At 62.7% G+C, this 57,671-nt stretch carries 51 protein-coding genes and 3 pseudogenes (1 of these 54 running past the window's edge); 20 read left to right on the top strand and 34 right to left on the bottom strand.

Going from position 1 to position 57,671, the window contains the following annotated elements:
• The 3 genes from ACFSQT_RS34305 to ACFSQT_RS34295 form a co-directional block, all read right to left on the bottom strand.
• Positions 1-702, bottom strand: the 5' portion of a protein-coding gene (locus ACFSQT_RS34305; RefSeq protein WP_379026393.1) for a carbohydrate porin. The gene continues 630 nt to the left of window position 1, outside the view; the window shows 702 of its 1,332 coding nt (coding positions 1-702); it begins with the start codon at positions 700-702; its stop codon lies beyond the left edge, outside the window.
• Between the two features lie 270 nt (positions 703-972).
• Positions 973-1,668 (bottom strand): VIT1/CCC1 transporter family protein, encoded by a 696-nt coding sequence (locus tag ACFSQT_RS34300; protein WP_379026391.1) that lies wholly within the window; start codon positions 1,666-1,668, stop codon positions 973-975.
• 51 nt (positions 1,669-1,719) lie between these two features.
• On the bottom strand, positions 1,720-1,989 hold the full coding sequence (locus ACFSQT_RS34295) for a hypothetical protein (protein WP_379026389.1): 270 nt from the start codon (positions 1,987-1,989) through the stop codon (positions 1,720-1,722).
• Positions 1,990-2,010: 21 nt separating this feature from the next.
• Between ACFSQT_RS34295 and ACFSQT_RS34290 the strand changes: the two genes are divergently transcribed.
• Positions 2,011-2,718 carry a phosphoribosyltransferase gene (locus ACFSQT_RS34290; protein ID WP_379026387.1) on the top strand — a complete coding sequence of 236 codons (708 nt, stop codon included), beginning with the start codon at positions 2,011-2,013 and terminating at the stop codon, positions 2,716-2,718.
• Between the two features lie 179 nt (positions 2,719-2,897).
• On the opposite strand, the pseudogene ACFSQT_RS34285 reads toward ACFSQT_RS34290, so the two are convergent.
• Positions 2,898-3,708: pseudogene (locus ACFSQT_RS34285) on the bottom strand (universal stress protein).
• Positions 3,709-3,996: 288 nt separating this feature from the next.
• Here ACFSQT_RS34285 and ACFSQT_RS34280 point away from each other — a divergent pair.
• Entirely contained in the window at positions 3,997-4,308 is a 312-nt protein-coding gene (locus ACFSQT_RS34280; protein ID WP_379026385.1) for a cytochrome C, read from the top strand.
• Positions 4,309-4,361: 53 nt separating this feature from the next.
• The gene (locus tag ACFSQT_RS34275) at positions 4,362-5,897 is read left to right on the top strand and encodes a bifunctional aminoglycoside phosphotransferase/ATP-binding protein (RefSeq protein ID WP_379026383.1); all 1,536 of its coding nucleotides are present in this window, start codon (positions 4,362-4,364) and stop codon (positions 5,895-5,897) included.
• A gap of 13 nt (positions 5,898-5,910) precedes the next feature.
• Here the strand turns inward: ACFSQT_RS34275 and ACFSQT_RS34270 are convergent, their stop codons facing one another.
• The gene (locus ACFSQT_RS34270; protein ID WP_379026381.1) at positions 5,911-8,100 is read right to left on the bottom strand and encodes a GNAT family N-acetyltransferase; all 2,190 of its coding nucleotides are present in this window, start codon (positions 8,098-8,100) and stop codon (positions 5,911-5,913) included.
• A gap of 253 nt (positions 8,101-8,353) precedes the next feature.
• Here ACFSQT_RS34270 and ACFSQT_RS34265 point away from each other — a divergent pair, with 253 nt between their 5' ends.
• The gene (locus ACFSQT_RS34265) at positions 8,354-8,989 is read left to right on the top strand and encodes a helix-turn-helix domain-containing protein (RefSeq protein ID WP_379026379.1); all 636 of its coding nucleotides are present in this window, start codon (positions 8,354-8,356) and stop codon (positions 8,987-8,989) included.
• An 18-nt stretch (positions 8,990-9,007) separates the two neighbouring features.
• A complete protein-coding gene (locus ACFSQT_RS34260) occupies positions 9,008-9,562 on the top strand; it encodes a GNAT family N-acetyltransferase (protein ID WP_379026377.1) in 555 nt (184 codons plus the stop codon).
• Between the two features lie 10 nt (positions 9,563-9,572).
• On the opposite strand, the gene ACFSQT_RS34255 is transcribed toward ACFSQT_RS34260, so the two are convergent.
• The 6 genes and pseudogenes from ACFSQT_RS34255 to ACFSQT_RS34230 all read right to left on the bottom strand — a co-directional run bounded on the left by ACFSQT_RS34255 (position 9,573) and on the right by ACFSQT_RS34230 (position 16,732).
• Positions 9,573-10,739, bottom strand: a complete 1,167-nt coding sequence (locus tag ACFSQT_RS34255) for an acetate/propionate family kinase (protein ID WP_379026375.1) — start codon at positions 10,737-10,739, stop codon at positions 9,573-9,575.
• A 10-nt stretch (positions 10,740-10,749) separates the two neighbouring features.
• Positions 10,750-13,173, bottom strand: a complete 2,424-nt coding sequence (locus ACFSQT_RS34250) for a phosphoketolase family protein (RefSeq protein ID WP_379026373.1) — start codon at positions 13,171-13,173, stop codon at positions 10,750-10,752.
• 380 nt (positions 13,174-13,553) lie between these two features.
• Positions 13,554-13,808, bottom strand: a pseudogene (locus ACFSQT_RS34245) (MBL fold metallo-hydrolase); the annotation flags it as partial.
• Between the two features lie 11 nt (positions 13,809-13,819).
• Positions 13,820-14,656: a universal stress protein gene (locus tag ACFSQT_RS34240; protein ID WP_379026371.1), complete on the bottom strand. Its 837-nt coding sequence runs from the start codon at positions 14,654-14,656 to the stop codon at positions 13,820-13,822.
• A gap of 232 nt (positions 14,657-14,888) precedes the next feature.
• Positions 14,889-15,116 (bottom strand): hypothetical protein, encoded by a 228-nt coding sequence (locus ACFSQT_RS34235; protein WP_379026369.1) that lies wholly within the window; start codon positions 15,114-15,116, stop codon positions 14,889-14,891.
• 290 nt (positions 15,117-15,406) lie between these two features.
• The gene (locus ACFSQT_RS34230; RefSeq protein ID WP_379026367.1) at positions 15,407-16,732 is read right to left on the bottom strand and encodes a winged helix-turn-helix domain-containing tetratricopeptide repeat protein; all 1,326 of its coding nucleotides are present in this window, start codon (positions 16,730-16,732) and stop codon (positions 15,407-15,409) included.
• A gap of 297 nt (positions 16,733-17,029) precedes the next feature.
• On the opposite strand from ACFSQT_RS34230, the gene ACFSQT_RS34225 reads away from it, so the two are divergent.
• From ACFSQT_RS34225 to ACFSQT_RS34215, 3 genes are read left to right on the top strand one after another with little or no spacing between them, the layout of a single operon-like run.
• Complete coding sequence (locus ACFSQT_RS34225; RefSeq protein ID WP_379026365.1) at positions 17,030-17,851, top strand: N-formylglutamate amidohydrolase; 822 nt, start codon at positions 17,030-17,032, stop codon at positions 17,849-17,851.
• Positions 17,848-19,716: a flavohemoglobin expression-modulating QEGLA motif protein gene (locus ACFSQT_RS34220; protein ID WP_379026363.1), complete on the top strand. Its 1,869-nt coding sequence runs from the start codon at positions 17,848-17,850 to the stop codon at positions 19,714-19,716. The genes ACFSQT_RS34225 and ACFSQT_RS34220 overlap by 4 nt, the downstream gene beginning before the upstream one ends.
• Before the next feature lie 14 nt (positions 19,717-19,730).
• Positions 19,731-20,777 (top strand): glutathione synthetase, encoded by a 1,047-nt coding sequence (locus tag ACFSQT_RS34215; protein WP_379026361.1) that lies wholly within the window; start codon positions 19,731-19,733, stop codon positions 20,775-20,777.
• A gap of 122 nt (positions 20,778-20,899) precedes the next feature.
• On the opposite strand, the gene ACFSQT_RS34210 is transcribed toward ACFSQT_RS34215, so the two are convergent.
• The 6 genes from ACFSQT_RS34210 to tpiA form a co-directional block, all read right to left on the bottom strand.
• On the bottom strand, positions 20,900-21,202 hold the full coding sequence (locus ACFSQT_RS34210; RefSeq protein ID WP_379026509.1) for a DUF982 domain-containing protein: 303 nt from the start codon (positions 21,200-21,202) through the stop codon (positions 20,900-20,902).
• Between the two features lie 167 nt (positions 21,203-21,369).
• On the bottom strand, positions 21,370-21,909 hold the full coding sequence (locus tag ACFSQT_RS34205) for a DUF1697 domain-containing protein (protein WP_379026359.1): 540 nt from the start codon (positions 21,907-21,909) through the stop codon (positions 21,370-21,372).
• Positions 21,910-21,930: 21 nt separating this feature from the next.
• Positions 21,931-23,568: a CTP synthase gene (locus ACFSQT_RS34200; RefSeq protein ID WP_095081390.1), complete on the bottom strand. Its 1,638-nt coding sequence runs from the start codon at positions 23,566-23,568 to the stop codon at positions 21,931-21,933.
• 139 nt (positions 23,569-23,707) lie between these two features.
• Entirely contained in the window at positions 23,708-24,826 is a 1,119-nt protein-coding gene (locus tag ACFSQT_RS34195; RefSeq protein WP_379026356.1) for a L,D-transpeptidase, read from the bottom strand.
• Between the two features lie 211 nt (positions 24,827-25,037).
• A complete protein-coding gene (gene secG / locus ACFSQT_RS34190; protein ID WP_379026354.1) occupies positions 25,038-25,511 on the bottom strand; it encodes a preprotein translocase subunit SecG in 474 nt (157 codons plus the stop codon).
• A gap of 148 nt (positions 25,512-25,659) precedes the next feature.
• The gene (gene tpiA, locus ACFSQT_RS34185) at positions 25,660-26,427 is read right to left on the bottom strand and encodes a triose-phosphate isomerase (RefSeq protein ID WP_379026352.1); all 768 of its coding nucleotides are present in this window, start codon (positions 26,425-26,427) and stop codon (positions 25,660-25,662) included.
• A 144-nt stretch (positions 26,428-26,571) separates the two neighbouring features.
• Between tpiA and ACFSQT_RS34180 the strand changes: the two genes are divergently transcribed.
• The 5 genes from ACFSQT_RS34180 to ACFSQT_RS34160 are packed head-to-tail and all read left to right on the top strand — an operon-like array spanning position 26,572 to position 31,977.
• Positions 26,572-28,464 carry a SurA N-terminal domain-containing protein gene (locus ACFSQT_RS34180; protein WP_379026350.1) on the top strand — a complete coding sequence of 631 codons (1,893 nt, stop codon included), beginning with the start codon at positions 26,572-26,574 and terminating at the stop codon, positions 28,462-28,464.
• Positions 28,461-29,471 (top strand): anthranilate phosphoribosyltransferase, encoded by a 1,011-nt coding sequence (trpD, locus tag ACFSQT_RS34175; RefSeq protein ID WP_379026348.1) that lies wholly within the window; start codon positions 28,461-28,463, stop codon positions 29,469-29,471. Before ACFSQT_RS34180 ends, trpD begins: the two co-directional genes overlap by 4 nt.
• A gap of 3 nt (positions 29,472-29,474) precedes the next feature.
• Positions 29,475-30,287 (top strand): indole-3-glycerol phosphate synthase TrpC, encoded by an 813-nt coding sequence (trpC, locus tag ACFSQT_RS34170; RefSeq protein ID WP_379026346.1) that lies wholly within the window; start codon positions 29,475-29,477, stop codon positions 30,285-30,287.
• A gap of 2 nt (positions 30,288-30,289) precedes the next feature.
• A complete protein-coding gene (moaC, locus tag ACFSQT_RS34165; protein ID WP_379026344.1) occupies positions 30,290-30,772 on the top strand; it encodes a cyclic pyranopterin monophosphate synthase MoaC in 483 nt (160 codons plus the stop codon).
• Entirely contained in the window at positions 30,772-31,977 is a 1,206-nt protein-coding gene (locus ACFSQT_RS34160; RefSeq protein ID WP_379026342.1) for a molybdopterin molybdotransferase MoeA, read from the top strand. The genes moaC and ACFSQT_RS34160 overlap by 1 nt, the downstream gene beginning before the upstream one ends.
• Before the next feature lie 49 nt (positions 31,978-32,026).
• On the opposite strand, the gene ACFSQT_RS34155 is transcribed toward ACFSQT_RS34160, so the two are convergent.
• Positions 32,027-32,857 carry an alpha/beta hydrolase gene (locus ACFSQT_RS34155; RefSeq protein ID WP_379026340.1) on the bottom strand — a complete coding sequence of 277 codons (831 nt, stop codon included), beginning with the start codon at positions 32,855-32,857 and terminating at the stop codon, positions 32,027-32,029.
• Positions 32,858-33,172: 315 nt separating this feature from the next.
• On the opposite strand from ACFSQT_RS34155, the gene ACFSQT_RS34150 reads away from it, so the two are divergent.
• Positions 33,173-34,798: an AMP-binding protein gene (locus ACFSQT_RS34150; RefSeq protein WP_379026338.1), complete on the top strand. Its 1,626-nt coding sequence runs from the start codon at positions 33,173-33,175 to the stop codon at positions 34,796-34,798.
• Positions 34,795-35,631 (top strand): tryptophan 2,3-dioxygenase, encoded by an 837-nt coding sequence (kynA, locus tag ACFSQT_RS34145; protein WP_379026336.1) that lies wholly within the window; start codon positions 34,795-34,797, stop codon positions 35,629-35,631. Before ACFSQT_RS34150 ends, kynA begins: the two co-directional genes overlap by 4 nt.
• Positions 35,632-35,635: 4 nt before the next feature.
• Here kynA and kynU read toward each other — a convergent pair whose 3' ends face one another.
• Positions 35,636-36,883, bottom strand: a complete 1,248-nt coding sequence (kynU, locus tag ACFSQT_RS34140; protein ID WP_379026334.1) for a kynureninase — start codon at positions 36,881-36,883, stop codon at positions 35,636-35,638.
• A 161-nt stretch (positions 36,884-37,044) separates the two neighbouring features.
• Between kynU and ACFSQT_RS34135 the strand changes: the two genes are divergently transcribed.
• Positions 37,045-37,779 (top strand): GntR family transcriptional regulator, encoded by a 735-nt coding sequence (locus tag ACFSQT_RS34135; protein ID WP_379026332.1) that lies wholly within the window; start codon positions 37,045-37,047, stop codon positions 37,777-37,779.
• A gap of 173 nt (positions 37,780-37,952) precedes the next feature.
• Here ACFSQT_RS34135 and ACFSQT_RS34130 read toward each other — a convergent pair whose 3' ends face one another.
• Positions 37,953-38,141 (bottom strand): hypothetical protein, encoded by a 189-nt coding sequence (locus ACFSQT_RS34130; RefSeq protein WP_379026330.1) that lies wholly within the window; start codon positions 38,139-38,141, stop codon positions 37,953-37,955.
• 11 nt (positions 38,142-38,152) lie between these two features.
• Here ACFSQT_RS34130 and lexA point away from each other — a divergent pair, with 11 nt between their 5' ends.
• Positions 38,153-38,890, top strand: coding sequence for a transcriptional repressor LexA (lexA, locus tag ACFSQT_RS34125; RefSeq protein ID WP_379026328.1), 738 nt, complete (start codon positions 38,153-38,155; stop codon positions 38,888-38,890).
• On the opposite strand, the gene ACFSQT_RS34120 is transcribed toward lexA, so the two are convergent.
• Complete coding sequence (locus ACFSQT_RS34120) at positions 38,884-41,346, bottom strand: ComEC/Rec2 family competence protein (protein WP_379026326.1); 2,463 nt, start codon at positions 41,344-41,346, stop codon at positions 38,884-38,886. The two genes, lexA and ACFSQT_RS34120, sit on opposite strands and share 7 nt — an antisense overlap.
• Before the next feature lie 102 nt (positions 41,347-41,448).
• Here ACFSQT_RS34120 and gltX point away from each other — a divergent pair, with 102 nt between their 5' ends.
• Both gltX and gltA read left to right on the top strand, forming a co-directional pair.
• Positions 41,449-42,873, top strand: a complete 1,425-nt coding sequence (gene gltX / locus ACFSQT_RS34115) for a glutamate--tRNA ligase (protein ID WP_379026324.1) — start codon at positions 41,449-41,451, stop codon at positions 42,871-42,873.
• 184 nt (positions 42,874-43,057) lie between these two features.
• Positions 43,058-44,386, top strand: coding sequence for a citrate synthase (gltA, locus tag ACFSQT_RS34110; RefSeq protein ID WP_379026322.1), 1,329 nt, complete (start codon positions 43,058-43,060; stop codon positions 44,384-44,386).
• 50 nt (positions 44,387-44,436) lie between these two features.
• On the opposite strand, the gene lpxB is transcribed toward gltA, so the two are convergent.
• From lpxB to ACFSQT_RS34045, 13 genes and pseudogenes are all read right to left on the bottom strand, one after another.
• Positions 44,437-45,615: a lipid-A-disaccharide synthase gene (gene lpxB, locus ACFSQT_RS34105; protein ID WP_379026320.1), complete on the bottom strand. Its 1,179-nt coding sequence runs from the start codon at positions 45,613-45,615 to the stop codon at positions 44,437-44,439.
• Positions 45,608-46,525, bottom strand: a complete 918-nt coding sequence (locus ACFSQT_RS34100; RefSeq protein ID WP_379026318.1) for an LpxI family protein — start codon at positions 46,523-46,525, stop codon at positions 45,608-45,610. The genes lpxB and ACFSQT_RS34100 overlap by 8 nt, the downstream gene beginning before the upstream one ends.
• The gene (gene lpxA, locus ACFSQT_RS34095) at positions 46,497-47,330 is read right to left on the bottom strand and encodes an acyl-ACP--UDP-N-acetylglucosamine O-acyltransferase (protein ID WP_379026316.1); all 834 of its coding nucleotides are present in this window, start codon (positions 47,328-47,330) and stop codon (positions 46,497-46,499) included. The genes ACFSQT_RS34100 and lpxA overlap by 29 nt, the downstream gene beginning before the upstream one ends.
• Positions 47,331-47,343: 13 nt before the next feature.
• Positions 47,344-47,811: a 3-hydroxyacyl-ACP dehydratase FabZ gene (fabZ, locus tag ACFSQT_RS34090; RefSeq protein ID WP_027036657.1), complete on the bottom strand. Its 468-nt coding sequence runs from the start codon at positions 47,809-47,811 to the stop codon at positions 47,344-47,346.
• The gene (gene lpxD, locus ACFSQT_RS34085) at positions 47,804-48,862 is read right to left on the bottom strand and encodes a UDP-3-O-(3-hydroxymyristoyl)glucosamine N-acyltransferase (RefSeq protein WP_379026314.1); all 1,059 of its coding nucleotides are present in this window, start codon (positions 48,860-48,862) and stop codon (positions 47,804-47,806) included. The genes fabZ and lpxD overlap by 8 nt, the downstream gene beginning before the upstream one ends.
• A 72-nt stretch (positions 48,863-48,934) precedes the next feature.
• Entirely contained in the window at positions 48,935-51,295 is a 2,361-nt protein-coding gene (bamA, locus tag ACFSQT_RS34080; RefSeq protein WP_379026312.1) for an outer membrane protein assembly factor BamA, read from the bottom strand.
• Between the two features lie 217 nt (positions 51,296-51,512).
• Entirely contained in the window at positions 51,513-52,655 is a 1,143-nt protein-coding gene (rseP, locus tag ACFSQT_RS34075) for an RIP metalloprotease RseP (RefSeq protein ID WP_379026310.1), read from the bottom strand.
• 104 nt (positions 52,656-52,759) lie between these two features.
• Entirely contained in the window at positions 52,760-53,575 is an 816-nt protein-coding gene (locus tag ACFSQT_RS34070; RefSeq protein WP_379026308.1) for a phosphatidate cytidylyltransferase, read from the bottom strand.
• On the bottom strand, positions 53,572-54,306 hold the full coding sequence (locus tag ACFSQT_RS34065; protein ID WP_379026306.1) for an isoprenyl transferase: 735 nt from the start codon (positions 54,304-54,306) through the stop codon (positions 53,572-53,574). The genes ACFSQT_RS34070 and ACFSQT_RS34065 overlap by 4 nt, the downstream gene beginning before the upstream one ends.
• A 34-nt stretch (positions 54,307-54,340) precedes the next feature.
• Positions 54,341-54,895, bottom strand: a complete 555-nt coding sequence (gene frr, locus ACFSQT_RS34060) for a ribosome recycling factor (protein WP_379026304.1) — start codon at positions 54,893-54,895, stop codon at positions 54,341-54,343.
• Positions 54,896-55,004: 109 nt separating this feature from the next.
• The gene (pyrH, locus tag ACFSQT_RS34055; RefSeq protein ID WP_111546675.1) at positions 55,005-55,727 is read right to left on the bottom strand and encodes a UMP kinase; all 723 of its coding nucleotides are present in this window, start codon (positions 55,725-55,727) and stop codon (positions 55,005-55,007) included.
• Positions 55,728-55,870: 143 nt separating this feature from the next.
• A pseudogene (locus ACFSQT_RS34050) lies at positions 55,871-56,976 on the bottom strand (aldo/keto reductase).
• Between the two features lie 27 nt (positions 56,977-57,003).
• Positions 57,004-57,384: a nuclear transport factor 2 family protein gene (locus tag ACFSQT_RS34045; RefSeq protein WP_379026302.1), complete on the bottom strand. Its 381-nt coding sequence runs from the start codon at positions 57,382-57,384 to the stop codon at positions 57,004-57,006.
• A gap of 24 nt (positions 57,385-57,408) precedes the next feature.
• Between ACFSQT_RS34045 and ACFSQT_RS34040 the strand changes: the two genes are divergently transcribed.
• Positions 57,409-57,671 (top strand): hypothetical protein (locus tag ACFSQT_RS34040; protein ID WP_379026301.1); only part of this gene is annotated, 263 nt, incomplete at its 3' end.

Here is a 57,671-nt window from a genome sequence, read left to right as displayed (position 1 = left end):
GGCGCCACCAGCCGAACTGAACGTGATCCCGTGAAGGTTGCAAACCTGCGGATCGCCTTGGCAATCCCGGCCGGCCGGGTCGCCGCTGAAAAGCCCACCGCGCACGACAAGTTGCGGCTTGAGGTAAATGGCCGAAACCACACCGAGCGTCGCAAGCGGATAGGCCGGTCCGCCGCTCGGCATATCCGACGCATTCAGCACCGGCCATCCAAACGCCCCGTTGAGCAATTTGCCGGCCGAATTGCTCGTTGCGAAATCCTCGTCCGCCGAAACTTGCCCCAACCTGACAAAACTGCCGTTTGGAAACGTTTGCTGGAGCCAGGCGGTGAAGAGCCGCGTCGTTGGAACCGCGTCGATGTTGCTCGGATCGCCGAGGCTGCCAACCTCAGCGGCGACATTGCGATCCTTTAGATCGTGAATCTGATACACCGTCACATGGGTAGATCCACCCTGCCATAGACCCATCTTCTCAAAGTCGAGGTCCAAGTTGACGTCGAGGCGACCTTCGTAGGTCGCGCGCTGTCGGATGCCGCCACTCGCGACATCCATGACCTCGCTGACGTAATCCAGGGTGAGCTTAATGCCCTTGTCCTCAACCGCCTTCCGGTTACTGTTCCAGTCCCCAGTCAGGTGATCCCATTGCCAGATTGAGGTGCCAGCCGGGTCGGACGCGTCGGCGGCTTGGGCCGGAACGGCGAGCAAGATCAAATCCGCCACAAAAATAAACGCCGTCCATCTTTGAAACCGACCGCGCCCGGACGTCACTTGGCATCCTCCACGGTAGGCAGAACCTCCACCACCGACATCATACGATTTTGCCGCCGCAAACTGAAAAGTCTCTTAGCATGTCACGCCGCTCACTGCACACGTACTGCACACAAAAAGCCGGTGAGGCAGGAGTTGCCGATACGAGGATCTTGCAGGACTTCCATGTGGATTCTCTTCGACCGAGACCACAAGTGGACCACTGCCTCAGATGGCAATACCTACGACGGCACCGATGCCGGCCGTCAGCGCCATTGCGAGCGCGCCCCAGAAGGTGACGCGGACAGTTGCCCTCAACACATTGGCGCCGCCGGCTTTGGCTCCAACAGCGCCCAGCACGGCCAGGAATAGGAGCGAGGCAACGGATACGGTTGCGGCAAGCCAGGCGGCCGGCGAAACAAGCACCATCGCCAATGGCATGGCCGCGCCAACCGAAAATGTAGCCGCTGAGGTCAGCGCGGCCTGGATCGGCCTTGTCGTCGTCATCTCCGAAATACCGAGTTCGTCGCGCGCGTGGGCGCCGAGCGCGTCTTTCGCCATCAATTGGGAGGCGACCTGCAGGGCCAGCGTTGGCTCCACGCCACGTTTGACATAAATGTCCGCAAGTTCACGTCGCTCGAAGTCCAACTGGGTCGCCAGTTCCCCTCTCTCACGCGTGAGGTCGGCTCGTTCGGTATCGGACTGCGAACTGACCGAGACATACTCGCCGGCCGCCATCGACATCGCCCCTGCGACCAGTCCGGCGACGCCGGCCACCAGAACATTGGAGGCCGCGGCATTGGCTGCCGCCACGCCAACGATCAGGCTGGCCGTCGAGACGATGCCGTCATTGGCGCCGAGAACGGCAGCGCGCAACCAGCCGACGCGCGATACGAGATGGTTCTCAGCATGCAGACGGCTCATGACGTCACGGCGTACGCTGCGGCCGCAGCATCCTAACCAGCACGTCCGACTTCACATAGAAGTGCTGCCACAACGCGGCCGCCGCATGGAGCCCACGACGACGATGATCACCGGCTTGGCGAGCTCGTGAACCTCCCCCATCGCTCGAAAGCTGAAATACCAAGCCAGTGCCCCGGTAATCGGCATCCCGAAAATAAACAGGTAGAGCAGGAAATGGGCGGCAGCGGCGATCCGCTTCAACGCCGCGCCTTCTTCGAATGGTGCAGCCGGTTCGCCGCGCTTCTGGCGTTTGCGCCATAATACCGGAAATCCCTTCGTCAACTCTGGCCGGCGGATTGACCGATGTTCCGCGACCGCAAGGAAGCTGGAGAAAAGCTTGGCGTCGAATTGGCCGGGCTTGATCTACACCAGCCAGTCGTGCTGGCGCTGCCGCGCGGCGGGGTTCCGGTCGCCGCCGAAGTGGCCAAAGCCCTCGGTGCGCCACTCGACCTGCTTATCCTCCGCAAGGTCGGTGCCCCGGGCAATCCGGAACTGGCTGTTGCCGCCGTCGTGGACGGCAACCCGCCCGACGTCGTGCTCAACCGGGAGATCGTCGAGGCCTATTCGCTCGACGATGCCGATCTCGCCGCGCTGGTTGCTCTGGAGCGCCCTGAACTCGAACGCCGACGCATCGTCTATCGGGGCACCCGAAGGCCGTTGTCGGTCGCCAGGAAGACCGTGATCCTTGTCGACGACGGGGCCACGACCGGCACGACCATGAAAGTCGCAATCCGTGCGCTGCGGCATCGCGCGCCCAGGGAGATCGTCGTGGCTTTGCCCGTTTCACCACCGGACACGGTGGCCGATTTGGCGATGGAAGCGGATCGTGTGGTATGCCTTAGTCAGCCGGGGCGGTTTCTTGCATTGGGTTATCACTATCAGCAATTTCCGCAGCTCTCCGATGGCGAAGTGATCGCCGCCATGGACGAGGCTGCCCAGTTGCACAAGATACGCCAGAGCGACATCGCCAGCGATGGTTCCAAGGCCAAAAAGAGCAGGAGATCGCATTGATGCCGATCCGTCCGCCTTCAGTGTCTGGCGCACTCAAGCCGGCCGACAATGCGTCTCAGGTTTTCTTCCGAATCTTGATTGAGGTATTCGGGCGAGAAGCGAGCGAGGAAGTCGTTCCACCAATCGGTGCAAGAAGTGGATGAGCCAGCGCAATCTGCGCCGGCCCATTTCTCCTACTGCTATCGCGCCATCAAGACCGGCAGCGATTGATCCTCAAGCATCGACTTCGTAACACCGCCGAAGATACGCTCGCGCAACCGGGAATGACCGTAGGCGCCCATCACGATCAGTTCGGCGGCAACATCGACAGCATGCTTGCGAAGCACGTCGGCGACAGAGTGGTTGGAACCTGGCAGCCGGTCGACCGTAACCTTGACCCCATGCCGGGCAAGATAGCTTGCGGCGTCGGCTCCAGGTTCCGCGCCGTGATGGTGTTCGCCCTCGATCGGATCGACCATGACCAGGTGCACCTCGTCAGCGCCCTTCAGCATGTCAAGCGACTCGCGGACGGCGCGCGATGATTCGAGACGGGCGTCCCATGCGACCAGAACGCGCTTCGGCTTCAAGGTCGCCCGCGCCTTCTCGGGAACCAGCAGCACCGGCTTTCCCGATGAAAACAGCGCGCCCTCGATCACCTTTGTTCTTCAGCACTTCGCCGGCAAGCATTTCCGGCCCGATTACCGTGATGTCGGCGTAGCGGGCGCGCCGGCCGATCGTTTCGTCGGCGGAGCCCTGTTCCGGATATTCGCTGGCGATGTCCGCTGAAAGCGCCCGGCCAACAAGAAATTCCGATACGGCCGCGGTTTTGTTCTTCAGCCGTTTCAGATCGTCATATCTTTCCTTCGACCAGGTATCCGAGACCACCGCCGCGTATTCGCCGGCAGGCAGCGGTGGTGCAATCGCGGCAACCAGCACGGAGAGATGGGCATCGATCTGTTCGCACAGGTCGGCGGCCAGCTTCAGATCGCCCTCGCCCTGGCTCAACAGCAAGCGGTGTCCTGAATGTCACGGCGGCAACTCCTGATCTCGAGGAAATGTTCAATCGTGGTTGCAGCCATACCGGGAGGCGCCAGTGCGGTCATTGCGCTGAATCAAACGCACTTTCGCGACTGCATTTGATCCGCGTCAACGTGCTCGCCAAGCGGGGTTGTAGGCTTAAGCCGATCAATCGGTGGAGACGCAAGTGAGACTCCTGATCATCTGATCATCGCGGTTTTCGCAGGTCTGGCCTCGCATGCGGCCACCGCCCAGGAATTGGGCAACGGCAAGGCGGAATACATGAACTCATGTGCCGTCTACCATGGTCCCGAAGGCAAGGGCGATGGCCCCTTGGGTGACGAGCTGTTGAAACGCCCGGCCGACCTGACGCGCCTCTCCAGGCGCAATGGCGGCGAATTTCCGTATTGGCGTGTCTTTGCCATGATTGACGGTCGCGCCATGGTGCCGGCGCATGGCGAGCGCGACATGCCGGTCTGGGGTCGCCAGTTCCTCCCCGGCGACGTGAAGAAATATGGTCCGAACGCCGGGGAAATCGTGACCAGGGAACGGATCCATGATCTGGCCGGTTATGTCCAGACGCTGCAGCGATGAGAGCAGATGATGGAAACAGTATCGGGAAGACACAACATCGAGGATAGCGGACCATGATCGTTGACGACCAGCAAGCCGCCATCGCGTTTCTGCTTGATCCTGCCGCATACGGCGCGACAGCGCCGGTCGAGGCGATCGAGACCCATATCTCGCGGATATTTCTGATGGGCGAACGCGCCTTCAAGATGAAGCGGGCGGTGAAGCTGCCCTATGTCGATTTCTCGACGCCGGCACTGCGGCTCGACGCTTGCGAGAAGGAGGTGGAACTGAACTCGAAGACCGCACCCGGCCTCTATCTGGGCGTGCGTCGCATCACGCGCGAGGCGGGCGGCAAACTGGCCTTTGATGGCACCGGTCAGATGGTCGACGCTGCGATCGAGATGGTCCGCTTCGATCAGTCGAGGCTGCTCGATCGGATGGCAACCGCCGGAGAATTGACGCCGGCACTGATGACTGCTGTCGCACGCATGATCGTGGGGTATCACCGTGCCGCGCCGGCGGTCCACAGTGGCAGCGGGTCGTCCAACATTGCGGGTGTGCTCGACATCAACGAGGCCGGCTTTGCCACCAGCCATGTTTTCACAAAGGCGGAGGTCAAGACCTTTGCCGAAGCCTTCCGCACCGCCCTCGCCCGCCATTCCGGATTGCTCGATCGTCGCGAAGCCGCGGATAAGATCCGTCGGTGTCATGGCGATCTGCACCTGCGCAATATCTGCCTTTTCGACGGCGAGCCGCGCCTCTTCGATTGCATCGAATTCAACGACCAGATCGCCAGCATCGATGTTCTGTACGACCTTGCCTTTCTGCTGATGGATCTTTGGCACCGGGGTTTTCCCCAGTTCGCCAATCTCGTGATGAACCGCTACCTCGACGAAGCCGACGATGAGGACGGTTTCATCCTGCTGCCTTTCTTCATGGCAGTGCGAGCCGCGGTGCGCGCTCACGTCACCGCAACCCAGGTTGAGGAAGGCAGTGAAGATTCCGAAAAGTTGATTGCTGAGGCCAGATCGTACTTCGAACTTGCCCGGACATTTCTCCAGGAGACTTCGCCGCGGCTCGTTGCCATCGGTGGCCTGAGCGGGTCCGGAAAAACGACTATCGCAGAGGCGCTCGCCGCGCATATCGGAGCGCCACCCGGCGCCCGCATCGTTGAAAGCGATCGCATCCGCAAGGCCATGCATGGAGTGCCCGCCGAAACCAGGCTGCCCAACCGCGCCTACCGGCCGGAGGTTTCTGATCGCGTCTACCGCGAAATGGCATGGCGCGCCGGGCTGATCCTTTCCGAGGGCGGCTCTGTCGTCGACGATGCCGTTTTCGACAGGCCGGCCGATCGCGAGCGGATCGAAAAGGCGGCACGCGACCGGGGTGTCCCGTTCTCCGGATTTTGGCTGGAGGCGGACCCGATCGTGCTTTGGCAGCGGGTCAGTGAACGCAAGGGCGGCCCCTCAGACGCCACCATAGACATCCTCTCGCGGCAATTGCAGCGTAACGCCACCCAGTCCGGTTGGCGCAAGATCAACGCCGATCAAGAGATCGTCGACATCGTTACGGAATTGAGAGCGGTCTCCGAGAGCGATACTTCCTCCTGACTGGTGCGGATGATCAATCGCAACGGAGTTCGAGCGTGGCCTCGACGAGGCCGGGCTCATTCGGAAGATGCGTTATCGAGAAGCCGAACTCGCGGCACATTGCCAGCATCTTGCTATTTTCGCTAAGCACAATGCCTTCGATGCGGCCGATCCCATCGGCCTTTGCGTAGTCAATGATCTGCCTGAGCAATTCCCAACCCAGGCCATGACCCTGCAGGTCGGTCCGCACCAGCAAGGCGTATTCGGCGCTCACATGGTCTGGATCGCAGGACAGCCGGCTGATGCCCGCCAGCGCGCCAGAGCTCATCTCCAGAGCGACGAAAGCCATGTTGCGATCGTAGTCGAGCTGGGTGAGCCGCTTCAGCATCTGGTCGGAGAAGCTCTTGCGCGGCGACAGAAACCGCAGGCGCAGATCGTCAGGCGAAACCCTGGCCAGGAATTCGGGATAGAGCGCGATGTCGGCCGGCTTGATCGGCCGGATATGATAGTGCGTGCCGCCGCCCGTCGAAAACACATTTTCCCAACCCGACGGATAGGGCCTGATGGCGAGTGCCGGGTTGGGTCCAGGCTCCTCCACGCGTTCCGGCTCGATCTCGATGCGGGCATCGAGCGCAACCACGCCTTCGGCGTCGGCCAGCAACGGGTTGATGTCCATCGAAACGAGGCACGGAAAGTCGACGAACATCTGGGACAGGCTGTTCAGCGCGGCAACGATCGCCTGCCGATCCGCCGGCTTGCGATCGCGGAACCCGGCGAGTAGGCGGCCGATCCGCGTTTGCCCGATCAGGTCGCCGGCAAGAACATCGTCGAGCGGCGGCAGCGCGATCGCGGTATCGTCCATCACCTCGACCGCAACGCCACCGGCTCCAAACAGGATCGCAGGGCCGAAGATCGGATCGCGACTGACCCCAAGGATTAGTTCCTGCGCCTGTCTTCGCACCACCATCGGCTGGACCGCATAGCACTCAACATCGGCTTGCGGTGCGTGCTTGCGCACACCTATCTCGATTGAGCGTGCGGCCTCGCCGGCGGCAGTGGCGGCAGTGATGCCAAGCACCACCCCGCCAACGTCCGACTTGTGCGAGATCGCCTTGGACAGCAGTTTGACGACGACCTGCTTGGACGTCTTGAGGAGCCTGCCAGCCGCCGCCTCCACTTCGACGGAAGATCTGGCGACGATCGTCTCGGGCACCGGAATCCCATAGGCGGAGATCGCCGCCTTGGCTTCGGGCTCGGTCAGCATTCGCCGGCCTTCCCTAGCGACCTGCCTGAATATGGCAAGCACGGCTTCCCGGTCGCTCGTTGTGTCCTCGCTGCGACTCGACGGCGTGCGCATCAATGCCCGTTGGGCTCGCGACCAGTCGCTCAGGTAGGAGACGGCCGTCGCGGCATCGGCGGGCGTCTCGAAACTGGCAATGCCGGCATCCTGAAGAACACGTCGCCCTTCACGCGCCGTGTGTTCGCCAAGCCAGCAGGTCAGAATGGGTTTGCGGCCGATCTTGCCATCCTCGGCAAGCGTCGCCACCGCGCTGGCCGCAGCAAGCGGCGAGCCGAGCCCGGTCGGGCAGTTCATGACTAGGACAACGTCGGTCCCGGCATCGGCCGCTACGGCTTCGACAGCGGCCCGGTAGCGCTCCGGCGAGGCGTGACCGATGATGTCGACCGGATTGGCGTGGGACCATGTAGGCGGCAGGGCGATATTCAGGCGGGCGATCGTCTCTGACGAGAGCTCGGCGAGTTCGCCCTTACAGTCGATGAGTTGATCGACATCGAACGTGCCTGCCAGCGCCGAGGTCGCCAGCAAGCCGCGGCCGCCGAATTGAGTTGCCAATGCAGCGCTCGCGGTCGCGACAATCGCGAAGAGCAGGGCAAACAGCAGCAGCGGACCCAATTCGAATGGGTTTCGTGCCAATCCACCACTTTGGGGATCCCCGCGGTCGCGGACCAACAGCAGTGCCCCGCAGGCACCGAAAATGAGGGCAGCAGCAATCGCCGGAATGCCGACCGAAGCGAACACGCTTGGCTCGATGATCAGAACCACGGCGCAGACGCGCAGCACCGAAACCATTGCCGCCAGCGAAGCTGCCCCGGCAAGCGGCAGAGGGTTGCCCGCCGATATCGCGTTGCGCGCAAGCGCCAGGGTCACGGCGGTGGAGGAAACAACTGCACCGGCGAGCGAACTGTGATCCGGCTCAACACCCATGCGCGAGATCATCGGGATGGGCAATAACTAAGCTGCCAACCGCAACGATCGCGTTCGCAGCGACCGTGGATCGCGGATATCGCGGCACCGTCAGCAGTGCCGAAGGCGCCAGGCCAGGCAGCAGCAAGATCGTCAGCCAGCCGCGGCGACGTTCGGGCCGACGCATAGGTAGTTTCCCGTAGGGACATAACCGAATTTCGTACCCCGTGGATTCGCGCGATTGCTGTGTCACGGATCAAGCAGGGAAACAGCCATGCACGCCCACACCGCCTCAAGGATCTTGCCGTCACGGTCCAGCCAGCCAGAGGTTTTCGATCTTGCACCGCTGCAGCCGATCAGCTTCTTTCCTGCCGGTTCGGAAATCTATGCCCAGGGCGAGAAGGCCGGTGCTTTCTACCAGGTCGAGTTCGGCGCCGTGCGCATCTACCGCCTGCTGGCCGATGGTCGCAGGCAGATCAGTGCCTTCCACCTGGCCGGCGAAACATTCGGCTTCGAAGCCGACACGACGCATCATTTCTTCGCCGAGGCGATAAACGGCACCGGTGTTCGGGTTTTCCGGATCGCCTCGGGCGCGGACATATCCCGCCAGCTGCTGCCGTTGGCGCTCAAGGGCCTGACGCGGGCGCAGGAACACCTGTTGGTCCTCGGCCGCCAGAATGCCATCGAACGCATCGCTGCATTCCTGATCGATATGGCGGAGCGGCAGGGCGGATTGCGGCAGGTCGAGCTGCCGATGTCGCGCATGGACATCGGCGACTATCTCGGCCTTACCATCGAGACCGTGTCACGGGTTTTCAGCAGGCTGAAGGACAAGGGTGTCATCCGCCTGCTCAGCCAGCGCAGCATCGAGATCGTCAAGCAGGATGCATTGCAAACCATGAGCGAATGAGGGTGCCTGCCTTCGACGATGACGCCGCTGCACCGACCTCAGTTCAAGGACCAGATGAAGATGGACACACTTACAACTCATACCGGATTGCGCTTCGAAGTGCGCCGAGCGCGCCCCGAAGATGAGCCGGCCTTGGTCGAGTTTTTCACCCATGTGACGCCGGAAGACTTGCGCTTCCGCTTTCTCGGTGGAGTGAAGGAAGTCTCGCATGAGCGGCTGGTGGCGATGACGCGTTCCGACGACGCCCATATCCATAATTTTCTTGCGTTCTCGGTCGGCGGTACGCTGATCGCGGTTGCGACGCTGGCGAGCGATCCGACCAATCGAAACGGCGAGGTCGCGATCTGCATTCGCGCGGACCGCAAGCATCTTGGCGTAAGCTGGGAGCTGCTTGGCTATATCGCAAGATATGCCGAACAGCACGGCCTCGAAACGATCGAGTCGATCGAGAGTCGTGAAAATCGTGCCGCGATCGAGCTCGAGCGCGACATGGGTTTCACCGTAACAACCGACCCGGACGATCCAACGCTCGTGCTGGTTCGGCGAGACCTGAGAGCGGCATTGCCCGGTTAGCCGTCGCCGATCAGAAAATGAGCAGCTCTCTGGCCGCGGCCCTTTCCTCATCCGCGGGAATGACAAGGACATCGACGCGGGAACCCTGGTTGCTGACCACGCCTTCGCCACGCAGGTTGCGCTCATCATCGATCGCGACACCAAGCCATCTGGCCGCGGCGCAGATCCTCTGCCGGATCTGAGCTGCGTGCTCGCCAATGCCGGCAGTAAACACCAGCGTGTCGAGCCCTCCGAGCGCGGCGGCCAGCGACCCTATCTCGCGCCCGACGCGATAAACGAAGAGATCAATGGCATGGGCGGCCGCAGGGTCGCTCGACCCAAGCAGCGTCCGCATATCTCCGGAAATGCCGGAAACGCCCAGCAGGCCGGAACCCTCGTAGAGGAGAGCAGTAAGGTCTTCGGGCGACAGCTTCCGATCCCGGAGAAGGTACAGGATGACGCCGGGGTCGAGCGCGCCGCAGCGCGTGCTCATGACCAGCCCGTCGAGCGTCGAAAACCCCATCGTCGTGGCGACGCTTCGTCCAGCGTCCATGGCGCACAGGCTGGCACCACTGCCGAGATGAGCGACGACCACCCTGCCCCCGGCGCCTTCGCCGTGGCGGTCGCGCAGCTTCGAGGCGATATGGCTGTAGGACAGCCCGTGAAATCCATAGGAAACGATCCCCGCCTCGGCCATTGCGCGCGGCAGGCCGTAGATCTTCGCAATCTCGGGTCGGGTGGAATGGAATGCCGTGTCGAAGCACCCGACCTGAAGGGCCTGCGGCAGCAGGCCGGCGGCCAAAGCGACAATCTCGAGATTGATCCGTTGATGGATCGGAGCCAGCGGCTCAAGCAGGCGCAGTGCCTCGATCGCGCGCGCGTCGAGCAGCGTCGCTTCGGTGAAGTCTCGTCCGCCATGAACGATCCTGTGCCCGACCCTGCCGATGCGGCGCAGCAGGTCGCGATCGGCAAGCGCGGAGGCGATGGTTGCGAAGGCCTTGCCGATATCGATTGGCCCGTCGCCCAGGCTCCTGTCGATCCCAGGGTGGCCAGCGGCGGCCTCGACACGTAAATGCGGAGTGGCCGCGAGCGACGACACGCTGCCGCGCAGCAGCAGGGGCAGCTCGCGGCGCGCTCCGTAGACAGCGAACTTCAGACTTGAGGAGCCGCCGTTGAGGACCAGAAACGCGTCTGTCATGCGGGCGTCCTCAACGCGTGCCGGTCGGCGTCAGGTCGGGATCCTCGCCCCATTTCCAGTCCAGTATCTCGGGCATGTCCTGGCCATGGGCCCGGATGTGGGCGCGATGCTCAATCAGCTTGCTCTCCATCAGCTGCTTCAGGCCGACCCCAATGCTCTCCAATTGCGGCACCCTGTCGAGCACGCCTTGCACGATATGGAAGCGGTCGAGGCCGTTTAGGACCGTCATGTCGAAGGGTGTCGTCGTGGTGCCTTCTTCATTGTAGCCACGCACGTGGATGTTGTCGTGGTTGGTGCGCCGGTAGGTCAGGCGATGAATGGTCCAGGGATAGCCGTGATAAGCGAAGATGACTGGCTTGTCGGTCGTGAAAAGCGCATCGAAATCGCGATCCGACAGGCCGTGCGGATGATGCTCCTTGGGCTGCAGGGTCATCAGGTCGACGACATTAACCACCCTGATCCTGAGCTCTGGAACATGGTGCCTGAGGATCTGCACGGCCGCCAGCGTTTCGAGGGTTGGAACGTCGCCGGCGCAAGCCATGACGACGTCCGGTTCAGCTCCCGCGACCGTCGATGCCCACTCCCAGATGCCGATCCCCTTCCTGCAGTGGACGATCGCACGGTCCATCGATAGCCACTGCCACGATGGTGGCTTGCCGGCGACAATGACGTTGATGCGGTTCCATGTCTGCAGAACGTGATCGGTGACGCAAAGCAAGGTGTTGGCGTCTGGCGGCAGATAGACGCGCACGATGTCGGCTTTTTTGTTGAGGGCGACGTCGATGAAGCCTGGGTCCTGATGGCTGAAGCCATTGTGCTCCTGGTGCCAGACATGGCTCGACAACAGATAGTTCAGCGAGGCGACTGGCCGCCGCCACGGGATGTCACGGCAGGCATCGAGCCATTTCGCATGCTGGTTGAACATGGAATCGACGATGTGGATGAACGCTTCATAGCAGGAGAACAGGCCGTGCCGTCCGGTCAGCAGATAGCCTTCCAGCCAACCCTGGCAGGTGTGCTCGGAGAGGATTTCCAGGACCCTGCCATCGCGGCCGAGATGAACGTCCTCGGGCAGGATCTTTTCCATCCAGGCACGCTCGGTCACTTCGAACACGTCCTGAAGCCGGTTCGAGGCGGTCTCGTCCGGGCCGACGATACGGAAGTTCTTCGTGCCCTGGTTCAGCTTCATCACCTCACGCAGGAAGCTGCCCATGATCCGCGTCGACTCGGCTTTCACCGCGCCCGGCCGCTCGACCGCAACCGCATCGTCGTGCAACGCAGGCAGATCGAGGGACCTGCGCAGCAGGCCGCCATTGGCATGCGGGTTGGCGCTCATGCGCCGCGCGGTCTGGGGAGCGGTGGCGCGGATCGAGGCGACCGGAGCGCCGTCGGCATCGAACAGTTCCTCGGGGCAGTAGCTTTTCAGCCATTCCTCGAGCAGCTTGAGATGTGCTGGATTTTCCGCAAGGCCGGACAACGGAACCTGGTGCGAGCGCCAAAAACCTTCGGTCTTCAGCCCGTCGACCTCTTTCGGTCCAGTCCAGCCCTTGGGACTGCGAAGCACGATCATCGGCCATTTTGGACGCGACGTCGGCGTCACCGAACCAGACCGCGCGACATGCTGGATCTCGCGAATGCGATCGAACGCATCGTCGAGCACTGTCGCCATCCGCTCATGCATCAGCCCCGGATCGTCGCCCTCGACGAACAGCGGCTCGTAGCCGTAGCCAATGAACAGCGCCCGCAATTCGTCTTCGGGAATACGGGCCAGGATGGTTGGATTGGCGATCTTGTAGCCGTTCAGGTGCAGGATCGGCAGCACCGCGCCGTCACTCGCCGGGTTCAGGAACTTGTTGGAATGCCACGCGGTTGCGAGTGGCCCCGTTTCGGCCTCGCCGTCGCCAACGACACAGGCAACGACAAGGTCCGGATTATCGAAGGCCGCGCCATAGGCATGCGAAAGCGCGTAGCCCAGTTCACCACCTTCGTGGATCGAACCCGGAACATCGGGCGCGGCATGGCTCGGGATACCGCCGGGGAACGAGAACTGCCGGAACAGCTTGCGCATCCCCTGCTCGTCCAACGCGACATCGGGATTGAGCTCGCTGTAAGTGCCCTCAAGGTAGGTGTTCGCTACCATTGCCGGGCCGCCATGGCCGGGGCCGCAGACGTAGATCACATTGGTGTCCCTGAGACGGATCACACGGTTGAGATGTGCGTAGATGAAGCTCAGGCCTGGCGACGTTCCCCAATGGCCTAGCAGGCGCGGCTTGACGTGCTCCAGCCGCAAGGGTTCGCGCAGGAGCGGATTGTCGAGCAGGTAGATCTGGCCGATCGTCAGATAATTCGCTGCCCGCCAATAGGCATCGATATCGTGCAGTTCGCGGTCGGTCAGAAGGCCACCGGAATCCGGTTTTGTCGCATGCTCTGTCATGTCTGGCTCCCATCGCTCGTTGGGCGCCGTCGCGGGACTGCGACATGCGCCTGTGTTCCTCGATCTGCAGCGAATGGACACCAACGTGTTCGCGCGCTTTCAGTTCATCGCTTCGCTGCCGTCATTCTCCTCGAGCGCCTTGCGCATGCGCCTGATCACCACGGCGCGACCCCGTTCGTCGGCCGCGGCGCCGACCGCCTCATTGATGTCCAGGAGAAGCTTGGAAGGTCGTTGTGCCAGTCGAGGCGGGCGACCTTTTCCGGCCTCAGACGGCGCGGCTCATTGAGCTCGACAGGCACACTGCCGCCGGGCGTATGGATCGGACCGGAAAAGCCATGACATTGTTTCGGGCTGTGGAATATGGCGAATGGACCACCGTCGCCGAAGGCCTGTTTGACCAGCTTCGGCAACAGACCGCTGTGGTCGATATGCGCGTGCGTCAGGATGACGGCATCAATCGATTCCGACGGAAACGGGAACGCACCATAGTTCAGTTCCCGCTCGGACTTGGAACCTTGAAACAGGCCGCAGTCGATGAGGATGCGCGAATGCGGCGTCTCGATCTCATAGCATGAGCCGGTGACGCCACGGGCCGCGCCGTGGAAGCGCAGGATCGGATCCGTGCCGCCTCTCATCTCGCGACGACCTAATGCGACAGGAGAACAGGCAGGCGCATATCCGCGAGAATGCCTTCGGTGGCTCCGCCGAGCACGAAATCCCTGACGCGGGAGTGGCCGTATCCGCCCATCACAAGCAGGTTGCCGCCGATCTTGAGAGCGTGTTCCTGTAGAGCAGTTCCGATTGAACGATCCCCCGCTTGAATAGAGGCGGCCTCGGCCACCAGACCACGCGTCCTCAGGCCCTGCGCAAGGCGTTCGCCGATGTCCTGTCCTGGAAGCGGTTTTTCGTCAGTCACGGTCACAATGGTGACCATCGAGGCACGTTCGAGAAACGCCCTTGCGTCGGCAACGGCCCGTGCGGCGACCCGGCTGCCGTCCCAGGCGATAACGACATGTCCAAGAACCTCAACGTCAGTGGAGTCGGGAAGAAGCAGGGTCGGTCGACCCGAACTGAACAGTATCGCCTCGGCTATCATCCGCGCCGTCTGGTTGGCCGGCGCCCAGCCGACCAGACAGATATCGAAATAGCGGAAGTGGTTTGCCGCAACATCGCCCATCAGGGCCGGTGGCGCGCTCAGCTGCTGCGTCGTGAGGGTCACACCGCTATGTGCTGCTTCTTGCGTAATCGCCTCTAGCAGAACACTGCCGCACTTGCGGCTGGTCGCCTCGACCTCTCGTATCTTGTTGGGAAGATCAAGCAAGTAGCTCGACAGCGCATTCGAAACGTCGGGAATGTCGACATTGATGACAACAGCGTCAAGCGATGCGTCGATCTGCTTGACGAGGGCAACCGAGTTCGCCGCGATTTTCGAGGAGTTCGCGTCTGGATAGGTCGCCAAGGACAGGGATGCCATCAGCTTCATTGGATCGTCTCCATGGTCGAACGGCCAACTGCCATCACCATCTTGTAGTCACGATGGATGAGACGAGCTTTGACCCAGCGCAAATGCGATCCGTCAAATACTGAGCAGCGGTCGGCCAAGCTGAGCCCAGCTGCCGCCGTGAGATGGACTTCACTTGGAGGGCCGCGGCAACGCCCCAGGAAGTCCACCAGCGCGTACGGTTTGCTGTCGGGGCCGCTCGCCGAGTGCGCTCCTAGTCCGGATCGCTCGGCGGATGGTAGGTGGGCAGGTCGGCCCATTCGCGATTGGTGAAGTGGGCGGTAGGATCATTTTCCGGCACGGCAACCAACCGCTCGATGAGGGCTCGTGCTCGAATGCGCAGGCCAGTTGCGCAGGCGGCAATCGACGCGCCCAAGCATATCCCCAAGGCCCTCGCTCGGTTGTGGTCGGCGGTGTTGTCGACGATCGCCTTGTTGGTCATCTGTCTCTCCCGTGTTTGCGCCACAGCAGTTCGATGGGGAGAGTTTGATGGAGACGGGCACCGCAAGTCCCAAAGCCGGTGCCAAATTACTCCAAAATAATACAAAGGCCGGCGATGTCAGTCCGGCAGGCCGGCCTTGCGGAGGCCATCGATAGTGCTCTGCCAGCGCTCGCGGTATCGATCGGCAATCCTCTCGATGTCGGACATCCGCGTAAGGGGCGCCTTGCGCAACAGCGTTGCGACGCCGGCGTGTGCCTCGTCCATACGACCGAGATGAGCGAAAGAGGCGATCAGCGTCCAGTGGGCGCCGATCCATTCCCCGTTGCGGCAAGGCTCCGCTGCGCCCACTCCAAAGCTTGCTCGAACTCGCCACTCACCAGGTGCGAAAGCCCAATCCCCAAAAGGATTTCATAGTTGTCCAGGGCCCCAGGTGCGATCTGCAGAGCATGCAGATAGCACTCGCGGCCGAACGCCAGGTCGCCCAGCATGACGTTGCAAAAGGCGCACAAGGACAGGACAGTCGAGTTGTTCGGATTTCCGGCCAAGGCCTGCCGCAGCATCACGAGGCTACGCTGCCCATCGCGCCCCACGGACATGAACACCAAGGCCGATATCGCCGCGACCAGCGGGTCGTCGCCGCCAGCATCCACTGCCCGTTCGGCGAGTTCGAGAGCGCGTCGTCGCTCCTCACTCGACAGACCTCGGCCAAACGTTTCTTTCCGCTCATAGGCCCACCCTGCATAGGCGAGCGCGATGGCAAAGGTGGAGTCGAGTTCTACGGCACTTTCAAGCAGGCGAATGGCTTCGGCATTTACTTCGGGCGACGCGCCGCGGAACAGCGGCAGCGCCCGCAGATAGAGATCGTACGCATCGAGACTGTCCGGAGGCTTCCGTCGTGCCCGATGAATCTCGGCCTTCCGCACCTCGGGTTCGACCAGGCCCACGACCGCCTCTGTGATGCGATCCTGAAAATCGAACAGGTGTGCGACTTCGCCATCGAACTGGTCGGCCCACAGTTGCGTCGCCTCGGCGGCGTCGACGAGTTGCACGCTGACCCGCAGCCGGCTATCGCGCCGGCGCACGCTCCCCTCGAGAACATAGCGCACCCCCAGGGCACGGGCGACCTCCCGGCTGTCGGGCGACCGCCCCTTATAGGCAAAGGCTGCGTTGCGTGCGACGACCGCGAAGGTCCTGAAGCGGGACAGGGCGGTGATGATGTCCTCTACCATTCCATCGGCGAAGTATTCGTCTTCACCGTCGCCAGGGTGGCTCTGAAAAGGCAAGACCGCTATGGACGGCCGTAGCGGCGAGGACCGCGCGATCGCGCGCGGCAGCCGGTAACCGAGCCGGGGGACGGTCACGACCCACTCCTCGCCATTCGGCGCCGGGCCCAGCGCCTTGCGTAGCGTCGCCATCTGCACCGAGAGATTGGCCTCCTCGACTATCACTCCCGGCCAGGCCTTAGCCAACAATTCGTCCTTGCTGACGGTCTGTCCTCCCGCCGCCAGCAGTGTATCCAGGAGCGCTATCCCGCGGGGCAACAATTTGTCCGTCCCGCCGCAGCAATCCAGCAGCCGGGTCGAGTTCGAACGGGCCGAAGAAGAAAGTCTGTTCAACCACGATGGCGATGCTATAGCCGCAACGGACCCCGGGCAACCGGCCGTGCCCGTGTTTCCGGCAATCTCGAAACCGGAAGCGGGAGCAAACCACCGGCCTGCAGGTTTGCTCCCTACCCTATTGGTTTGGCATAGTGCTTCGGGCTCACCTGAACGCAGGGTCGGTCTCGCAAGTGGAATTCCTGTCGCCGGAGAACATCGTCGCAATCATGGATTTAGGTTCCTTCAGGAGCAAAACCCGTTGGGCTTGTCTCGTGAACTGGAACCGTCCACCCTGTCCGCGCATTTCCGTGGATCGTGAACAAGCCAACTTTCAACAATGCTGCGAGCGGGTCACCGGCAAACTGGACAATCAAGCTCGGTGAATCGCCTGTCATAGGCACGGCGATCCACAGCGGCTCCGACATCGGGCGCGCTTGCCAATCGCTCCTGTGCATCTCGGACTCCGACCGGCTGCGGGAGGAGGACCCCTTCACCGAGCAGTTTATTGCCGATTTCCCGACCCAGATCATTGTCCATCGATCGCGCTTTCAAGTCGATCTGAACCGCGCCCGCGAGGCTGCGATCTATCTGTTGCCCAACCAGTCCTGGGGCTTGAACGTGTGGCGAAAGCCACCGGCCGAGGAGATCATAAATGAGTCCCTGGCCTGTCACGACGCGTTCTATGCCGAACTCAAGCGCGTCCTCATCAATGTCGAAAAACGCTACGGCAGGTTCGTCCTTGTCGACGTCCACAGCTACAACCACCGGCGCGAAGGGCCGGACGGCGTGCCGACGTCCCGAGATGTCGCGCCCGACATCAATATCGGTACATTCTCGATGGACCGCGCTCGTTGGGCGCCGGTTGTCCACGCCTTCATGGAAACGCTGAGCGGCCAACGTCTCAATGGCGAGCCTATCGACGTGCGCGAGAATGTGTCCTTCCAGGGCAAGGGCGAACAGACTCGTTTCGTCCATGCCAATTTTCCGCAAACCGGGTGTGCCATCGCGGTCGAGTTCAAGAAGATTTTCATGGACGAATGGAGCGGCGACCCCGACTGGGAAACAATCGAACGGCTGCGCGCCATGCTGGCGTCTACGGTGCCCGTCCTGGAGTCGGCGTTGCGGGCCATGCAATGAAGCCCAACCTCATTGAGCCTGTGCCCCCGTTGGCGCAAATTCAATCGGACCTGGACTCACTTTTCCGGGACGGCAAGCCGATCCGCCGAGATTTTGGTAACGGCAACCGCTTGCACGTGGATCGACCGCTGCCCTTTCTGTGTGTCCACGTTGGGTCGCATCAGGATGCTGCCTTCCACATTGTTTCCGCCAACGCGTCCTATCTGATCGCGGCCGAGATTGGCCTCGCCGGCGAGGTCGCGCGACTGGTGGCGCGAAGGACGCGTGACCACTGCGGAGCTTTCCTCATGCTGGACATCGGCGAGTTGGCCGAAGACCGGTTCCTGACGGAGGATGTTCCGTTCCTGCCGCCTTTCGAGATTGCTCTGGCCTGCGGCGACACGCCGGCGGAGAAGGCTGCACTCAAGCGCTTCGCCACCGCCGCGGCCACCCGCGAAGCAAAATACCGCACACCCCGCGTGGACGAACTCAGCCCGGCGACACGCGCCGAAGCACGGCTCTGGGATGATCCCGGTGATGCGGCGTGCCTGACGGTGCGCTACGCTCCGATCTACAAAGTGCCGGGGACAAAGCGCGTCTACCCTGAACTCCACGACCTCGTCGTCGCCAACATGGTCGATTCCGCGCTTCAGGCCGTCAGCGCCTTCCTGAAGGCATCAAGGCTGGAAGAACCGGCGACCCATCGTTCATTCGGGCGCCGCGCCTACATCGACGCAGTCGTGCGCGCCGACCGGGCGATCGACGACATTGCATCGACGTTCGATTTTCTGCTTGCCGTCACACCGATCAATGCCGAACCAGCCTGGCAGGAATTCCAGGCAGGCGCCTTCGAGCGTGTGCCCGCACTGCTCTACAGGCCGCTCGAGTTCGAGGTGGGCGCCCAGAAGCGGAAGCTCTATTCGATCTCGCTCGATCATCTAGAAGATCCGCTCCTGACCAAGCTGCTCTCCGAAAAGCAGCAGGAGCTCGATCTTCAGCTGTCGATGCTCGCGTCACGCGAAACGCCCCGCTTCGTCGAACTTGGACGGGCACTCTATGGCAGCGTCGAACCGAGCCTGGCGGCGCGGGCACGCACCATTCTCGAAAGGCTACCGCGAATTGCTCCGGCGACCCGGCGCAAGGGCGTTGATGCCGACGCCGTTGCCGCGGCTGCGCGAGAGATGATCGCCGGATACCGGGCCGCCTACCCCAATTTCGATGCTTCCGTGGAGATCCGCGCCGACCTGCCGGCTGGCCTCCTGGTCTCTCGAAACCGACTGCTGGTTTCGCGCGAGACCAACCTTCCATCGGACCGTCTGGCCGCGCTGCTTGCCCACGAGATCGGTGTTCATCTGCTGACCTATTTCAATGGTGATGCGCAGGGGCTCACAATCTTTCGCAACGGGCTCGCCGGCTACGAGGGCATGCAGGAGGGGCTGGCCGTGCTGGCCGAGCACCTGGTCGGCGGCATGACCGCGGCGCGAATGAGGCTGATCGCGGCCAGGGTGATCGCGTGTGAGGCGATGCTCGCCGGCGCGACCTTTGAGGAAACCTTCCGCATTCTCCATAGCAATTTCGGTCTCGATGATCGCAGCGCCTTCAACGTCGCCCTGCGTGTCCATCGAGGCGGTGGCCTTGCAAAAGATGCCATCTATCTGCGCGGCGTGGTGCAGATTCTCGATCATCTCAAGAACGGCGGCAGCCTCACTCCTTTCTGGATCGGCAAGATCTCCGCCGCGCATTTCGGCGCGATCCAGGAACTCAACGCGCGCGGCCTGCTGCGGGCGCCGCGCCTCGAACCCGCCTTTCTCTCTTCCGACGCGGCGCGTCCGCGTCTCCGGAAAGCGATGGCGGGAATTGATCCGATCGATATGGTTGAAGCTTGAGCGGAGCCTCCTCGATGCGCATCGCGTTCTTTGTCAATTCCATTGAGAGCGAGACACCCGGCTACACAACGACAACGTTGGCGCTGGCTGCAGTCCAACGCGGCCATTCTGTTGTCTATGTTGAACCCGGCGACTTCATACTGCGTCCGGATGACGGTCTGGCTGTCAGCGTCGCGGTTGTGCCAGATGCTCCCTACAAGACGTCCGATGCGCTCTATGCTGCCTTGAAGGATGCCGCGAAACAGAAAAAAACCTTCGCGACAACCGATATCGACATCTTGTTCCTGCGCAACGACCCGTCGCTGGACGCCACCGCTCGACCGTGGGCCGCCAACGCAGGCATCATGTTCGGGCGGCTTGCAGCGGAACGCGGCCTCATTGTCGTCAACGATCCGGACGGTCTAGGGCAGGCACAGAGCAAGCTCTACCTTCAGACTTTTCCGGAGGTCGTCAGGCCGTCGACCCTGATATCGCGCAGCATTTCCGAGATCCGCGCATTCATCGACAAAAACGCCAAGGGCTGTATCGTCAAACCCCTGCAAGGATCGGGTGGCAAGAACGTCTTTCATATTGCGACGCCTGCTGATTCCAATCTCAACCAGATCTTCGAGGCCGCCAGCGGTGCCGGTTATCTCATCGCGCAGGCCTACATTCCGGAGGCGAAGGCCGGCGACGTGCGTCTTTTTCTGATGAACGGCCTGCCGCTGGTGCGCGACGGCAATTACGCGGCCTTTCGCCGCGTTCCAGCCAAGGGCGACGTCCGGTCCAATATCCATGCCGCCGGAACAGCCCGTAAGGTCAAGGTAACGGGCACGATGCTGCGCATTGCCGAGGTGGTGCGGCCCAAATTGATCAGTGACGGCATGTTTCTGGTTGGGCTCGACATCGTCGGTGACAAACTTCTGGAGATCAACGTTTTCACGCCAGGCGGGCTGGCGCGGCTCGCCGACATGTACAAGACGGATTTTGCCATAAGTGTCATCGTTGCGCTGGAGGAGAAGCGGACGCTGCGGCAAGCCTATGGAAAGACCATGCCGAATTCGCGGCTGGCGACGCTCTGAGTAAGCCGTCGGGCCTTATGGAAGGCTGTGGAACGACTCTGTGCGTCTTCCAGAGCGCAGCACAAACAAGACCCGCGCCACCGCGGCGCAAGATCTTGCAAGACCGTCAAGATAGCAAGCGCCTACCGCCGCAGCGCGTGTACGCTCGCCATGCTTTCGCCGGCCACCGGCAACGCCATGTCATCGTCAAGAAGGCGCGTGATGCGGGCAAAGCCTGTGAACGCTTTTCTTGCTTCCTCGGCCGACATCTGGCCCGACAAGGCGGCCGAGCAGCAATTCAGCGCGCACTGATAGACCGGACCGCGCCGTCCCGTCGGCCACTTCCGCAAGAACACCATGGCTTCGGCAACACAATCGATTTCTTCCACAGGATATCCCTGACCGCGCGAAATCCGCACGGGCGAAAAGAAATGCAGATAATCCATCGTTTCCTCCCGATCGACCGCTGCTCGATCGAACCCAATGAAACGCGCCATCCGCAGGTTGGTTCCGCGCAACGAATCGGAATTTTGAACAATCACGATACGCCGATTCGAATCACCTTCGGCGTGAGGATGGTCAACTATTACCTGATCCGCAAAGGCCCCAGATATTACCCACCGACCATTACCGCCAGTTTGCGCACCGTGTTCCAGTTGCGCGACGTGCCGATGCCCAGACGCTTGTGGCTCGTAGCCGCCAGAAGCCGCGAACTGGGTGTGGCGCGCGAGAAGACAATCCAGATGTCGCCGCCGACGGCCCGCATCTTTTCGTCCTTGCCGACATAGGATTTGAGCGCCGAGACGGCTTCGTCGGGCACCGGCTGCCGCATCACGCGCACCGCCACCTGATCGGCAGTCGCAATCGATTCGTCGGGAAATGGATTGCCGGCCGCAAGCGTCAGCCAATCGCTTGCAGTGCGCACGATGATGTCGACATGCTTGCCGAAAGCTTTTTCGAACGCTGCTTCCAGTCGTCCTTCCAGCGCGCCAACCGGCATCGTTTGAGCTTCGAAGACCAGATTGCCGGTCGCCACCAAGGTGCGAACATTCTTGAGGCCGAGGTCTTGCGCCATCGCCTTGAGGTCAGCCATGACGACCCGCCGCCCCTCGCCCAGGATGATGCTGTAGAGAAGCGCGACATAAGTCTGCATCACCCGGCCAGCCTGTGGTCGCTACACCAGCCGGCTCTGCTCCACCGCCGCCTCGATGAAACTGGCAAACAGCGGATGTGGGTCGAGTGGCCGGCTTTTCAGTTCCGGGTGATACTGCACGCCGATGAACCAGGGATGATCGGGGTATTCGACCGTTTCCGGCAGCACGCCATCGGGCGACATGCCAGCAAACACCAGGCCGCAGTCCTCGAGCCGCTCCTTGTAATCGACATTGACCTCGTAGCGGTGGCGATGGCGCTCGGAAATCTGCGTATCGCCATAGATCTCGGCGATCTTGGAACCCTTGGCGAGATCGGCCTGATAGGCACCGAGCCGCATGGTGCCGCCGAGATCGCCGGTTTCCCGGCGCTTCTCCAGCATGTTGCCTTTCAGCCATTCGGTCATCAGCCCGACGACCGGTTCCTCGGTTGGGCCGAACTCGGTCGATGAGGCATGCTCGACGCCGGCCAGCGAGCGCGCGGCCTCGATGCAGGCCATCTGCATGCCGAAGCAGATGCCGAAATACGGCACCTTGCGCTCGCGTGCGAACTTCGCCGCCAGGATCTTGCCCTCGGAGCCACGCTCGCCAAAGCCGCCGGGAACCAGGATGCCATGCACCTTTTCTAACCACGGCGTCGGATCTTCCTTTTCGAAGATTTCCGATTCGATCCAGTCGAGCTTGACCTTGACATGGTTGGCCAGGCCGCCATGTGAAAGCGCCTCGATCAACGATTTATAAGCATCCTTGAGGCCGGTGTATTTGCCGACCACGGCGATTGTCACCTCGCCTTCCGGATTGTGGATGCGGTTGGACACCGCCTGCCAGGGTTCCATGCGCGGCTTCGGCGCCGGATCGATGCCGAAAGCTGCCAGCACTTCCGAATCAAGCCCTTCCTTGTGGTAGGCCATCGGCACGTCGTAGATATGCGGCACATCGAGCGCCTGGATCACAGCGCTTTCCCTGACATTGCAGAACAGCGACAGTTTTCTGCGCTCTTCCTTGGGGATGGCGCGGTCGGCGCGAACCAGCAGGATGTCGGGGGCGATGCCGATGCCGCGCAGTTCCTTGACCGAATGCTGGGTCGGCTTGGTTTTCAGCTCACCCGCCGTTGGAATGTAGGGCATCAGCGTCAGATGGACGTAGACGGCGTTGTTGCGCGGCAGGTCGTTGCCGAGCTGACGGATCGCCTCTAGAAACGGCATCGCCTCGATGTCGCCGACCGTGCCGCCGATCTCGCACAGCACGAAATCATAGTCGTCATTGCCGTTGAGGACGAAATTCTTGATCTCGTCGGTGACGTGCGGGATGACCTGCACAGTGGCGCCGAGATAGTCGCCGCGCCGCTCGCGCTCAATGATGTTCTTGTAGATGCGGCCGGTGGTGATGTTGTCCTGCTGGTTGGCCGAGCGGCCGGTGAAGCGCTCGTAGTGGCCAAGATCCAGATCGGTCTCCGCGCCATCATCGGTGACGAAGACCTCGCCATGCTGGTACGGCGACATCGTGCCCGGATCGACATTGAGGTAAGGGTCGAGTTTTTTTATGCGTGCGCGATAGCCTCGCGCCTGCAGGAGAGCCCCAAGGGCCGCTGCGGCAATGCCTTTTCCAAGTGAGGAAACCACGCCGCCTGTGATGAATACATATCGCGCCATGGGAGTCATCGCTTAACGCGGCCGGATTGATTCCGCCAGAGAAAAAAACGCCGCTAAGTTTTTTTCCCAAAAAGGCGCGGTGCCCGCAGGGCAAGTCAAAACAAAAGGGCCGGCAAGGCCGGCCCTTTCGGCATGATGAACGCAGGCGTCAGATGATGACGACCTTGGTGCCTACCTTGACGCGGCTGTAAAGGTCCATCACGTGCTCGTTGATCATGCGGAAGCAGCCGTTGGAGGCGCTGGTTCCGATCGACTGCGGCGCGATGGTGCCGTGGATGCGCAGATGCGTGTCCTTCTTGCCGTCATAGAGATAGATGGCGCGGGCACCGAGCGGGTTCTGGCCGCCGCCGGGCATGCCGTCCTTGTACTGGCCATAGTGCTTCGGCTCGCGCTTCTGCATGTCCAGCGTCGGGATCCAACGCGGCCATTCCTGCTTGTCGCCGACCGCAACCGTGCCCTTGAACTGCAGGCCTTCGCGGCCGACCGCAATGGCGTAGCGGCGAGCGGTGGAAGACGATTCAACGAAGTAAAGGCGGCGCGCGCTGGTGTCGATGACGATGGTGCCCGCATCATAGCCGGTGAATTCCACGTCTTGCGGGACGAATTCCGGCTTCACCTTGAACTGCTTCTTGGCTTCCTTCTTGGCGAGAGCCTGGTCCAGCGCACGCGTCTCGGGGAGATATGAAATCGAAGACGAGGAGGTGCCGCCGAAGAGGCCGGCGAACAGACCGCCGCTCGACTGCTTCTTGCCGATGACTTCGCTGCGCAACTCGCCGTTGTTGCCGGTCAAGGCGACATTCATCGCTTCGGCCGGGAGCGGCTCAGCCGACTCGATCGGTGCGATCGGTTCGATTGGCTCGACGATCTTGGCAGCCTTCTTGGCCGACTTGGCGTCGGCCACTTCGGTTGCCGGCGCGCTCTTGCCCCTCTTGGCGAGGAACGCCTGCCGTTCCGCCTCGGCCTTGGCCTTCGCTGCTTCGCGCATCGCCAGCTTCCTGGCTTCGAGCGCCTTGGCCTTGGCGGCTTCCTTGTCGGCAACGACCTTGGCCTCGATCTTCTTGATCTGGGCGAGGTCGTCCGGTGTCGGGCTTTTCTTCTTCTTGAGAAGCTTCAATTGCGCCGCGTCACTCTTGACGGCGACGTTGATGGCACTGGTTGTGTCAGCCGATTGATGTGCGGCCATATTGGCCGGCATCCCGGCGAAAGCCGGGGAACTCATGCCGAGTACGGCGCAGAGTCCCATGAAAATGAAGCTGCGAAGCTGCATGGCGAAGATCCGATCGTTCTATGCTTGTTGCCCACGGCGTCGCCCCGCGCCCCCCAAGGGCGCCGGAAATGCCGCGCGCAATCTATAGTCGAATAAGCGCGGACGCCTCAAGGGTAACGCCACATTGCAGGCACTCGAATCTTCGTGATCGTGCTGCATTTGCCGCGACTGTGTTCAAACGACAACAGATCGCGGCTTCAGGCGCTGGAGACTACTGGTTCGGGACCTGCGGGGTCGCCGGTGCAGCGGGGGTGGTGCCGTTGGTGGCCGGCTGAGTCGAACCGGCGGCAGGCGCCGTGGCCGGAGCAGTCGCCGGAGGCGTTGCCGCGGCATCGTTGCCGGACGGCGGCGTCGGCGTGGTGCTGCCTGCGGGTGCCGGGGTGGTCGTAGCCGGAGCGGTCGTACCAGGCAACTGGTTGAGCACACCCTTGCCGGGCACGCGGTCGAGGATGTCGGTCGGCTTCTCGCCGTAGCGGGCGACGATCGACAGGGTCAGCGATGTGGCGAAAAAGGCCGCCGCCAGAATTGCCGTCGCACGCGTCAGCGCATTGGCCGCACCCCGCGCGGTCATGAAGCCGGATCCGCCGCCGATGCCAAGGCCGCCGCCTTCGGAGCGCTGCAGCAGCACCACGCCGACAAGGGCGAGCACGACCATGAGATGGATGACGATCAGTACGGTTTCCATAGTTTATCCTGGCAAGGCCTTGCCCGGTCGCGGACACGACCGGTGAATTGGAGGCGGCTCAATACAATGCTTTGATGGCATTTCCAAGCCCGTGGCCGGAATATGGGAAGCAACGCTCCCTTTGCAACGATTTCCGCCGCCGTCGACCCTAGGAGATGTTGCGATAGGCCTCGGCGATGGCGAGGAAATCCGCCGCTTTCAGGCTGGCGCCGCCGACCAGCGCGCCGTCGACATTCCTGACGCCGAGCAGTTCGACCGCATTGGAGGGCTTGACCGAGCCGCCATAGAGAATGCGCATCTTGGCCGCAACGCCGTCGAGCTTTTCCGATAGCTTTTCGCGGATATGCGCATGTGCTTCGGCCACATCGGCCGCCGTCGGCGTCAGGCCGGTGCCGATCGCCCACACCGGCTCGTAGGCAATGATGGTGTTTGAAGGGGTGGCACTTGGCGGCACCGAGCCGGCGACCTGCCGCGACAGCACGTCGAGCGTGGCGCCCGCTTCACGCTGCTGCTGCGTCTCGCCAATGCAAATGATGGCCACAAGCCCGGCGCGCCAGGCGGCAGAGGCCTTGGCCTGGACCGTCGCGTCATCCTCGCCGCGTTGCTCGCGGCATTCGGAATGGCCGACAATGACATGGCTCGCGCCCGCATCCTTCAGCATTTCCGCCGAGATGCAGCCGGTGTAGGCGCCGCTTTCCTTGGGATGGCAATCCTCGCCGCCGGCATGGACCGGCGTGCGCGACAGGATCTCGGCAGCGTGGGCAAGCAGGGTTGCCGGAACGCAAACCAGCGCTTCGGTCTCGGCGTCAAGCCCACTCATGAAACCGTTGCCGATCATCCTGAGCTCGTTGAGCGACGCGCTGGTGCCGTTCATTTTCCAGTTGCCGGCGACGAGCGGGCGAATTCCTGGCGTCATTGGTTTGCTTCTCCGGGCGATATCAGGCTCTGGCCCTCACTATCAAAATCAGGCCACAAAGCAATCGACAGTGGACCGGAAGGGCGCTATTGCGCTTGTTTCAGACTCGGCGCATGCGAAAATGCGCATAAATCGGAAGTAACGATGCTTGGTGTATTGAGAAGCGCGGCGGGTACGTGGGTCGCGAAGACGCTGCTTTCGCTGCTGGTGGTCAGTTTCGCCGCCTGGGGCATTTCCGGACGGCTGATGGGCGGTTTCGCCGGCCACGATTCGGTCATAACCGCTGGCGGCACCAGGGTGACGCTCAAGGAATACCGTCTCGCCTATGACCGCCAGCTCGCCGTCATGTCGCAGCAGTTCGGCCAGCGTCTCACCCACGAACAGGCAAAGGCGCTCGGCATCGACAACCAGGTGCTGGCGCAGCTCGTCTCGGGGGCCGTTCTCGACGAACAGGCGCGCAAGCTGGGCCTCGGCCTTTCCAAGGACCGGCTGGCCGAGCTGACGCGCGAAGATCCGGCCTTCAAGGGTCCGGGCGGTCAGTTCGACAGAAGAACCTTCGAATATATGTTGCAGCAGATCGGCATGCGGCCTGAGGACTATCTGAAGAACCGTGCCCAGGTGGCGGTGCGCCAGCAGATCGTCGAGGCGGTCTCGGATGGCCTCAAGGCGCCGGATACTTTCTTCAAGGCGGTCGCGCTCTATCGCGGCGAAGACCGCACCATCGACTATTTGACGCTGCCCAAATCCCTGGTCGAGCCGATCGGGGCGCCGTCCGACAGCGCGATCTCGGCCTATTTCGAGGCAAACAAGAAGACATACGCGGCGCCCGAATACCGCAAATTCTCCTATGTCCGCCTCGAACCGGTCGACATCATGGATACGACCGCCGTCACCGACCAGCAGGTCAGCGACGACTACAACAAGAACAAGGCGCGCTACACGACGCCGGAACTGCGCACCATCGAGCAGCTTGTGTTCAAGACGCCTGACGCGGCCAAGGCCGCGCTCGATTCGCTCAAGGCTGGCGCGACTTTCGACAAGCTTGTCACGGCGGAGGGCAAGACCCCGGCCGACACGTTGCTCGGCACGCTGGCCAAGGACAAGATCGCCGACAAGGCGGTCGCCGACGCGGCCTTCAAACTGAATGCCAATGAAGTCAGCCAGGTCGTGCAGGGCGCCTTCGGTCCGGTGCTGCTGCGCGTCACCGAGATCAAGCCAGAAGTGGTGAAGCCGCTGGCCGAGGTGTCCGACCAGATCCGCAAGGACCTGGCGCTGGGCGAGGCAAGCCGCATCCTTCTGGATGTGCGGGACAATTACGAAGACACCCGCGCCGCTGGCGGTTCGCTGGCCGACGCCGCCGCCAAGTTGAAGCTGAAGATCGTCACCATCGACGCCATCGATCGCAGCGGCCTGAGGCCTGACGCAAGCATCGTGAAGGACCTGCCGCAATCGCCGGAGCTGATCAAGGCTGTCTTCGACGCCGAACCCAACACCGAAAACGACGCCTTGACCACGGCGGACAACGGCTTCGTTTTCTATGAGGTGGCTTCCGTCACACCGGCTCGCGACCGGACACTGGATGAGGCCCGCCAGAAAGTTGTCGCCGACTGGACGGCGGCCGAGACGACCAAGCGGCTTGCCGCCAAGGCAGACGAGCTCGAAAAGCGGCTCAAGGCCGGTGTCACGCTCGACGTCATCGCCGGCGAACTCAAGCTGGAAAAGCAGACCAAGCGCGGCGTCAAGCGCGAGGCCGACGATGTCGATTTCGGCAAGGAGGGCGCGGCAGCGATGTTCGGCGTCGGCGAAGGCGGCACCGGGCTGATCCCCTCGCCCACCGGCGATGGACAGATCCTATACAAGGTCGCCGAGGTCTTCGAGCCCGCCGGGGCCGATGCCAGCTCCGTGCCGGACGATGCACAGAAATCCTTCACCTCCGGCATGTCGGATGATCTGCTCGACCAGTTGGTGGCGCAGTTGCAGACGCAATACGACGTTCGCATCGACCAGGCCGCCGTCGCCCAAGCCTCGACAAGATGAGCGCGCTGAAAACCCATATCGCCAAGGTCGCGACCGGAAGCCCGCTGTCCTTCGAGGAAGCGCGCGAGGCCTTTGACATCATCATGTCGGGTGACGCAACGCCCGGCCAGATCGGCGGCTTCCTGATGGCGCTGCGGGTGCGCGGCGAGACTGTGAGCGAGATTTCCGGCGCCGTCGCCACCATGCGCGCCAAGATGCTGCGCGTCGACGCGCCCGCCGGCGCCATCGATATCGTCGGCACCGGCGGCGATAATTCCCACAGCGTCAACATCTCGACGGCATCGGCCTTCGTCGTCGCCGGCAGCGGCGTGCCCGTTGCCAAGCACGGCAATCGCGGTCTGTCGTCGCTGACAGGGGCCGCCGACGTGCTGGTTGCGCTCGGGATCAAGATCGATATCTCGCCGGAAACGATCGGCCGCTGCATCCATGAGACCGGTCTCGGCTTCATGTTCGCGCCCGCGCACCATCCGGCAATGAAGCATGTCGGTCCGACCCGCGTCGAACTCGGCACTCGCACCATCTTCAACCTGCTCGGGCCCCTCTCCAATCCGGCTGGCGTCAAGCGGCAGATGGTCGGTGTGTTCCTGCCGGAATGGATCCTGCCGGTGGCCGAAACGCTGAAGGCGCTGGGCGCCGAGCATGCCTGGGTTGCCCATGGCGACGGCTATGACGAGATCACCACCACCGGCGAGACGCATGTCGCCGAACTGATCGGCGGCGAGATCCGCAGCTTCACGCTGACCCCTGAAGCGGTCGGGCTGGCGCGCCATACCAAGGATGAGTTGCGCGGCGGCGACGCGGCCTACAACGCCAAGGCCTTGCGCGATATGCTGGGTGGAGCTGCCGGCGCCTATCGCGACACCGTGCTGATGAATGCCGGCGCCGGACTGGTGGTGGCGGGCAAGGCGACGACGCTTGGCGACGGCATAGCGGCGGCGGCGCAAGCCATCGACAGCGGCCGGGCGCTGCAGGTGCTCGACCGGCTGATCGAGATTTCGAACGGATAAAACGTGTCTGACATTCTTCGCAAGATCGAGGCCTACAAGCGCGACGAGATCGCGACGGCAAAGGCACGCGTGCCGCTGGCCGAGATCAAGGCGCGGGCGAAGGACGCGGACGCCCCACGCGGCTTTCTTGCCGCACTTGAGACAAAGCGCAAATCCGGCGCCTTCGCACTGATCGCCGAGATCAAGAAGGCGAGCCCTTCCAAGGGCCTGATCCGAGCCGATTTCGACCCGCCGGCCTTGGCGCAGGCCTATGCGAAAGGCGGCGCCGCCTGTCTTTCAGTGCTGACCGATGCGCCGTCTTTCCAGGGCGCGCCCGAATTTCTCACCAGGGCGCGAGCCGCCGTCGCCCTGCCCGCGCTGCGCAAGGACTTTCTGTTCGACCCATACCAGGTCTACGAAGCTCGCGCCTGGGGCGCGGACGCCATCCTGATCATCATGGCCAGCGTCGACGACGCCCTGGCGAGCGACCTCGAATCGACGGCGTTCGACCTTGGCATGGATGCGCTGGTCGAAGTGCATGACGAGGCCGAGACGCAGCGCGCGCTGAAACTGTCGTCGCGGCTGATCGGCATCAACAACCGCAATCTCAGAACTTTCGAGACTAGCCTTGAAACCTCCGAGCGACTGGCGTCGACCGTACCGGCCGACCGCTTGCTGGTCAGCGAGAGCGGTATTTTCACGCATGACGATTGCCTCAGATTGAAAAAGAGCGACATCGGCACCTTCCTTGTCGGCGAAAGCCTGATGCGGCAACAGGACGTCACCATGGCGACGCGCCTGCTTCTCACGGGCAAGGCGCCGGCCGAGGCCATCTGACGATGGCGGCCGCCCTCACTCATCTCGGCGCGCAGGGCGAGGCCAACATGGTCGATGTCGGCGACAAGGCGGAGACGACACGCACGGCAATCGCCGAAGGCTTTGTCGCCATGCAGCCCGAGACGCTGACCATGATCCTCGCGGGCAATGCCAAGAAGGGCGATGTGCTGGGCACCGCGCGCATCGCCGGCATCATGGCGGCAAAAAAGGCGCATGAATTGATCCCGCTTTGCCATCCGCTGCTCCTGACCAAGGTCTCCGTCGACATCGAGCCCGATCATGCCCTGCCGGGCCTGAAGGTCACCGCGCTGGCGCGTGTCACCGGCAAGACCGGTGTCGAGATGGAAGCGCTGACCGCCGCTTCGGTGGCCTGCCTGACCATTTACGACATGGCCAAGGCGGTGGACCGCGCCATGGTCATCTCCGGCATCCGGCTGGTCGAGAAGACCGGCGGCAAGTCGGGCGACTACAAGGCAGGCGCTTGATGGCGCTGGTTCCGGTCGCGGAGGCACTCGAACGCCTGCTGGAGGGTGCTGCGCCGCTGGCCGGCGAAAGCGTTCCTCTGTTCGAGGCGGTGGATCGCGTGCTGGCGGAACCGGTCATTGCGCTCCGCACCCAACCGCCTTTCAACGCGTCGGCCATGGATGGCTACGCGGCGCGCGCCGTCGATGTGGCGACGGTGCCGTCGCGACTTTCGGTGATCGGCATGGCACCGGCCGGGCGTGGCTTTGGCGGCACAGTCGGCGAGGCGCAGGCCGTGCGCATCTTCACCGGCGCGCCGCTGCCCGAAGGCGCGAACACCATCGTCATCCAGGAGAACGTGCGGGATCTCGGCGGTAGCAACATCGAAGTGACCGAGCCGACGGCTGAGTGGCGCAACATCCGCCGCGTCGGCCTCGATTTTTCGAAGGGCGACGTCCTGCTTGAAAAGGGCCGCGTGCTCGATCCGGCGGCGCTGTCGCTGACGGCATCGGCCAACCATCCCCAGGTCAACGTGGTGAAACGGCCGCTGGTCGCCATCATCGCCACCGGCGACGAGTTGTTGCCGCCTGGCAGCGAACTTGGGCCGGACCAGATCATCTCGTCCAATGCCTATGGCGTCGCCGCGGCGGCGCAATCTGTCGGCGCCCGAGCGGTCGATCTCGGCATCGCCGCCGACCGCAAGGACGCCATCGCGGCCCTGGTCAGGAAAGCGGTCGCTGCCGGCGCGGACGTCATCGTCACGCTGGGCGGTGCCTCGGTCGGCGACCACGACCTGATCCATGACGTACTGACCGGCGAAGGCATGACGCTCGGCTTCTGGAAGATCGCCATGCGCCCCGGCAAGCCGCTGATGTTCGGCCGCCTCGGCAATATCAGGTGCATCGGCCTGCCCGGCAATCCGGTGGCAAGCCTGGTGTGCTCGCAATTGTTCCTGAAGCCGCTGCTGGCGCGGCTCGGCGGCCGCGACCATCGCCAGGATATGCGTCCGGCGCGATTGGGCGCCGCAATGCCGGCCAATGACCTGCGCCAGGACTATGTGCGGGCGGTGGTCAGGGAAGACGACGGCGGGCTGGTGGCGACGCCGTTCGGCATCCAGGATTCCTCGATGCTCAGAATGCTGGCCGATGCCAACGGACTGATCGTGCGGCCGCCATTTGCCTCCGCAGCGGCCGCTGGCGAGGTTTGCAGCGTACTGATGCTGCGCTGAAGAATCGCCCGGCAAACCTTTCATAAAAAGACGAAAAATGATCTCGACGCTATTCCGAGATCAAGGCCCGGGTCAGCGAATGCGCCGGATCGGCAAGGCCGTCGACGATGCTGAAATGGTGCCGGTCGGGCTCGACCACGGTGGAGGTCGCCGCGCCAAGGCCGGTCCAGATATTGGCAAGCAATGCGTTCTGGCGCAGGAACTCAGCGCGTTCACCACCACCGGCCCAGCAGGTGATGCGGGCACCATCCATCGGGCGCAACAGCGCCGGGCTTTCCGCCAGCGCCTCCTGCTCGTCGATTGCCAGTGTCGCGTTCATCTCGGTTTGCATGATCGGGCGCAGGTCGTGCACACCTGAAATCGAAACAACATGGCGTATGCGCCGCGCCACAACGGCTGCCAGAGGGGTGGTTGCCGTCACCATGCGGCTGGCGAGGTGTCCGCCGGCCGAATGTCCGGTCAACATCAGCGGCCCTTCGATCAGGCCTGCCGCCTTGCCGATCGCCGCCCCGATTTCCCCGGCGATGCCGGCGATCCGGTTTTCGGGGCAGAGCGTGTAGGAGGGCATTGCCACGGCATAGCCGCTGCTGACCGCGCCGTTGGCGAGATGCGACCAGAAACTCTTGTCGAACGCCATCCAGTAGCCGCCGTGGATGAACACCACGAGCCCCTTGGGTTTGGCTGTGGGGAGGAACAGATCGAACCGATTGCGCCGTCCGCCGCCATAGGCGATGTCGAGCCGCGCCCGGCCTTCTGCCGAAAGTGCATTGCGAAAGGCTTGCGCGGGTTCGACCCACGCGGCCGGCCAGCGGTCGCTGCCGGCGATGTTCGCGCCGTTGGCATAGGCATCGTCCCAATCCGCAATGCGACGTTCAAGCATCGGCACCCTCCCCCAAAACGGCATCGTTTCTGCGCTAGCAATGGCCACCGCTACGCCAAGCGTCAATGCTCCACAACAAAAACATTTTAGGCTTGAAACAAATTTCGACTGGTGCGATCCTGCCCTAACGAACAGCCGACAATGGGAGGTCTGCTGTGCTGCCCAAAACCTGCAAATGTCCGCCCTTTCGGGTGGCCTCGTCGAGCAAGGTGCGACTGGCGGCACGAGGCCTCCTCGAAAGCAGGACCTTCAGATCCACCACATCCGGCCAAGCGCCTCGCGCACTGGCCAGGCAGCAGACAGGATAGCGGCGACATGCTTGGGCCTTCAGCGCATATCGACACGTTCACGCGCGATCACCTGCCGCCGCCGGAGCAATGGCCTGACTTCCTGCTTGACGGTTTCGACTATCCCGAACATCTCAACGCCGGCGTCGAACTCACCGACAGGCTGGTCGAGAAGGGCCTCGGTGACCACACCGCGCTGATCGGCAATGGCCGCCGGCGCACCTACAAGGAACTGTCCGACTGGACGAACAGACTGGCCCATGCGCTGGTCGAGACTTATGGCGTGAAGCCCGGCAACCGGGTACTGATCCGCTCCGCCAACAACCCCGCCATGGTCGCTTGCTGGCTGGCCGCCACCAAGGTCGGCGCCGTGGTCGTCAACACCATGCCGATGCTGCGCGCCGGCGAACTCGCCAAGATCGTCGACAAGGCGGAAATCACAACAGCACTTTGCGACACCAGGCTGATGGACGAGATGACCGCCTGCGCCAAGGACAGCGCGTTCCTCAAGCAGGTCATCGGCTTTGACGGCACTGCCAACCACGATGCTGAACTCGATCGCGCGGCTCTCGACAAGCCGGTGACGTTCACCGCCGTCAACACCGGCCGCGACGACGTCGCGCTGCTCGGCTTCACCTCAGGCACGACAGGCGTGCCGAAGGCGACGATGCATTTCCACCGCGACCTCCTGATCATCGCCGACGCCTATGCCCGCGAAATCCTCCAGGTGACGCCGGACGACATCTTTGTCGGCTCGCCGCCGCTGGCCTTCACCTTCGGCCTTGGTGGGCTCGCCATCTTCCCGCTGCGCTTCGGGGCGGCGGCGACGCTGCTCGAACAGGCGACGCCGCCCAACATGATCCACATTATCGAAACCTACAAAGCGACGATCTCCTTCACCGCGCCGACCGCCTACCGCGCGATGCTGAAGGCCATGGATGAAGGTGCCGACCTGTCATCGCTGCGCGTCGCCGTTTCAGCTGGCGAGACCTTGCCCGCTCCGGTCTTTGAAGAGTGGACGCAAAAGACCGGCAAACCGATCCTTGACGGCATCGGCGCCACCGAAATGCTGCACATCTTCATCTCCAACCGCTTCGACGACATGAAGCCCGCGTCGACCGGCAAGCCGGTGGGCGGCTACGAAGCGCGCATCGTCGACGACGAGATGCGCGAGATGCCGCGCGGGACGACTGGCAGGCTGGCGGTGCGCGGCCCGACCGGCTGCCGCTACTTGGCCGATAACAGGCAGAAGGAGTACGTGCGCGACGGCTGGAACCTCACCGGTGACACCTTCACGCAGGACGAGGACGGCTTCTTCCATTTCGCCGCGCGCTCCGACGACATGATCGTCAGCGCCGGCTACAACATTGCCGGTCCCGAGGTCGAGGCGGCGCTGCTGGCGCATCCGGACGTCGCCGAATGCGCGGTCATCGGCGCCGAGGATGCCGAGCGCGGCCAGATTGTCGAGGCGTATGTCGTGTTGGTACAAGGCGTGGCGCCTGATGCGCTGACCACCAAGCGCTTGCAGGACCACGTCAAGGCAACGATCGCGCCCTACAAATACCCGCGATCGGTAAAATTCATCGCCGCTCTGCCAAAGACCCAGACCGGCAAGATCCAGCGCTTCCGGCTGCGCACGGAGAAAATCAATTGAGCAAGCCATACGATCCGGCGTCCGAGGGCGCGCAGATGTCGTTCAAGGAGCGGATGTCCTACAGCGACTATCTGCACCTGGAGAAAGTGCTGGAAGCCCAGACGCCGCTGTCGTCGGCGCATGACGAGATGCTGTTCATCATCCAGCATCAGACATCCGAGCTGTGGATGAAGCTCGCTCTGCACGAGATCGGTGCCGCGATCCGCTCGATCCGCGCCGACCGCCTAGAGCCAAGCTTCAAGATGCTGTCGCGCGTCGCCCGCATTTTCGAGCAGCTGAACAACGCCTGGGACGTGCTGCGGACGATGACGCCCAGCGAATATACCGAGTTCCGAGACGCGCTCGGCCAATCCTCGGGTTTCCAGTCCTGGCAATATCGTGCCATCGAGTTCATGGCCGGCAACCGCAACCTCGCCATGCTCGGCCCCTACAAGCACCGGCCGGACCTCAGCCAGAAGCTGGAGGCGATCCTGGCCGAGCCGTCACTCTACGACGAAGCGCTGCTGCTGCTCGCCCGCAACGGATTCGACACCGGCGCCGATGCCAGGCGCACGGACTGGCGTGAGACGCGAACCGAGAATGAAGAGGTCCTGGTCGCCTGGCAGACAGTCTACCGCGACCCGCAGCGCTACTGGATGTTCTACGAACTGGCCGAGAAGCTGGTCGACTTCGAGGATTATTTCCGCCGCTGGCGTTTCAACCACGTCACCACGGTCGAGCGCATCATCGGCCTGAAGCGTGGAACCGGCGGCACGTCGGGTGCTTCCTATCTGAAGAAGATGCTTGAGGTCGTCCTGTTTCCGGAACTCTGGACAGTTCGCACCCGGCTCTAGCTCCTCAGGTCACCGCAGTCTTGACCGCAAAGCGCGCATCCTGCCAGGCACCTGTGCGTAGGATATCTTCCAGCACCTCGACCGCCTGCCAGACATCCTTGTAGCCGACATAGAGCGGCGTGAAGCCGAAGCGTATGGTCGAAGGCGCGCGGAAATCGCCGATCACGCCGCGCTCGATCAAGGCGCGCATCACCTGGTAGCCGTGCGGGTGGATGAACGACACCTGGCTGCCGCGCTCTTCTCCGTTGCGCGGACTTTCGAGCTCGAGGCCATAGGCGCCGCATTTTGCTTCGACGAGCTGGATGAACAGGTCGGTCAGTGCGACGCTTTTCTTGCGCACGGTTGCCATGTCGACCTCGTTCCAGAGGTCGAGGGCGCCCTTCAGCGCCCGCATCGACAACACCGGCTGCGTGCCGCACAGGAACCGGCGGATGCCGGTGCCGGCCGCATAGCCCTGTTCGAAGGCGAACGGACGCGCATGGCCCCACCAGCCGCTGAGCGGCTGGTGGACATCGCCATGGTGGCGCTTTGCGGCATAGATGAAGGCCGGCGAACCCGGGCCGCCATTGAGGTACTTGTATGTGCAGCCGACGGCGAAATCGGCATTGGCGCCGTCCAACTCGACCGGCAAGGCACCCGCCGTGTGGCAGAGATCCCAGACGATCAGCGCACCGGCCTGATGGGCCTTGCGCGTCAGCGCCCCCATGTCGCGCAACTGGCCGGACTTGTAGTTGACGTGGTTGACCAGGATGACGGCGACGCGCTCGTCGATCAGATCCTCGATATCAGGCGCATCGACGCCTTCGAGCCGCAGCACAGTACCCGGTCGCGTCGAGACGACGCCTTCGGCCATATAGAGGTCGGTTGGAAAGCTGGAGCCCTCGGCGACGATGACCGACCGGTCAGGCCGCATCGCCAGCGCCGCATGCAGCACCTTGTAGATGTTGATCGAGGTCGTGTCGCAGACCACTGTCTGGCCGGCTGCCGCGCCGATCAGCCGTCCCAGCTGGTCGCCGAGCGCGACCGGCATGTCGAACCAGCCAGCGGTGTTCCAGGCGCGGATGAGATCCTGCGCCCATTCCTGTGTCGCGGCCTTCTGGATCTCGTCGAAGACAGCGGGTGAAGCGGCACCCAGCGAATTGCCGTCGAGGTAGATCACCCCTTTCGGCAGGACGAAGCGATCACGCATGGAGCGTAGCGGGTCCGCGGCATCCATCGCCTCGATTGCAGCGAGATCGAGAGTTGCATTCATGATCGACTACCCCAGCGCATGGCCGTGCTCGGATGAACACGTCGGGTGAAACCGTTGGCCGATCATGGGCAGTCCCGTGGGCACTGTCAAACATTATATATAATTTACGGAATGAAAGGCTTTCATATATAATTACCATCCAGACAAGTATGGATGGAGCGATGCTGGACAATGAGCACTTCTCGAAGACGGAAGCAGCTTACAGGCTGCTGCGTCGCGATATCCTCACCACCCGTCTGAAGCCCGGCGCGCCGCTCAAGCTGAGCGCGTTGCGCAACAGCTACGGCATTGGCTGGACACCATTGCGCGAAGCGCTGTCGCGGTTGGAGGCCGAACGCCTGGTGACCGCCATCAGCAATCGCGGCTTTGCCGTCGCTCCGGTCTCGCGCACCGAACTTGAAGACCTGTCGCGCGCGAGGGCGGTGGTTGAGCTGCCGCTGCTCCAGGAATCGATCGAGAAGGGCGGCCGTGCATGGGAGGATGCCGTCGTCGCTGCCCATTACCGGCTGTCGCGCTGCAAGACCGCAGTCGACGACCCGTCCGATGAAGTGGTCGACGAATGGGATGAAAAGCACGAGGCTTTCCACGCGGCACTGCTCAGCGCGGCAACGTCCGCCTGGCTGCTGACCTTCCATTCTACGATCGCCGATCAGTTGCGTCGCCATCACCGCTTCCTGGGCCTGGCGCCAACATTGCGGGCGGTTGCCGGCCTGCAGCATGGCTATGAAGAGGCCGTGGCGGCATTGCGCAGGGCCGTCGCGATCGAACACCACACGGCGCTCATGGAGGCGGCGCTGGATCGCAACGTCGAGCGTGCGAAAACCCTGATGACCGCCCACATCGGCTATACGCTGCATGTCTATGTCCACGCCGGCGATGGCACAAACGAGCGCTGACTGCCGGCGATGAACAAGGGCAAGAAATTTGCGATTTCTCCGGCAAAGAAAGTTGGCATTTTGGCTTCGTTTCGTTCACGGCAAACAAACGGCCAGAAAGGTGTAGTGCCGGCCGATCGAGGTCTACCGGCAGGTGATACCAAGCCTCGGTGCAGGGGGTCGGCCACAGGCCATTAACCAAACAATTTCAATGCAGGCAGCTGCGCCACGGTTGCAGTCGGTGGTCTATCGCGGCCCGCTCCCAGGCGCCAAATAATTTCAGCCGCCTTAACAGATTCATTAAACTTTAAACGGTTGCGGAACACAACTGGAACAGATAGTGTTTGTTCTGGGTTTGTTTTTTCGATTCTGGTTTCAGACAATGGGGGTCGCCATGCTGACGCGCAAGCAACACGAACTGCTGATGTTCATCCATGAACGGCTCAAGGAAAGCGGCATTCCGCCGTCCTTCGACGAAATGAAGGAAGCACTCGACCTCGCCTCCAAATCCGGAATCCATAGGCTGATCACGGCGCTGGAGGAGCGCGGCTTCATTCGCCGGCTCCCCAACCGGGCACGCGCGCTGGAAGTGCTGCGGCTGCCCGACTCGATCGCGCCCGGCCTCAACGCGGCTAAAAAGTTTTCACCAAGCGTCATCCAAGGCAGTCTTGGGCAAGGCGGCGTTGGCCGGCAAATCAAGCCGGCGCTTTCGCGGACGCCTTCGGCTGGCAATGACGACGATGTGGTCTCCGCCGTGTCGATCCCGGTCATGGGCCGCATCGCCGCCGGTGTGCCGATCGATGCCATCCAGCACCAGACGCATTCGATCTCGGTGCCGCCGGACATGATTATGGGCGGCGAGCACTACGCCCTGGAGGTCAAGGGCGATTCGATGATCGAGGCCGGCATCTTCGACGGCGATACCGTCATCATCCGCAACGCCGATACGGCCAGCCCCGGCGAGATCATCGTGGCGCTGGTGGATGAAGAGGAAGCGACGCTGAAGCGGTTCCGCCGCAAGGGCGCCTCGATTGCTCTCGAAGCTGCTAACCCAGCCTATGAAACCCGCATTTTCGGACCGGACAGGGTCAAGGTGCAGGGCAAGCTCGTCGGACTGATCAGGCGCTACTGAGCAGGGCTTGCATCCGGCTTTTCGGGTTTGCGGTAGGGCGGCAGCCCCCTCGCCTCGCGCGAAAACTTGCGCTGCGTGTGCCAGGGCCGGTATGGGCTGTCCACAGCGAAGCTGATCGTCGCCGGCGTGGTCGCCGACTGTCGATCGAAGAAGACGGCCGCACTGCCTTTGCGAGCCAGTTGTCGTTTGGTGATGACGAGCACCAGCGGGTTGTGACAGGGGTCATAGGCCGTGGCGTCATTGATGACGATCAGATCGGCAAAGCCGCAGGCTTTCCAGGCATCGTTTCGGTCTTCGACATGCGCGATGATCGCACCGGACGGATGCTTGGCGAGACAAACGCCGGATGTGCAGTAGAAAGGCGCTCCCGGCGGCATTCCGGCGGCATCCGCTATATCGAATTGCCCGTCTCCGTTGCTGAACACCTCCGGCATGACGATGGTTTCGGATGTCAGCGCACGTTTCCAGTTGTCGACTGTGAATTCGTTCGGACGTGCGCGGCTGACCGCGAGTTCGCCGCCCCCGATCGGCAACGCAACCAGCCTGGCGTCCTCCGAGATCAGCACGTCCGGTGTTCGCACATCCGAGACGGTCAGCAGGCCGGCAAGCGCGAATGGAAGGGCTGCGAGCCGCAGCCATGTCGTCGCCATCGTCGCAATGACCAAGGCAATCGCCACAAGCAGGACGGACTGCTGCGAAATCAACCCGACCGCATCGACCGGCGAGCGCTCGGAAATCCATCCGGACATGGCGATCATCGCCGTCAGGCCTTTGCCCATCACGTAGAGAAAGGGGCCATCGGCGCCGAATGGCATCGCCAGCGCGCTGAGGACGGCGAAAGGCATGACAACCAGCGACACGATCGGCATGATGGCCAGATTGGCGAACAGGCTGAGCGGCGACACCCGTTGAAAATGCCAGATGGCAAACAGCGCCGTGGCGCTGCCGGCGATGATCGACGTCATGGCAAGGCCGCCAGCCGCCAGCAGGAATTTTCGCGCGAGAAAGCCGGGCAGCGATCGCCGTAGCGGCGGCGGTCTCGTTTTTCCCGCACGATGATCCGACCAGCCGGCATAGGCGCCGACCAGCGCCGCGGTCGCCGCGAACGACATCTGGAAGCTCGGGCCGACCACCTCATGCGGCGACACCATAATGACGGCGATCGCCGAGATCGCCAGATTGCGCATGGTCAGCGCCGCCCGATCGAACAGCACGGCAATCAGCATCACCGCCAGCATGATGAAGCTGCGCTCGGCGGCAACGACGACGCCAGAGATGATGAGGTAGGCGGCGATCGAGAAAAGTGCCGCGGCGGCAGCATATTTCTTGACCGGACGGCGCGCGGAAAAGTCCGGAAACAGGGCGAAGGCGCCACGCAGCAAGCCCATGATTGTGCCGGCGACCAGCGCCATGTGCAGTCCGGAAATGGAGATGATGTGGTAAATGCCGGTACGCCGCATCGCTTCGTTGACGTCATCGGGAATGCCGGCGCGCACGCCGACGATCAGCGCCGCGGCGATCTCGCCCTCGGCGCCACCGACGCTGCCCCTGATATGGTCGGCGATGGCTTCACGGGCATTTTCTATCCCCGAGGCAAAGCGGGCCGACAGCGGCATGTCATTGTCAGCGCCGGCGACCATCTTTGGATTGCCGAGAAAGAACCCGCTGCCGCCGATGCCGGCGAAATAGCTGTCGAAGGAGAAGTCGTAGCTGTCCGGCCGCACCGGGCCCGTCGGCGGCAACAGCCTGGCGTAGCCGGTGATCAGGGAGCCGGCGGTGATTTCTGCCGGGATCGTTCGTGCCGAAAGCCGAACCCGCTCCGGTGCATAGCGTAAATTCGGCCGGGCGGTCGATGTCACGTCGATGGTCAGCCGGATGCGGCCGCTCTCCATCCGGTCGAGCGTGACCACCCGGCCAGTCACTTGCGTCGAGATTTCCGAACCCAGCATCTGCGTTCCCGTCCGCCATGTCTCCACCTTTGCGACGAGCAGGCCCAGCGCGCACAACAGCGCCGCCATGAAACACAGATGGGTTTTCAGCCAGGAACGCGAGACCAGCGCACAGAGCGCCGTCAGCGCAACGACCGCGACAGGCTTTGGAAAGTCGGGCTCCGCCGCCAGCGAAAAATAGCCGATCGCTCCGATCGCCAGGCAGACCGGCACCAGCAGAAAAGCGATGCCGCGGTCGAGTTCCAGGCCCGCAGCCGTGGCCACGCCGTGGCGCAGGCGAGGCAGCGATGGCAGGCCGATTTGCCGGCGCACGCGCACGATCCTGCCGACTTCGGCAACTGGCACAGGGTTGGAGACATCCGCTTGTAATGGCGGGTTGCCGGGGTCCGGCACGAGGGATGATGGCGGCGGCGACGTAGACGGCAGCGGCATCGCAAACAGGGACCGTTCGCTGACGCCAATGGTAGCGTCCTCGCCCTGATCCGAGCCCCGGCCCCGTCCAGCCATCGGGTCTGCCCCTTGCGCCCTCGACACCCTATGCTACATGAACGCGCAACGCGCGAAAGTCCGCGCAACCGCACCCCGCTTCAGATGGTTTCCGAGAGTTTCATGTCCGACAAGGTCGTCACCCGTTTTGCCCCCTCGCCCACCGGTTACCTGCACATTGGCGGCGCGCGCACCGCGCTGTTCAACTGGCTGTATGCAAAGCACACCGGCGGCACGATGCTGCTGCGCATCGAGGACACCGATCGCGAGCGCTCCAACGATGCCGCGACCGCAGCCATTATCGACGGGCTCACCTGGCTCGGCCTCTCCTGGGAGGGCGAGGCCGTCTCGCAGTTCGAGCGTGCGCCGCGCCATCGCGAGGTGGCCGTGGAACTCGTGCGCATGGGCAAGGCCTACTACAGCTACGAGACACCTGCCGAGCTCGAGGCAATGCGCGAGGCAGCACGCGCCAAGGGCCTGCCGCCCCGCTATGATGGCCGCTGGCGTGACCGCGACCCCTCCGAGGCGCCTGCCGGCGTCAAGGGTGCTATCCGCATCAAGGCGCCGGTCGAGGGCGAGACTGTGGTGCACGATCGTGTCCAGGGCGAGGTGCGCTTCCCCAACAAGGATCTCGACGACTTCATCATCCTGCGTTCGGACGGCAACCCGACCTACATGCATGCCGTCGTCGTCGACGACCACGACATGGGCGTCACCCATATCATCCGCGGCGACGACCATTTGACCAATGCCGCCCGCCAGACCGTGATCTACAACGCCATGGGCTGGGACGTGCCGTCGATGTCGCATATCCCGCTGATCCACGGCGCCGATGGCGCCAAGCTGTCGAAGCGGCACGGCGCGCTCGGCGTCGAGGCCTATCGCGCCATGGGCTACCTGCCGGAGGCGCTGCTCAACTATCTGGCGCGGCTCGGCTGGAGCCATGGCGACGACGAGATCATGTCGATCAAGGACATGATCGCCTGGTTCGATATCGGCGATGTCAACAAGGGTGCGGCCCGCTTCGACTTCGCCAAGCTGGAGGCCCTGAACGGCGTCCATATGCGCCGCATGAGCGATGCCGAGCTGTTCGATATGTTCATCGCCACCTTGCCCTACCTCGAGGGTGGTCCGGCGATGGCCGCGCGCCTCGACGACAGGAACAAGGCACAGCTGCTCGCCGCGCTGCCGGGCCTGAAGGAGCGCGCCAAGACGCTGGTCGAGCTTGTCGACGGCGCCGCGTTCCTGTTCGCCACGCGACCGCTGCCGATCGACGACAAGGCGGCACTTTTGCTCAACGAAGACGCGCGCAAGATCCTGCGCGGCGCTCATGAAGCTTTGAACGCGCTATCAGGCGACTGGACGGCCACTGCGGCCGAGGCCGCGGTCCGCGACTATGCACAGGCCGGCGGCCACAAGCTTGGCGCGGTGGCCCAGCCTTTGCGCGCCGCCCTGACCGGCAAAAGCACCTCGCCGGGTGTGTTCGACGTGCTTGCCGTGCTCGGGCGCGAGGAAAGCCTGGCGCGAATAGCGGATCAAATCGATTAGGAGCAAACTGGCCCAAGAAGATTGGCATTGAAAGGCGCGTTTCGCAGTGCAACATTAGGCCTTGGCCCAATCTGGCACGCACCTCCTAAAACGCGGTGGCGAATAAGTGCATTGCGGTGATTTCGACGTGTCGCCCTGCAGAATTTTGCCTTTGCCGGCATGAGGAAACAAGAAGGAGTTTGCAATGACCGAAGCTGCTAAAAAACTGGATTTGGGCGGCACGACCAAAGAGGCCACGGCAACGCTTGAATTCGCCGGCAAGACCCACGAGTTCAAGGTGCGAAGCGGCTCGGTCGGGCCAGATGTCATCGACATCGCCTCGCTCTACAGCACCACCGGCGCCTTCACATACGATCCCGGCTTCACCTCGACCGCAAGCTGCGAGTCCGAGATCACCTTCATCGATGGCGATGCGGGCATCCTCTTGCACCGTGGCTATCCGATCGACCAACTGGCCGAACATGGCGACTTCCTCGAGGTCTGCTACCTCCTGCTCTACGGCGAATTGCCGACCAAGGCGCAGAAGGACGATTTCGATTACCGCGTGACCCGCCACACCATGGTGCACGAACAGATGTCGCGCTTCTTCACCGGCTTCCGCCGCGACGCGCACCCGATGGCGGTGATGTGCGGCGTGGTCGGCGCGTTGTCGGCCTTCTACCACGACTCCACCGACATCTCCGACCCCTACCAGCGCATGGTTGCCTCCATGCGGCTGATCGCCAAGATGCCGACGATCGCGGCTATGGCCTACAAATACCACATCGGCCAGCCCTTCATTTACCCGAAGAACGAGCTGAACTTCGCCGCCAACTTCCTGCACATGTGCTTTGCCGTGCCGTGCGAGGAATACAAGATCAATCCGGTGCTGGCGCGCGCCATGGAGCGCATCTTCATCCTGCACGCCGATCACGAGCAGAACGCCTCGACCTCGACCGTGCGTCTCGCCGGCTCCTCGGGCGCCAACCCGTTCGCCTGCATCGCCGCCGGCATCGCTTGCCTGTGGGGCCCGGCGCATGGCGGCGCCAATGAAGCGGCACTCAACATGCTGGGCGAGATCGGCCATGTCGATCACATCCCGGAATTCATCGCCCGCGCCAAGGACAAGAACGACCCGTTCCGGCTGATGGGCTTTGGCCACCGGGTCTACAAGAATTACGATCCGCGCGCCAAGATCATGCAGAAGACGGCGCACGAGGTTCTGGGCGAGCTTGGCATCAAGGACGATCCGCTGCTCGACATCGCCATGGAGCTGGAAAAGATCGCGCTGACCGATCCCTATTTCATCGAGAAGAAGCTCTACCCGAATGTCGACTTCTATTCCGGCATCACGCTGAAGGCGCTGGGCTTCCCCACCACCATGTTCACCGTGCTGTTCGCGGTCGCCCGCACCGTCGGCTGGATCGCGCAGTGGAAGGAGATGATCGAGGACCCGCGCCAGAAGATCGGCCGCCCGCGCCAGCTCTATACCGGTGCGCCGGAGCGCGACTACGTGCCGATCGCCAAGCGGTGATGAGAGTGAGTAGGGAATAGCGAGTAGCGAATAGTTGGTATTTCTACTCCCTACTCGCTATTCGCTCTCTTGATGCACCGCATGACCACCTGGGCGGCGATCTCGCCGGATGGCTTGTCTGTCGCCATGCGCCTGGCGATCTCGGCAAAGCCCTGCTTCTGCCAGGCGCGCATGCCGCTGTCGGCGAACAGCGCTTCCAACTGCCGGGCCAGATTGTTCGGCTTGACGTACTCGTTGTAGAATTCCGGAACCAGCGCGCGATCCGCGATCAGGTTGGGCAGCAGCGCCGACCAGACGGACAAAAGGTAAGGCGCCACGACGCGCACGACGGGATCGACCCTGTAGCAGGAGACCATCGGCACACCGGCCAGCGCCAGTTCCAGCGATACCGTCCCGGAAGCGATCAGCGCCGCGTCGGCCTTGCCGAAGGCCTGCCATTTGCGTTGGGGATCAACAATGATCTCGGGTTTTTCATCCCAACGGTTGACCGAGGATCTGACGAGGTCGGCGACATGCGGCACCGTCGGCAGCAGCAGCCGCAGACGATGCCCGCGCGCGCGCAGCATCGAAACCGTCTCCCCGAACGGGTCGAGCAGACGCCGCACCTCGCCGCGCCGCGAACCGGGCAGGACGAGCAGCGTCTTGACGCGATCCGCAGCAAGATCTCGCGGCAGGTCCTGCGCCTTCGCGGCGCCGAGCACGCCTGCATCATGCGTGAGGCGATGCCCGACATAGGTTCCGGGCGGGCCGCCCAGCCGCTCGAGTTCCTTCACCTCGAACGGCAGGATGCAGAGGATATGGTCGACATAGGGCTTCATCGCGACCGCCCTGCCCGGCCGCCACGCCCACACACTTGGGCAGACATAGTGGATGATCGGAATCGACGGATTGGCCGCCCGCACCTTCCTGGCGACACGCAACGAAAAGTCCGGGCTGTCGATGGTGATGAGGCAATCGGGCTTCTCGTCCGCAACGGTTTTGGCCAGTTGGCCGATCCGCCGCATCAGGCGCGGCAGGTCGCGCAGAATAGCGCTGAACCCCATCAGCGCGATCTCACCGGCATCGAATGGCGACACCAGTCCCAGCGCCTGCAAATGGCGGCCGCCGAGACCAACGAGTTGCACTTCGCGCCCGGTAGCCTGCTTGAGCGAACGCACGATATCGGCGCCAAGCAAGTCGCCGGACTCCTCGCCGGCGACGATTGCGACTTTCAACGCCCTGTCAGCCATGGTGCGGCTCCGTGGCGGCAGGCAGACCGATGACGAACAGACCGAGTGCGTTGGCGCGCGCGATGGTTTGAGGGCCTTCGAGAATCAGCGATCGTCCCGCCTCGACGGCAATGCCGGCAAGTCCGGCCGCATGCACCGCCTCGATCGTCTGCGGACCGATGGAAGGAAGATCCGCGCGCAGTTCCTGGCCGGGCTTGGCGCATTTGACCAGGACGCCGCGGGTCTTGCCCGCGATACGGCCGTGGCCGCGCAGCAGCTTCGCACGATCGAGCAGTCCGGCTGTCCCCTCGATGCCTTCGAGCGCAATGGTGCGGCCACCGACCGCGATCGCCGCCTGGCCGATATCCAGCGCCCCTATGGCCTTTGCCGCCGCAAGGCCAGCCTCGATGTCGAGCCAGTCCGATTTGCGTGGCGTGGCTTTGGTCAGGACGCCTTCGGCCGCCACAAGGTTCGGTACGATTTCGTGAGCGCCGACGACCTTTATGCCACGCGCTTCGAGACCTCGTGCCACGACCTTCAGCAGGCCATCGTCGCCACGCGCCAGCGCCATGACCACGACGGGGATCACCGCCAGCAGGCTGAGACTGGGACGCAGCGCAAGCAATCGTGGCCTGCGCTTGATCTCGCCGGCAAGCACCAGATGGGTAATCCGGTGCCGCCTCAACAAGGGTATCAGCGACCCGATATCCTCCAGGGCGAGGCTTTCCTGCTCATACCGGGAGAGCTCCGCCATGCGATCCGCCTCACCTTCCATCAGGATGACAAAGGGAGGGTAACCTCGTTGCGCCGAGCCGGCCGCGACTTCGACCGGCAGGCTGCCGCCGCCGGCGATGATGCCGACCCGGGCGCCCGGCGGAAGATCAAGAACCGCTGCCGCGATCTCAGTCTTCGTCATCGACATCGTCGCCATCGCCGCCCTTGAGCGACGGCACCGCATAGTGCCGCTTGCCGCGACTGGTGATGAAATCGACGATCTTCATGGCGGTCGGCGACGAGGCGAATTCGGCCTTGGCGAACTCGATGTTCTCGCCAACGGTGCGAGAGCGATCGAAGATCATCCTGTAGGCCTTGCGCAGCAGATGGATTTCGGACCTCGGCAGTCCGGAACGCTTCAGGCCAATGATGTTGAGGCCGCGCAGACTGGCGCGGTTGCCGACCGCGATGGCATAGGGAATGACGTCGCCGACGATCGCGGAGCAGCCACCCAGGAAGGCATTGTCGCCTACGCGGACAAACTGATGAACCGCCGTCAGGCCGCCGATATAGACATTGTTGCCGACCTCGCAGTGGCCGCCCAGCGTTGCCCCGTTGGCGAACGTTGCATTGTTGCCGACGACGCAATCATGGGCGATGTGGGCGTAGGCGAGGAAATTGCCATTGTCGCCAACCGTCGTCTCGCCGCGGCTGGAATCGGTGCCGAGATGCATGGTCACGCCTTCGCGGATCGTGCAGTTCGCGCCGATGACCAGGGTGGTGCGGCCGCCCTTGTGCTTGGTGTTCTGCGGCGGTCCGCCCAGTATCGCCATCGGGTAGACCTTGGTCGACGCACCGATGGTGGTCGCGCCCATCACCGAGACATGGCTGACCAGTTCGACACCGTCGCCGATCACCGCATCGGCGCCGACGTGACAAAACGGTCCGATGCGCACGCCTTGGCCGATTTGAGCGCCTTCCTCCACAACAGAGGAAGCATGGATGGATGTTTTGATTTTCATAAGCATTCGATCGTCAGTCGCTGGTGACCATCATGGCTGAAATTTCGGCCTCGGCCGCCTTGGCGCCGTCGACCATGGCTTCACAAGCGAATTTGAGCAGGTTGCCGCGTTTCTTGATTTTCTTGACGTAGATTTTCAACTGGTCGCCGGGAACGACCGGTTTGCGGAATTTGGCGTTGTCTATGGTCAGGAAATAGACCAATGACGGCTTTTCGGTGCCCAGGCTGCGGATACAGATGGCGCCGGCCGTCTGCGCCATCGCCTCGACGATGAGCACGCCCGGCATGACCGGCTGCTCAGGGAAATGGCCCTGAAAATGCGGCTCGTTTATGGTCACGTTCTTGATGCCGACGGCTGACTCGTCGCCATCGATGTCTACGATGCGGTCGATCATCAGGAACGGATAGCGGTGCGGCAGGAGCTTCATCAGCCCCATGATGTCGACCGCTTCCAGCGTCGTCGAAGCGATCATGTCAGCCATTGCCTCCCTCGCTCTGTTTGCGGGTCCTGGCGAGCTTGCGCAGCATGGCTATTTCCCGCATGGCTTCCGCCATCGGCTGTGCCGGATAACCGCCCCAGATCTCGCCTGCAGGGACATTGCTCATAAATCCACTTCTGGCGGCAAGCTTGGCTCCTGCCCCGATGGTCAGGTGATCCGCAAGCCCGACGCCGCCGCCCATGGTGACATTGTCGCCCACGACCACGGAACCCGAAATACCCGAAAGCCCGGCTATTATGCAATTGCGGCCGATGCGGACGTTATGGGCGATCTGCACGAGATTGTCGATCTTGGTGCCTTGGCCGATGATCGTATCGGACATGGCGCCGCGATCGACGGTGGTGTTCGAGCCGATCTCGACGTCGTCCTGAATGACCACACGGCCAACCTGGGGCACGCGTTCGGGTCCCTTGGCACCGCCGACGAAGCCAAAACCATCCTGGCCGATCCTGGCGCCGCCATGGATGATGACGCGGTTGCCGATCAAGGCATACTGGATGCTGGCGCCCGGACCGACATAGCCGTCGCGGCCGATCTGGCAGGATTGTCCGACGACCGCGTTGGGCGCGATGACGGTACCGCCGCCGATCGAAGCACCCGGCCCGATGACCGCGCCTGCTTCGATGATCACACCTGCTTCGACATGCGCCGTCGGATCGACATGGGCATGCGGCGAGACACCGGTTTCACTGGTCATTGGCCCAGGTGTTGCGGCCGTCGGAAACAGCAGACGCCCGACCAGCGCGAATGCCTGTTGCGGACGCGGATGGACCAGAACGGCGACGCCAGCCGGCGCCTTGCTGGCGAATTCCGCCGGACACAGCACCGCGGCCGCCCGCAGCGACGGCATCAGCGCGGAATTGCGCCTGCCATCGACGAAAACGAGTGCATTCTCGCCGCCTTCGTTTGCTGGCGCGAGCGCTGCGATCGAAACATTGGATTGGCCGGAATCGACAAGCACCGAGCCGGTCAGATTCGCGACTTCGCCCGCCGTATACCGGCGTGATGGCGCGAAGAACACCGGATCGGTCATTCCAGAAGCTATATCCAGCTAGGTCGGAACATTTCTCCCGGACCTAGACCCGGGAGCATCGTTGGCCGCCGATCAGAAGCGGGTCGATATGCCGAAGTTGAATTCCTGCACGTCGTCGCGCGCTTCCTTCTTGACCGGGATCGCATAGTCGATACGGATCGGACCGAAAGGGGACGCCCACATCAAGCCGAGGCCGACCGAGGCGCGCAGTTTCAGATCCGTCGACTCCTGAGCAACACTGGTGATCTTGCTGCCGTAGAGCGTAGCCGCGTCAGCAAATACGGCGCCGCGCAGACCGAAGCTTTCCGGAACGACAGGCAGTGGGAACTGCGCTTCCGCCGAGGCATTGAAATAGGTGGTGCCACCGAGATGATCACCCGTGAGGGGATCTACGGGGCCAATGCCGCCATAGGCAAAGCCGCGGATCATGCGGTCAGTGCTCTGGAACTGATCGAAGATACGCAAATCGCCGCTGCCGTAACCCTCGACATGACCCGCGCCGGCCGAAACGAGGCCGACCAGATCAAACTGCTCCGAAAGCGTCTGGTAGACGCTGCCGCGCCCGGTCAACTTTACGTACTTGGCATCGCCGCCAAGGCCGGCAAACTCGGCCGTCGTGGTAGCGTAGATGCCTTCGTGCGGATTCTTCATGTCGTCGATGGTGTTGTAAACCAGCCCAAGGCTGACCGACGATTTGATCCACGGACTTTGATCGATACCATCCAGGATAGCCGTGGAAACACTGCACTTTGAAGGATCGTAAACCCCAGCGGTCACACAACCATCGTCGAGTTTGTACTTCTCCTGCGAGATATTATACGCGACCTGGGTCGAGATGCTGTTGGTGATCGGCAAGCCGAAGCGCACCGTGGCGCCAACGGTATCGCTGTCGTAGTGATCATAGTTCCTCGTCTGCTTGAAGACGTCGAAGCCGGCTGCGATGCGCCGTCCGAGGAAATACGGCTCTGTGAACGAAATGCTGTAGTCGCGCGAATTCTTGCCGCCACCCGCCGACAGCTTGATGAACTGGCCACGGCCGAGGAAGTTGCGCTCGGTGATCGATCCTTCGACGGACGGACCAGCCGTGTCGCCGCCGGTCGAATAGCCGGCACCAACCGAAAACTCGCCGGTCGACTTCTCGACCACGTCGACCACCAGCACGACCTGGTCGGGCTGCGATCCCGGCACCGTCGAGATGTCGACTTTGTCAAAGTAATTGAGGGCTTCCAGGCGTTTCTTCGCGCGCTGGATGAGCACCTGGTTGAAGGCATCACCTTCGCTGACGTCGAACTCGCGGCGAATGACATAGTCACGCGTGCGGTCGTTGCCGCGGATCTCGATGCGCTCGATATAGGCCTTGGTGCCCTGGTCGATGGTGTACACCACCGAAATGGTGTGGTTCTCGAAATTGCGGTCGCCGCGCGGCGTCACCTGAGCGAAGGCATAGCCGGAACCGGCCACCTTCTCGGTCAGCGCAATGATGGTGTCCTCGACGTCCTTGGCGTTGTAGACGTCGCCCTTGCGGGTTTCGACCACCGATTCCAGCGACTTGCTGTCGACTTCCGGGATCGTGCTTTCGACGCTGACATCACCGAACGTGTACCGGTCGCCTTCCTGGACGGTGATGGTGACCGTGTACTTGTTCGTCGCGTTGTCGAGCTCGCCGACGGCGGACACGACCTGGAAATCGGCATAGCCGTGATTGTAGTAGAAACGGCGCAGCAATTCCTGGTCGGCGCGCAGCTTGTCGTCGTCATAGACGTCGTCGCGCAGGATGAAGGAAACCCAGGACGAACGCTTGGTGTTGATCACATCCGACAGACGGCGGCTGGAATAGGCGCTGTTGCCGACGAAATTGATCGCCGCGATCTGCGTGCGGTCACCTTCATTGATGTTGAAGACCACGTTCACGCGGTTGTCGCCAAGCTGCATGACCTGCGTGGTCACCGTCGCATCGTCGCGGCCAATGCGCCTGTAGGCAGCCTTGACCGCCTCGACGTCGGCATCGAGCGTCGCCTGCGAAAACGTTCCGCGCGGCTTCAATTGCACGGCCGCCGCAAGCGCATTGTCCTTGAGCTTCTTGTTATTCTGGAACAGCACCTGGTTGACGACCTGGTATTCGGCAACCTTGACCACCAGCGTCGAGCCGACCTGGTTGATCTGCACGTCCGAGAACAGGCCGGTGCCGAACAGCGCCTTGATCGCACTGTCGATATCGGAACTGGAAAAGGCCTTGCCCGGCTTGATTGTGATGTAATTGCGGATGGTATCAGCGTCGACACGCTGGTTGCCGCTCACTTCGACTCTGCTGACGACAGCGGCTTCGGCCGCCGATGTGGCAACGAACTGCACTGCGAGCGCGCCTGGCACGACAAGAGCCGCGGACAGGGTCACCGCGGAAGCGGCGCTCAGAAACTTGGATGCTGCCTTCATCGGGCTTAATAACCTTTTCTCGTAGTCCCCACGGCGAGAAAACCGGACGTGCGGTAATTTCCCCTACCGTATTAACCGGATTTTCCCTACACGCAAGGCTTCTGGTTAATTTGTATTTACTTAACCCTGCGGCGTGGCTTTCGCGTCACTCATATCCCCGTGCATGGTAAACGGCGTCTCAACATCGTCCATGCCAAAGCCAAATTTCTTCATGATTTCAGCACCCAAACAGATCGTTCCAGAAAACGAAACCCATGAAGCACAGCACCAGAAGCAACCCGGCCCGATAGGCCATTTCCATCATCCGATCCGACACCGGACGGCGAATGACGGCCTCCACCCCGTAGAACAAGAGATGGCCGCCGTCGAGGGGGGGAATCGGCAAAAGGTTCAGAAACCCGATGCCGACAGACAGCAGCGCAATCAGTTGCACGAGCCATTCGAACCCCAGTTTCGCTGCCTTGCCGGCCATGTCGGCGATCTTCACAGGGCCGCCCAGCTGACATTTATCCTCGCGCCCGACAACGAAACGCTGCAGGAACTGACCGGTGCGCTGGATGACATGCCCGGTCTCCTCGACTGCCGCCGCAACCGCGCCGACGGGCGTGTAGGTGACGAACCTCGGCTGGCCGAGTTCCTTGTTGTTGACGACGCCGATCACGGCGACCTTGACCTTGTTGCCGAGCGCGTCTTCCTGCTCCATCAGCCGCGGCGCCGCGGTCACCGTCACCTCCTTGCCGTCGCGTAGCATGACGAAAGTGATGGTGTCGCCGGCGCGTCCCGAAACCAGGCGTTGGACGTCGCCAAAGGTTTCGACCTTGCTGCCGTCGACGCTGACGAATCGGTCACCGGGCAGGATGCCGGCTTTCGCCGCGGGGCTGTCAGCGGTCACCTCTGCGACCATCGGCTCGGCGACATAGCGGCCATAGGCGGAAAACAAAACGGTAAAGACGACGATCGTCAGCAGGAAATTGAACAGCGGCCCGGCGACCACAGTCGCCGCGCGCTTCCAGATCGGCTGCGTGTGAAAGGCGACCTTGCGCTCCTCCTCGGTCAGCGTTTCCATCTCTTCCGAAGTGGGCTGGCTCGAGGTGGCATTCATGTCGCCGACGAATTTGACATAGCCGCCAAGCGGTATCGCGCACAGTTTCCAGCGCGTGCCATGGCTATCGCTGAAGCCCAAGAGCTCCGGGCCGAAGCCGATCGAGAAGGCCTTGACCCCGATGCCGCACCAGCGCCCAACGAGGTAGTGGCCCATTTCATGGACGAACACGACCACGGTCAGCACAAAGAGGAAAGGCACGAGCGTGCCGAGGACGAAGCCTTCGGTGCTGAAAAGCGCGTGAAGAATCTCGTTCAAGATAAATCCTCAAATTCTTCCGCGACGCGGATAGCGCCGTGACTGTGGCATCAATCCAGGCGAATCCAAGGCGCGCGGCGCATCGGCCCCTGAAATGACACCACTCAAACCGGAAACAGCCCCTGCGCCGGATGATCGGCGGTCGCCGAAATCCAACCGATGACGTACAGGGCGAAACCTGCCGCGACAAGCCCGTCGACACGGTCCATGACACCGCCGTGGCCCGGTATGAGCGTACCCGAATCCTTGCGGCCGTGGCGGCGTTTGACCCAGGATTCAAACAAGTCGCCGGCCTGGGCGACAATCGACAGCACCAGCGCCACCAGGCCGAGCAATGCCAGATTGCCGGCGCCGGCCACCGCGGCCAGGACGAGCCCGGCCACAACGCCGCCGGCAGCGCCGCCGAGCGCGCCGCTGCGTGTCTTGCCGGGAGAGATCGACGGCGCCAGTTTCGGGCCGCCGACGGCACGGCCAACGAAATAGGCAAAGATATCGGTGGCCCAGACGACCGCGAACAGGAACAGGATCGCGACGAGGCCTGAACGGTCACCATCGCGCAGCAGAGCGAGCGACAGGCCTGAAACGCTGGCATAGGCAAGGCCGCTCGCATCCCATTGTCCGGCCTTGCGAACCGAGGCGGCAATCGCCGTTGCGGCAACCATGACCACGACAAGTGCCAGCAGCCACCATGCGGCAAAGCCCGAGATCAAGGCGCCGATGAAAACAACCAGCAGCGCTTCCGGCAGGAAACCCAGCCCCGAGGCCGCGGCCGGGCGCGACATGCGGGTCCATTCGTAGAAGATCACCGCCGCCATCACGGCGCACAGCAACCGGAACGGCAGGCCACCGAGCCAGGTCAAGCCGAGGGTGATGATGGCAAGCACGATTGCCGAAATGACGCGAAGCTGGAGATTGCTCATCCTGCGGCCGGTCGCGAAGCGACATCCTGCGGGCCAAGTCCGCCGAAACGGCGGTCGCGGCCGGCAAATTCGCGCAAGGCCTCGGCGAGGTGCTCGCGGCTGAAATCGGGCCAGTAGCAAGGCAGGAAGACGAGTTCGCTATAGGCAGCCTGCCACAGAAGGAAGTTCGACAGCCGGAGCTCGCCGCTGGTGCGGATGACCAGTTCCGGGTCGGGAATGCCTTGCGTGTCGAGGGAACCGGCAAAGCTTTCGGCGGTGATCGCCTCACTGTCGAGTTCGCCACGCGCCACGGCTGCGGCAAGCTTGCGGGCCGTGCGCACGATCTCGTCGCGTCCGCCATAGTTGAAGGCGATCACCAGCGTCAGCGCTTCATTTGCGGCAGTCAGCGATTCGGCCTCGTCGAGCAGCCCCCTGATGTCGGACTGCAGCCCTGCCCTGTCGCCGATGATTCTGACCCGCACGCCACTCTGGTGCAGGTCGGCCAGATCACGGCGGATAAACAATTTCAGCAGGCCCATCAGGTCGCTGACCTCGGACTTCGGCCGCGACCAGTTCTCCGACGAGAAGGCATAGACGGTCAGGAAGGAGATGCCGAGCCCGGGTGCGGCGCGCACCGTCTTGCGCAGCGCCTCGACGCCGGCACGATGACCAGCAAGACGAGGCATGCCGCGCGCCTTGGCCCAGCGTCCGTTTCCGTCCATGATGATCGCGACATGCGCGGGCGTTGCCATGTTCTCGCTTTCGGGTCAGCCGATGGCCAAAACCCTAAACCTGCATGATTTCAGCTTCCTTGTCGGAAAGCAGGTGGTCGATGGTGCTGATCGTTTCGTCGGTTAGTTTCTGGACCTGGTCGGAGCGCTTGCGCTGATCGTCCTCGCTGATGTCGCCGTCCTTTTCCGCCTTCTTCAGGAAGTCCATGCCATCGCGGCGCACATGGCGCGCGGCGACACGGGCGTTCTCGGCGTAGCCGTGCGAGATCTTGACCAGTTCCTTGCGGCGCTGTTCGTTGAGCTCGGGCAGCGGAATCCTGAGATTGGTGCCATCGACGATCGGGTTGAACCCCAGATTGGATTCGCGGATGGCACGGTCAACCGCGCCGACCATCGCCTTGTCCCAGACCGACACCGAGATCATGCGCGGCTCCGGCACCGAAACGTTGGCGACCTGATTGATCGGCATGGTGGTGCCGTAGGCCTGCACCTGGATCGCGTCGAGCAGATTGCTGGAGGCGCGACCGGTCCGCAGCGAAGCCAGATCATGCTTGAACGCCGCGATTGCCCCGTCCATGCGCCGCTTGAGATCGTCGTACTCACCACTCATCTTAATCTCCTCGACCCGTCTAGCGCGGGTTCACTGCTTCGGGGCAAGGCCCCGTGTTCGAGCCTGATTTTCGAAAACCGGCGTCCCTTTTTCGGGATCAGGCCCCGGATCAATCGTCCGCGACGACCGTGCAGCGGCCGCCGCCCCTCAGAATATCGCCAAACCCACCTTTTTCGTGGATCGAATAGACGATTATCGGAATGTTGTTTTCGCGCGCAAGTGCAATCGCTGCCGTATCCATGATGGAGAGGCCGCGTTTTATGACTTCGCCATGGCTGATGCGCTCGAAGCGCGTCGCATTCGGGTCCTTCTTCGGGTCCGCCGAGTAGACACCGTCGACCTGAGTACCCTTGAACAGCGCGTCGGCGCCGATTTCAGCCGCGCGAAGTGCCGCGGCCGAATCAGTGGTGAAGAACGGATTGCCGGTGCCACCGGCAAAGATCACCACCTTGCCCTGGTTCATGTAGGCGGTCGCCTGGCGCTGCGAAAAGCTCTCGCAAAGCTCGGGCATGGCGATCGCCGACAGCACCACGGCGTCGACACCGATCTTGTTCAAAGACGTGCGCAGCGCCAGCGAATTGATGACCGTGGCAAGCATGCCCATATGGTCGCCGGTGACGCGGTCGCCACCCTTGGAGGCAACGGCCACGCCGCGAAAGATGTTGCCGCCGCCGATGACGACGCCGACCTCGATGCCCAGTGCACGCGCCTCGGCGATGTCGGCCGCGATGCGGTCCACGACGGAAACGTCGATGCCGAAATGCTGTTCGCCCATCAACGCTTCGCCCGACGCTTTCAGCAAGACACGTCGGTAGAGGGGCTTCACCGTCATTCTGGTCCTCGTCGTTTGGCATGTGACGCGTTCCGGGTGGCTACCTTCGCGCAGGCGTCGCCCAGGAACAATGGCGTTCCGATACACGAAGGGCGCCGCGATGTCACGCGGCGCCCGAGCCGGAAAATCCTCTCGCCTTTTGTTTAACTCACGCCGGCAAAAGTGCCTTTCATGAGCAGCTCCGGGAAGTAGCCAGCCGGCTTGTCGCCGACCGCCTGACCCCCGGTGAGGCCGCCCTGGATTTCCGGGCCGAAGAACGAGTACGGGAACGGCGTGACCGGCCGGCTGACCGCGTCGAGCCTTGCCAGAAGCTCCCGCGGAATCTCGAAATCCAGCGCGCCGAGATTGTCCTTGAGTTGATCCAGCCTGGTCGCCCCGATGATCACCGAGGCGACACCGGGTCGTGTCGCTGCCCAGTTCAAGGCGATTTGGGCCATGCCACGGCCGAGTTCGCCGGCAATTTTCTCCAGTTCGGCAACGATTGCCCAGTTGCGGTCGGTGAATTTCTGGAAGCCGGGATTGGTGGAACCGCGCATCGTCTCCAGCCTGCCACCGGCCTTGTTGATTGTATCCGAACGATATTTGCCACTCAGCAGGCCGCTTGCCAGTGGGCTCCAGACCATGATGCCGGCACCGTAGCGCGTGCCGAACGGCACGAATTCATGCTCGATGTTGCGCTCGGCCAGCGAATATTCGAGTTGCAGCGCCGAAATTGGTTCGTGGCCACGGTGCTCGGCGACGGATTGTGCCCTGCTGGCATACCAGGCGGGAACGTCGGAGAGGCCGACATGGCGGACCTTTCCGGCGCGCACCAGATCGTCCAGTGTCCGCATCACCTCTTCCGGCGATGTCAGCCTGTCCCAGGCGTGCAGATATAAAGGTCGATATAGTCGGTGCCGAGCCGCCTCAGCGAGCTATCGACGGCGCGGATGATGTTCTTGCGGCCATTGCCGCCGGCATTCGGATTGCCCTGCTCCAGATTCATGCTGAACTTGGTGCTGATTACCGCCTTGTCGCGCAAACCGCGCTCGGCGATGAACTCGCCAAGCCAGGTCTCGGAGGTGCCGCCGGTATAGGCGTCGGCCGTATCGAAGAAATTACCGCCTGCCTCGACATAGGCATCGACCAGCGCGCGCGCGGTCTCCTTGTCGGCGCCCCAGCCCCATTCGGTGCCGAAGGTCATGGTTCCGAGTGCCAGCCGGGTGACACGCAGCCCGCTGTTGCCGAGGGTGTAGTAGGACATGGTCACGATGTCGTTCCGATCCCGATCCAATGATCAATGCCGATCCTGTCCGGGGGTCGTCTTGACCCACGGGTTGCCGCGCTCGTGCGTCATGCGGAATGTGAAGCCGTCGACTCTCCAGCCGGCGCCCGAACGGGTCAGGTGGTGTTCGTAGGTGCCCCAGACTTCCCAGAGCGGGTCGCCATTGCCTTCCATCCGGTTCCAGGCGTAGCCGTTGGAGAAGACGGTCGCGGCGTTGGCGTCGATGGCGACCTGGTGGTTGGTGCGCAGATGCAGGCTGGTCTTGCTGCCCCTGAGATTCGCTGCCCAGGTCCCGATCAGGTCGTCCGAGGCGATGGTGGCCGGAGGCTGTCCGCTCAGGCTGCTGAAGTCGACGGTGACGCGTTCGGCGAAGTAGCTGCGGGCGAGCGCCAATCCTGGGCATCGACGGCGCGATCGATGGCATCGGCGATGCGGATGACGGCGCGCTCAGTCGGCGGAGCGCCGTTTCGCGGGGCCGCGGTGGTTCGGCCGCCGGCATCGACTGGGCACGCGCTGACGACCGGCAGCGATGTGTACATTTACTTCAGGTGCATTCATCTGCTCTTTCCGTTGCGCGTCGGCCCCCGCCGATTTCTGTGGCGGGACAAAATGTTTCTTTTTTTTATATATTTTTTCTTAACTGAACAATTTTTCTTGTTTGGGCCACCGCGGCCGCGTCG

The sequence above is a fragment of the Mesorhizobium calcicola genome (assembly GCF_042682105.1).
GTDB lineage: Bacteria > Pseudomonadota > Alphaproteobacteria > Rhizobiales > Rhizobiaceae > Mesorhizobium > Mesorhizobium calcicola.
This window is presented reverse-complemented; position numbering and strand designations above follow the sequence as displayed.

Coding starts and splice junctions, on each gene's coding strand:
- ACFSQT_RS34300 (WP_379026391.1), bottom strand. CDS start 1,668: ATGAGCCGTCTGCATGCTGAGAACCATCTCGTATCGCGCGTCGGCTGG.
- ACFSQT_RS34290 (WP_379026387.1), top strand. CDS start 2,011: ATGTTCCGCGACCGCAAGGAAGCTGGAGAAAAGCTTGGCGTCGAATTG.
- ACFSQT_RS34280 (WP_379026385.1), top strand. CDS start 3,997: ATGAACTCATGTGCCGTCTACCATGGTCCCGAAGGCAAGGGCGATGGC.
- ACFSQT_RS34275 (WP_379026383.1), top strand. CDS start 4,362: ATGATCGTTGACGACCAGCAAGCCGCCATCGCGTTTCTGCTTGATCCT.
- ACFSQT_RS34270 (WP_379026381.1), bottom strand. CDS start 8,100: ATGGGTGTTGAGCCGGATCACAGTTCGCTCGCCGGTGCAGTTGTTTCC.
- ACFSQT_RS34265 (WP_379026379.1), top strand. CDS start 8,354: ATGCACGCCCACACCGCCTCAAGGATCTTGCCGTCACGGTCCAGCCAG.
- ACFSQT_RS34260 (WP_379026377.1), top strand. CDS start 9,008: ATGACGCCGCTGCACCGACCTCAGTTCAAGGACCAGATGAAGATGGAC.
- ACFSQT_RS34255 (WP_379026375.1), bottom strand. CDS start 10,739: ATGACAGACGCGTTTCTGGTCCTCAACGGCGGCTCCTCAAGTCTGAAG.
- ACFSQT_RS34250 (WP_379026373.1), bottom strand. CDS start 13,173: ATGACAGAGCATGCGACAAAACCGGATTCCGGTGGCCTTCTGACCGAC.
- ACFSQT_RS34240 (WP_379026371.1), bottom strand. CDS start 14,656: ATGAAGCTGATGGCATCCCTGTCCTTGGCGACCTATCCAGACGCGAAC.
- ACFSQT_RS34235 (WP_379026369.1), bottom strand. CDS start 15,116: ATGACCAACAAGGCGATCGTCGACAACACCGCCGACCACAACCGAGCG.
- ACFSQT_RS34220 (WP_379026363.1), top strand. CDS start 17,848: ATGAAGCCCAACCTCATTGAGCCTGTGCCCCCGTTGGCGCAAATTCAA.
- ACFSQT_RS34215 (WP_379026361.1), top strand. CDS start 19,731: ATGCGCATCGCGTTCTTTGTCAATTCCATTGAGAGCGAGACACCCGGC.
- ACFSQT_RS34210 (WP_379026509.1), bottom strand. CDS start 21,202: ATGGATTATCTGCATTTCTTTTCGCCCGTGCGGATTTCGCGCGGTCAG.
- ACFSQT_RS34205 (WP_379026359.1), bottom strand. CDS start 21,909: ATGCAGACTTATGTCGCGCTTCTCTACAGCATCATCCTGGGCGAGGGG.
- ACFSQT_RS34200 (WP_095081390.1), bottom strand. CDS start 23,568: ATGACTCCCATGGCGCGATATGTATTCATCACAGGCGGCGTGGTTTCC.
- ACFSQT_RS34195 (WP_379026356.1), bottom strand. CDS start 24,826: ATGCAGCTTCGCAGCTTCATTTTCATGGGACTCTGCGCCGTACTCGGC.
- secG (WP_379026354.1), bottom strand. CDS start 25,511: ATGGAAACCGTACTGATCGTCATCCATCTCATGGTCGTGCTCGCCCTT.
- tpiA (WP_379026352.1), bottom strand. CDS start 26,427: ATGACGCCAGGAATTCGCCCGCTCGTCGCCGGCAACTGGAAAATGAAC.
- ACFSQT_RS34180 (WP_379026350.1), top strand. CDS start 26,572: ATGCTTGGTGTATTGAGAAGCGCGGCGGGTACGTGGGTCGCGAAGACG.
- trpD (WP_379026348.1), top strand. CDS start 28,461: ATGAGCGCGCTGAAAACCCATATCGCCAAGGTCGCGACCGGAAGCCCG.
- moaC (WP_379026344.1), top strand. CDS start 30,290: ATGGCGGCCGCCCTCACTCATCTCGGCGCGCAGGGCGAGGCCAACATG.
- ACFSQT_RS34160 (WP_379026342.1), top strand. CDS start 30,772: ATGGCGCTGGTTCCGGTCGCGGAGGCACTCGAACGCCTGCTGGAGGGT.
- ACFSQT_RS34155 (WP_379026340.1), bottom strand. CDS start 32,857: ATGCTTGAACGTCGCATTGCGGATTGGGACGATGCCTATGCCAACGGC.
- ACFSQT_RS34150 (WP_379026338.1), top strand. CDS start 33,173: ATGCTTGGGCCTTCAGCGCATATCGACACGTTCACGCGCGATCACCTG.
- kynU (WP_379026334.1), bottom strand. CDS start 36,883: ATGAATGCAACTCTCGATCTCGCTGCAATCGAGGCGATGGATGCCGCG.
- ACFSQT_RS34135 (WP_379026332.1), top strand. CDS start 37,045: ATGCTGGACAATGAGCACTTCTCGAAGACGGAAGCAGCTTACAGGCTG.
- lexA (WP_379026328.1), top strand. CDS start 38,153: ATGCTGACGCGCAAGCAACACGAACTGCTGATGTTCATCCATGAACGG.
- ACFSQT_RS34120 (WP_379026326.1), bottom strand. CDS start 41,346: ATGGCTGGACGGGGCCGGGGCTCGGATCAGGGCGAGGACGCTACCATT.
- gltX (WP_379026324.1), top strand. CDS start 41,449: ATGTCCGACAAGGTCGTCACCCGTTTTGCCCCCTCGCCCACCGGTTAC.
- gltA (WP_379026322.1), top strand. CDS start 43,058: ATGACCGAAGCTGCTAAAAAACTGGATTTGGGCGGCACGACCAAAGAG.
- lpxB (WP_379026320.1), bottom strand. CDS start 45,615: ATGGCTGACAGGGCGTTGAAAGTCGCAATCGTCGCCGGCGAGGAGTCC.
- ACFSQT_RS34100 (WP_379026318.1), bottom strand. CDS start 46,525: ATGGCGACGATGTCGATGACGAAGACTGAGATCGCGGCAGCGGTTCTT.
- lpxA (WP_379026316.1), bottom strand. CDS start 47,330: ATGAAAATCAAAACATCCATCCATGCTTCCTCTGTTGTGGAGGAAGGC.
- fabZ (WP_027036657.1), bottom strand. CDS start 47,811: ATGGCTGACATGATCGCTTCGACGACGCTGGAAGCGGTCGACATCATG.
- lpxD (WP_379026314.1), bottom strand. CDS start 48,862: ATGACCGATCCGGTGTTCTTCGCGCCATCACGCCGGTATACGGCGGGC.
- bamA (WP_379026312.1), bottom strand. CDS start 51,295: ATGAAGGCAGCATCCAAGTTTCTGAGCGCCGCTTCCGCGGTGACCCTG.
- ACFSQT_RS34070 (WP_379026308.1), bottom strand. CDS start 53,575: ATGAGCAATCTCCAGCTTCGCGTCATTTCGGCAATCGTGCTTGCCATC.
- ACFSQT_RS34065 (WP_379026306.1), bottom strand. CDS start 54,306: ATGGCAACGCCCGCGCATGTCGCGATCATCATGGACGGAAACGGACGC.
- frr (WP_379026304.1), bottom strand. CDS start 54,895: ATGAGTGGTGAGTACGACGATCTCAAGCGGCGCATGGACGGGGCAATC.
- pyrH (WP_111546675.1), bottom strand. CDS start 55,727: ATGACGGTGAAGCCCCTCTACCGACGTGTCTTGCTGAAAGCGTCGGGC.